This is a genomic window from Cytobacillus oceanisediminis, assembly GCF_007830235.1.
In the GTDB taxonomy this organism is placed as follows: Bacteria; Bacillota; Bacilli; order Bacillales; family Cytobacillaceae; genus Cytobacillus; species Cytobacillus oceanisediminis.
In genome coordinates this window covers 499,842-547,462 of record NZ_VLKI01000002.1, presented here as the reverse complement: position 1 = coordinate 547,462, position 47,621 = coordinate 499,842, and the positions used below count along the sequence as shown (strand labels likewise).

At 42.1% G+C, this 47,621-nt stretch carries 52 protein-coding genes and 1 pseudogene (1 of these 53 only partly in view); 26 read left to right on the top strand and 27 right to left on the bottom strand.

The genetic code is table 11. From position 1 onward, the window contains the following. Positions 1-595: aldehyde dehydrogenase family protein (locus IQ19_RS06470; protein ID WP_144541116.1), on the bottom strand; the 595-nt coding region annotated here is incomplete at its 3' end. A 216-nt stretch (positions 596-811) separates the two neighbouring features. Between IQ19_RS06470 and IQ19_RS06465 the strand changes: the two genes are divergently transcribed. Then, the gene (locus IQ19_RS06465) at positions 812-2,230 is read left to right on the top strand and encodes a sigma-54 interaction domain-containing protein (protein ID WP_144541114.1); all 1,419 of its coding nucleotides are present in this window, start codon (positions 812-814) and stop codon (positions 2,228-2,230) included. A gap of 652 nt (positions 2,231-2,882) precedes the next feature. Here the strand turns inward: IQ19_RS06465 and IQ19_RS06460 are convergent. The 3 genes and pseudogenes from IQ19_RS06460 to yugI form a co-directional block, all read right to left on the bottom strand. Beyond that, positions 2,883-3,247, bottom strand: a pseudogene (locus IQ19_RS06460) (group I truncated hemoglobin). Between the two features lie 150 nt (positions 3,248-3,397). Continuing rightward, positions 3,398-4,825 (bottom strand): Na+/H+ antiporter NhaC, encoded by a 1,428-nt coding sequence (gene nhaC / locus IQ19_RS06455; protein ID WP_144541112.1) that lies wholly within the window; start codon positions 4,823-4,825, stop codon positions 3,398-3,400. Between the two features lie 289 nt (positions 4,826-5,114). Next, positions 5,115-5,513 (bottom strand): S1 domain-containing post-transcriptional regulator GSP13, encoded by a 399-nt coding sequence (gene yugI, locus IQ19_RS06450; RefSeq protein ID WP_110064792.1) that lies wholly within the window; start codon positions 5,511-5,513, stop codon positions 5,115-5,117. Positions 5,514-5,818: 305 nt separating this feature from the next. On the opposite strand from yugI, the gene IQ19_RS06445 reads away from it, so the two are divergent. Both IQ19_RS06445 and IQ19_RS06440 read left to right on the top strand, forming a co-directional pair. Continuing rightward, a complete protein-coding gene (locus IQ19_RS06445; protein WP_144541110.1) occupies positions 5,819-7,162 on the top strand; it encodes a sodium-dependent transporter in 1,344 nt (447 codons plus the stop codon). Positions 7,163-7,406: 244 nt separating this feature from the next. Beyond that, positions 7,407-7,769, top strand: a complete 363-nt coding sequence (locus tag IQ19_RS06440; protein WP_110064790.1) for a helix-turn-helix domain-containing protein — start codon at positions 7,407-7,409, stop codon at positions 7,767-7,769. A 109-nt stretch (positions 7,770-7,878) separates the two neighbouring features. Here the strand turns inward: IQ19_RS06440 and IQ19_RS06435 are convergent, their stop codons facing one another. Continuing rightward, a complete protein-coding gene (locus tag IQ19_RS06435) occupies positions 7,879-9,054 on the bottom strand; it encodes an aminotransferase (RefSeq protein ID WP_144541109.1) in 1,176 nt (391 codons plus the stop codon). Beyond that, positions 9,054-9,557, bottom strand: coding sequence for an Lrp/AsnC family transcriptional regulator (locus tag IQ19_RS06430; protein WP_144541106.1), 504 nt, complete (start codon positions 9,555-9,557; stop codon positions 9,054-9,056). Before IQ19_RS06430 ends, IQ19_RS06435 begins: the two co-directional genes overlap by 1 nt. Positions 9,558-9,735: 178 nt before the next feature. Here IQ19_RS06430 and IQ19_RS06425 point away from each other — a divergent pair, with 178 nt between their 5' ends. Further along, positions 9,736-10,575: an alpha/beta hydrolase gene (locus IQ19_RS06425; protein ID WP_144541104.1), complete on the top strand. Its 840-nt coding sequence runs from the start codon at positions 9,736-9,738 to the stop codon at positions 10,573-10,575. Between the two features lie 75 nt (positions 10,576-10,650). Here the strand turns inward: IQ19_RS06425 and IQ19_RS06420 are convergent, their stop codons facing one another. Then, the gene (locus IQ19_RS06420; RefSeq protein ID WP_110064786.1) at positions 10,651-10,911 is read right to left on the bottom strand and encodes a DUF1871 family protein; all 261 of its coding nucleotides are present in this window, start codon (positions 10,909-10,911) and stop codon (positions 10,651-10,653) included. Between the two features lie 118 nt (positions 10,912-11,029). On the opposite strand from IQ19_RS06420, the gene IQ19_RS06415 reads away from it, so the two are divergent. Continuing rightward, complete coding sequence (locus IQ19_RS06415; protein WP_144541102.1) at positions 11,030-12,199, top strand: MalY/PatB family protein; 1,170 nt, start codon at positions 11,030-11,032, stop codon at positions 12,197-12,199. 607 nt (positions 12,200-12,806) lie between these two features. Here the strand turns inward: IQ19_RS06415 and IQ19_RS06410 are convergent. The 5 genes from IQ19_RS06410 to IQ19_RS06390 all read right to left on the bottom strand — a co-directional run bounded on the left by IQ19_RS06410 (position 12,807) and on the right by IQ19_RS06390 (position 16,072). Beyond that, a complete protein-coding gene (locus tag IQ19_RS06410; RefSeq protein WP_144541100.1) occupies positions 12,807-13,718 on the bottom strand; it encodes a nuclease-related domain-containing protein in 912 nt (303 codons plus the stop codon). A 98-nt stretch (positions 13,719-13,816) separates the two neighbouring features. Then, positions 13,817-14,191, bottom strand: a complete 375-nt coding sequence (locus IQ19_RS06405) for a PH domain-containing protein (protein WP_144541098.1) — start codon at positions 14,189-14,191, stop codon at positions 13,817-13,819. A 112-nt stretch (positions 14,192-14,303) separates the two neighbouring features. Beyond that, complete coding sequence (locus IQ19_RS06400) at positions 14,304-14,867, bottom strand: superoxide dismutase family protein (protein ID WP_144541096.1); 564 nt, start codon at positions 14,865-14,867, stop codon at positions 14,304-14,306. 135 nt (positions 14,868-15,002) lie between these two features. Then, entirely contained in the window at positions 15,003-15,212 is a 210-nt protein-coding gene (locus IQ19_RS06395; RefSeq protein WP_144541094.1) for a hypothetical protein, read from the bottom strand. Between the two features lie 128 nt (positions 15,213-15,340). Then, a complete protein-coding gene (locus tag IQ19_RS06390) occupies positions 15,341-16,072 on the bottom strand; it encodes a peptidylprolyl isomerase (RefSeq protein WP_144541092.1) in 732 nt (243 codons plus the stop codon). Between the two features lie 160 nt (positions 16,073-16,232). Here IQ19_RS06390 and kapB point away from each other — a divergent pair, with 160 nt between their 5' ends. Continuing rightward, positions 16,233-16,616, top strand: a complete 384-nt coding sequence (kapB, locus tag IQ19_RS06385) for a kinase-associated lipoprotein KapB (RefSeq protein ID WP_144541090.1) — start codon at positions 16,233-16,235, stop codon at positions 16,614-16,616. A gap of 39 nt (positions 16,617-16,655) precedes the next feature. Here kapB and kapD read toward each other — a convergent pair whose 3' ends face one another. After that, the gene (kapD, locus tag IQ19_RS06380; RefSeq protein ID WP_144541088.1) at positions 16,656-17,276 is read right to left on the bottom strand and encodes a 3'-5' exonuclease KapD; all 621 of its coding nucleotides are present in this window, start codon (positions 17,274-17,276) and stop codon (positions 16,656-16,658) included. 217 nt (positions 17,277-17,493) lie between these two features. Between kapD and IQ19_RS06375 the strand changes: the two genes are divergently transcribed. Then, complete coding sequence (locus IQ19_RS06375) at positions 17,494-19,350, top strand: transglycosylase domain-containing protein (protein ID WP_144541087.1); 1,857 nt, start codon at positions 17,494-17,496, stop codon at positions 19,348-19,350. A gap of 137 nt (positions 19,351-19,487) precedes the next feature. On the opposite strand, the gene IQ19_RS06370 is transcribed toward IQ19_RS06375, so the two are convergent. After that, a complete protein-coding gene (locus tag IQ19_RS06370) occupies positions 19,488-20,045 on the bottom strand; it encodes a DUF5366 family protein (RefSeq protein WP_144541085.1) in 558 nt (185 codons plus the stop codon). Between the two features lie 159 nt (positions 20,046-20,204). Between IQ19_RS06370 and IQ19_RS06365 the strand changes: the two genes are divergently transcribed. Beyond that, positions 20,205-20,747, top strand: coding sequence for a hypothetical protein (locus IQ19_RS06365; RefSeq protein WP_144541083.1), 543 nt, complete (start codon positions 20,205-20,207; stop codon positions 20,745-20,747). A gap of 104 nt (positions 20,748-20,851) precedes the next feature. Here IQ19_RS06365 and IQ19_RS06360 read toward each other — a convergent pair whose 3' ends face one another. Beyond that, positions 20,852-21,070, bottom strand: coding sequence for a hypothetical protein (locus IQ19_RS06360; RefSeq protein WP_144541081.1), 219 nt, complete (start codon positions 21,068-21,070; stop codon positions 20,852-20,854). A gap of 575 nt (positions 21,071-21,645) precedes the next feature. Here IQ19_RS06360 and IQ19_RS06355 point away from each other — a divergent pair. Genes IQ19_RS06355 through mnhG form a run of 7 tightly spaced genes read left to right on the top strand, consistent with a single transcriptional unit; the run spans position 21,646 to position 27,402 of the window. After that, the gene (locus tag IQ19_RS06355; protein WP_144541079.1) at positions 21,646-24,051 is read left to right on the top strand and encodes a Na+/H+ antiporter subunit A; all 2,406 of its coding nucleotides are present in this window, start codon (positions 21,646-21,648) and stop codon (positions 24,049-24,051) included. Further along, entirely contained in the window at positions 24,038-24,460 is a 423-nt protein-coding gene (locus tag IQ19_RS06350; protein WP_026584030.1) for a Na(+)/H(+) antiporter subunit B, read from the top strand. Before IQ19_RS06355 ends, IQ19_RS06350 begins: the two co-directional genes overlap by 14 nt. After that, positions 24,460-24,801, top strand: a complete 342-nt coding sequence (locus tag IQ19_RS06345; RefSeq protein ID WP_110064773.1) for a Na(+)/H(+) antiporter subunit C — start codon at positions 24,460-24,462, stop codon at positions 24,799-24,801. Before IQ19_RS06350 ends, IQ19_RS06345 begins: the two co-directional genes overlap by 1 nt. Then, positions 24,794-26,287 carry a Na+/H+ antiporter subunit D gene (locus tag IQ19_RS06340; RefSeq protein ID WP_144541077.1) on the top strand — a complete coding sequence of 498 codons (1,494 nt, stop codon included), beginning with the start codon at positions 24,794-24,796 and terminating at the stop codon, positions 26,285-26,287. Before IQ19_RS06345 ends, IQ19_RS06340 begins: the two co-directional genes overlap by 8 nt. Positions 26,288-26,289: 2 nt before the next feature. Beyond that, complete coding sequence (locus IQ19_RS06335) at positions 26,290-26,766, top strand: Na+/H+ antiporter subunit E (RefSeq protein ID WP_110064771.1); 477 nt, start codon at positions 26,290-26,292, stop codon at positions 26,764-26,766. Continuing rightward, a complete protein-coding gene (locus IQ19_RS06330; RefSeq protein ID WP_110064770.1) occupies positions 26,766-27,050 on the top strand; it encodes a Na(+)/H(+) antiporter subunit F1 in 285 nt (94 codons plus the stop codon). Before IQ19_RS06335 ends, IQ19_RS06330 begins: the two co-directional genes overlap by 1 nt. Further along, on the top strand, positions 27,034-27,402 hold the full coding sequence (gene mnhG / locus IQ19_RS06325; protein ID WP_144541075.1) for a monovalent cation/H(+) antiporter subunit G: 369 nt from the start codon (positions 27,034-27,036) through the stop codon (positions 27,400-27,402). Before IQ19_RS06330 ends, mnhG begins: the two co-directional genes overlap by 17 nt. Before the next feature lie 210 nt (positions 27,403-27,612). Here mnhG and IQ19_RS06320 read toward each other — a convergent pair whose 3' ends face one another. Continuing rightward, positions 27,613-27,996, bottom strand: coding sequence for a hotdog fold thioesterase (locus tag IQ19_RS06320; RefSeq protein WP_144541073.1), 384 nt, complete (start codon positions 27,994-27,996; stop codon positions 27,613-27,615). A 105-nt stretch (positions 27,997-28,101) separates the two neighbouring features. Between IQ19_RS06320 and IQ19_RS06315 the strand changes: the two genes are divergently transcribed. Continuing rightward, the gene (locus IQ19_RS06315; RefSeq protein ID WP_144541071.1) at positions 28,102-28,284 is read left to right on the top strand and encodes an asparagine synthase; all 183 of its coding nucleotides are present in this window, start codon (positions 28,102-28,104) and stop codon (positions 28,282-28,284) included. A 61-nt stretch (positions 28,285-28,345) separates the two neighbouring features. On the opposite strand, the gene IQ19_RS06310 is transcribed toward IQ19_RS06315, so the two are convergent. After that, complete coding sequence (locus tag IQ19_RS06310; protein WP_144541069.1) at positions 28,346-28,969, bottom strand: DedA family protein; 624 nt, start codon at positions 28,967-28,969, stop codon at positions 28,346-28,348. Positions 28,970-29,217: 248 nt separating this feature from the next. Between IQ19_RS06310 and IQ19_RS06305 the strand changes: the two genes are divergently transcribed. Further along, complete coding sequence (locus tag IQ19_RS06305; RefSeq protein ID WP_242020915.1) at positions 29,218-29,667, top strand: YuzC family spore coat inner layer protein; 450 nt, start codon at positions 29,218-29,220, stop codon at positions 29,665-29,667. Positions 29,668-29,726: 59 nt separating this feature from the next. Here IQ19_RS06305 and IQ19_RS06300 read toward each other — a convergent pair whose 3' ends face one another. The 3 genes from IQ19_RS06300 to IQ19_RS06290 form a co-directional block, all read right to left on the bottom strand. Next, positions 29,727-29,969 (bottom strand): hypothetical protein, encoded by a 243-nt coding sequence (locus tag IQ19_RS06300; protein ID WP_144541067.1) that lies wholly within the window; start codon positions 29,967-29,969, stop codon positions 29,727-29,729. A 446-nt stretch (positions 29,970-30,415) separates the two neighbouring features. Then, positions 30,416-31,546 carry an alanine dehydrogenase gene (gene ald, locus IQ19_RS06295; protein ID WP_144541065.1) on the bottom strand — a complete coding sequence of 377 codons (1,131 nt, stop codon included), beginning with the start codon at positions 31,544-31,546 and terminating at the stop codon, positions 30,416-30,418. Between the two features lie 117 nt (positions 31,547-31,663). Beyond that, complete coding sequence (locus tag IQ19_RS06290; protein WP_144541063.1) at positions 31,664-32,920, bottom strand: PucR family transcriptional regulator; 1,257 nt, start codon at positions 32,918-32,920, stop codon at positions 31,664-31,666. A gap of 319 nt (positions 32,921-33,239) precedes the next feature. Here IQ19_RS06290 and IQ19_RS06285 point away from each other — a divergent pair, with 319 nt between their 5' ends. Continuing rightward, positions 33,240-34,649, top strand: coding sequence for an alanine/glycine:cation symporter family protein (locus IQ19_RS06285; protein WP_144541061.1), 1,410 nt, complete (start codon positions 33,240-33,242; stop codon positions 34,647-34,649). 91 nt (positions 34,650-34,740) lie between these two features. Here the strand turns inward: IQ19_RS06285 and IQ19_RS06280 are convergent, their stop codons facing one another. After that, the gene (locus tag IQ19_RS06280; RefSeq protein ID WP_144541059.1) at positions 34,741-34,986 is read right to left on the bottom strand and encodes a hypothetical protein; all 246 of its coding nucleotides are present in this window, start codon (positions 34,984-34,986) and stop codon (positions 34,741-34,743) included. A gap of 187 nt (positions 34,987-35,173) precedes the next feature. On the opposite strand from IQ19_RS06280, the gene IQ19_RS06275 reads away from it, so the two are divergent. The 5 genes from IQ19_RS06275 to IQ19_RS06255 all read left to right on the top strand — a co-directional run bounded on the left by IQ19_RS06275 (position 35,174) and on the right by IQ19_RS06255 (position 39,077). Further along, complete coding sequence (locus IQ19_RS06275) at positions 35,174-35,947, top strand: SDR family oxidoreductase (protein ID WP_144541057.1); 774 nt, start codon at positions 35,174-35,176, stop codon at positions 35,945-35,947. An 83-nt stretch (positions 35,948-36,030) separates the two neighbouring features. After that, a complete protein-coding gene (locus tag IQ19_RS06270; RefSeq protein WP_242020914.1) occupies positions 36,031-36,480 on the top strand; it encodes a hypothetical protein in 450 nt (149 codons plus the stop codon). A gap of 1 nt (position 36,481) precedes the next feature. Next, on the top strand, positions 36,482-37,513 hold the full coding sequence (locus tag IQ19_RS06265) for an alpha/beta fold hydrolase (protein ID WP_144541053.1): 1,032 nt from the start codon (positions 36,482-36,484) through the stop codon (positions 37,511-37,513). Between the two features lie 409 nt (positions 37,514-37,922). Then, positions 37,923-38,453: an undecaprenyl-diphosphatase gene (locus IQ19_RS06260; protein ID WP_144541051.1), complete on the top strand. Its 531-nt coding sequence runs from the start codon at positions 37,923-37,925 to the stop codon at positions 38,451-38,453. 102 nt (positions 38,454-38,555) lie between these two features. After that, positions 38,556-39,077, top strand: a complete 522-nt coding sequence (locus tag IQ19_RS06255) for a MerR family transcriptional regulator (protein WP_144541049.1) — start codon at positions 38,556-38,558, stop codon at positions 39,075-39,077. A gap of 140 nt (positions 39,078-39,217) precedes the next feature. Here the strand turns inward: IQ19_RS06255 and IQ19_RS06250 are convergent, their stop codons facing one another. The 5 genes from IQ19_RS06250 to IQ19_RS06230 form a co-directional block, all read right to left on the bottom strand. Next, entirely contained in the window at positions 39,218-39,979 is a 762-nt protein-coding gene (locus tag IQ19_RS06250; protein ID WP_144541047.1) for a DeoR/GlpR family DNA-binding transcription regulator, read from the bottom strand. A gap of 133 nt (positions 39,980-40,112) precedes the next feature. Next, positions 40,113-40,706 (bottom strand): sulfite oxidase-like oxidoreductase, encoded by a 594-nt coding sequence (locus IQ19_RS06245; RefSeq protein WP_144541045.1) that lies wholly within the window; start codon positions 40,704-40,706, stop codon positions 40,113-40,115. 280 nt (positions 40,707-40,986) lie between these two features. Further along, the gene (locus IQ19_RS06240; RefSeq protein ID WP_144541043.1) at positions 40,987-42,300 is read right to left on the bottom strand and encodes a Na+/H+ antiporter family protein; all 1,314 of its coding nucleotides are present in this window, start codon (positions 42,298-42,300) and stop codon (positions 40,987-40,989) included. Positions 42,301-42,892: 592 nt separating this feature from the next. Next, complete coding sequence (locus IQ19_RS06235; RefSeq protein WP_144541041.1) at positions 42,893-44,395, bottom strand: leucyl aminopeptidase; 1,503 nt, start codon at positions 44,393-44,395, stop codon at positions 42,893-42,895. 99 nt (positions 44,396-44,494) lie between these two features. Beyond that, positions 44,495-44,872: a DUF309 domain-containing protein gene (locus tag IQ19_RS06230; RefSeq protein ID WP_144541179.1), complete on the bottom strand. Its 378-nt coding sequence runs from the start codon at positions 44,870-44,872 to the stop codon at positions 44,495-44,497. Positions 44,873-45,034: 162 nt separating this feature from the next. Between IQ19_RS06230 and IQ19_RS06225 the strand changes: the two genes are divergently transcribed. From IQ19_RS06225 to IQ19_RS06215, 3 genes are all read left to right on the top strand, one after another. Beyond that, entirely contained in the window at positions 45,035-45,694 is a 660-nt protein-coding gene (locus tag IQ19_RS06225) for a hypothetical protein (protein WP_144541039.1), read from the top strand. A 153-nt stretch (positions 45,695-45,847) separates the two neighbouring features. After that, entirely contained in the window at positions 45,848-46,324 is a 477-nt protein-coding gene (locus IQ19_RS06220; protein WP_144541037.1) for a divergent PAP2 family protein, read from the top strand. A gap of 15 nt (positions 46,325-46,339) precedes the next feature. Continuing rightward, the gene (locus IQ19_RS06215; protein ID WP_144541035.1) at positions 46,340-47,125 is read left to right on the top strand and encodes a cobalamin-binding protein; all 786 of its coding nucleotides are present in this window, start codon (positions 46,340-46,342) and stop codon (positions 47,123-47,125) included. Positions 47,126-47,213: 88 nt separating this feature from the next. Here IQ19_RS06215 and IQ19_RS06210 read toward each other — a convergent pair whose 3' ends face one another. Beyond that, on the bottom strand, positions 47,214-47,621 hold the 3' portion of the coding sequence (locus IQ19_RS06210) for a 3D domain-containing protein (RefSeq protein ID WP_144541033.1). The gene runs 306 nt beyond the window's last position; the window shows 408 of its 714 coding nt (coding positions 307-714); the start codon falls outside the window, past its right edge — the gene reads right to left on this strand; its stop codon occupies positions 47,214-47,216.

Here is a 47,621-nt window from a genome sequence, read left to right as displayed (position 1 = left end):
CTGCCACGATCGCTGCAACGGTTGTTCCAGCCATGATCGCTAGCGGGAAGTTCCAAGGAGAGATAATGATGCCTACTCCCAGTGGAATGTAGTCATAACGGTTATATTCATTCGGACGGCTGTTGACTGGAACACCGTCTTTAATTCTTAAGACTTGGCGTGCATAGTACTCAAGGAAGTCAATGGCTTCTGCAGTATCAGCATCAGCCTCATTCCAAGGCTTTCCTGCTTCCTTTGTTAAAAGGGCAGAAAACTCATGCTTGCGGCGGCGGATAATCGCAGCAGCTTTAAACAACACATCTGCGCGTGTTTCCGGCTTTACTTTTCTCCACGTTTTGAATGCTTCAACAGCAGCCTGCATCGCTTTCTCAGCATGCTCGCGGTTTGCCTTTGAAACACGGCCAACTATTTCTTCTTTATTAGAAGGATTGATTGATACGATTTTATCTTCAGTAGAAACGCGCTCTCCGCCAATTAATAGATCATAATTCTGGCCCAAATAGCTTTCGACTGTTTTTAATCCCTGTAAGTATGCTTCGCGATTTTCTTCTGTTTTAAAATTTGTGAAAGGTTCATGTTTGTACGGCTGTACCATGATTCCATCCCCCTTTAAGTCGTTTTTTTCATCCGTCATTTTATAATGCAAGAACTGTGCCAACTTTAAAAAGCTGTTAAATAAAGATTTATTGTTTTTGTCAGCAAAATATTTTTGCGTATTGATAAGTGAATGTTATCCTTGGGTGCAAATTCCCATTGCACTATTTCAATTTAGTTTATACTATTAAATAAAATACAGGATGAGGAGACCACAATGAATCAACATGAATTCGAACAGCTTCAATTAAAAAATAAGATCTTTCAGCGAATTTTGGATGAAATCGATGTCGGTGTCCATGTCGTAGATGACGAGGGAACAACGATTATCTACAATAAAAAAATGGTTGAGATTGAAGGCATGAACTATGAAGATGTGTTGGATAAGAACCTGCTTGATGTCTTTTCTTTTAACCAAAACGAAGACAGTACACTCCTTCAAGCCCTGCAAATGGGAAGAAATATTAAAAACGCCAAGCAAACGTACTTTAACAATAAGGGCCAGGAAATTACAACAATTAATAATACTTTTCCAATCATAGAAGATCGTGTGCAGATTGGCGCCATGGAAATTGCCCGCGATGTTACTAAACTTGAAAAACTGATCAGGGAAAACATGAACAAACGAGGAGATACGCGCTACACCTTTGATAGCATCATTGGAAGCAGCGATGAGATTCGGGAAGTGATCGAGGCAAGCAAAAGAGCTACCCGTACGAGTTCGTCTGTTTTGATCATCGGCGAAACCGGTACTGGGAAAGAGCTTTTTGCGCAGAGCATCCATAACGGAAGCAGCCGCTCTTCTAAACCCTTTATCTCGCAAAACTGTGCAGCATTGCCAGATAGCTTGATAGAAGGCCTTTTGTTCGGCACCAAAAAAGGGGCCTTTACCGGTTCGATTGAGCGCCCGGGTTTATTTGAGCAGGCAGATGGCGGAACCCTTCTGCTGGATGAGATCAACTCTCTTAATCCATCCCTGCAAGCGAAACTTCTAAGAGTTTTGCAGGAAAAAACAGTCCGCAGAGTCGGCGATACGAAAGACCGGACCGTAGATGTAAGAATAATTGCCACAATCAATGAGGATCCAATCGATGCGATCTCAGAAGGCCGTTTGCGGAAGGACTTGTACTATAGACTAAGTGTTGTGTCCCTTTTCATTCCGCCATTAAGGGAGAGAACAAAAGATATCCGGGACCTTGTTCAATTTTTCATCGAAAAATATAATCAGCTTTTCGGTATGAATGTCGCGGAGGTCGACGAAGACGTAATGAGCAAATTCGAGCAATACGACTGGCCAGGGAATGTCCGTGAATTGGAGCATATTATTGAAGGCGCCATGAACCTGATCGACCTGGAAGAAGCCATCAGCTACATCCACCTGCCGCTCCATTTCCGAAACAAACCTCAATTCAAGGAGGAACAGAATGAGACAGGCACTATGGACGATCTGCTGATTCAGAAAAACAAGCCAATCAAGCCGCTGGAGCAATACATCCAGGAAGCAGAAACCTATTATCTAAAAAAAGTACTTAAGCATCATGACAATAATATTACCCAAGCCGCAAAATCTCTTGGCATGAGCCGGCAAAACCTGCAATACCGGCTGCGAAAGTATGGAGTTAAGAAGGATAAATAGCTAGTTCGGGTTGCGAGTAGGCGATTCGTTGATATATTGGAATTTTCGTTGATATAATGTGGTTTTTCGTTGATATATTGAAAAATTCGTTGATATAACCGGATAATTCGTTGATATATCTTAAAAGGGCGGGCAGTTCTGCTTTGAGGAGGCTAATTCGAGAAAAAGAAGGCAATCTATAAAAAGTTGCACTTAATTCAAGTTTTGCAGTTGTAATCCGCCTAGAATTCCACGAACATAGCCAATTTCCGGCCGGTTTAAATAGCGTTTCTAAATTATTAGGTAATATCGATATTTGAAAGTTCAGGTGTAAAACTGATTAACTGTCCTTTTTCCAAGCATAAAATTTTCCGGCAGCTCTTTTTATTTTAAAGGCTCTGTTAAAGCTTATTGTTGTTTTTTAGCACACTGTTGATTGGAGCGGAAGGCACTAATCCCGCGAAAATGCATTCGCATTTCCTTCGTGCGGTGTTATTTCAGGGATGCTTATTCAAAGTCCTGCGGGAGTGCGGATCAAAGGGAGACCCCACAGGAGCAAAGCGACGAGGAGCGTCGGACCGCCCGCTGTTCGCTGAGTGCCTCGTGCTGAAATCAACAGGCAAATTTAACAGAGCCATTTTTAAAAACAACTAAAAGCTCCCCGCGGGGAGCTTTATTTGTATAGAATATCGTCCCGAAGCGCTGCAACTCGGGTTAATGCTTCGTCAATCTCTCTCTCGCTTACTCCAAAGTGAGCAAGTGCATCATGGAGGTGCTTAGCGATGGCGTTAAAGTGCTCCGGCTGAAGGTTCATGCCTTCGTGTGCTTTTGCCATTGAATTGCCTGAGTATTGATTAGGCCCTCCCAATGCATAGCTGATGAACTTAGATTGATGGCGTTTCTGTTTGACCATATCGGTGTGCTCGAAGAATTGATTGACTTTGGATCCTTCAATACTAGTTCCTCATAAAAGTAATCGACCACTTTTTCAATCGCTTCCCCGCCGCCTACTTTTTCGTAAAGCGTTTGCTCTGACATAAAAGTCACTCCTTTCAACAAAATGTATTTTTTGATTAATCGAAACTCCCTATTCATAAATTTACTGAATGCTTCTATTTATCTTTACCCGGATAACTATCCATTAACCTAAATAAGAGAAAGGCTCTGAAAAAATCCAGAGCCTTCTTTTCAAGATGCCTTCTGATCGTTTGCTTCCATTTCTTTTCGCTCTTTATCACTCATTAAAGTAATTTTGTAGCCAAGCAGGGCAAAGATTATAGCCAGGATTGGCACAGTGAAATTCAATATCGCATATGGTGCGTATTCAAACGGATGTACGGCCAGTGTTGAAAAAATAAACACCGCGCAGGTATTCCACGGAACAAATACAGAAGTTACAGTCCCTCCATCCTCTAGTGCGCGTGAAAGATTTTTAGATTGCAGATTTTTATCCTTATAGGCCTGCGCATACATTCTACCAGGCAACAGGATGGATATATACTGCTCTGCTGCTGCAATATTCGTGAAAAAGGATGATAAAACGGTTGTAGCCACAAGGCTTCGCGCTGAGCGTGCCAGCTTCAGAATCTGATCGACAATCGCTTTTAGCATTCCAGTCTGTTCCATCACACCGCCAAAGGTCATCGCGACAATCGTCAACGAAACGGTGTACATCATATCATCGATGCCGCCTCTGTTGAAAAGGTCATCCACAAGGCCATTTCCGCTTTCGATTGAAAATCCGCCCTGGAGTGTATTCACAGCATCTCCTACTGAACCGCTTTGAACGAAAATATGGCAGAGCCATCCAAGCACAACTCCAGCCGCCAAGGCAGGCAGAGCCGGAACTTTTTTGGCCACCAGAAAAATAACCAGTACAGGTACGAGCAGAAGCCAAGGAGAAATGACAAAGCTCTCTGAAAGCACCTTCATTACCTCTGTAATATTTTCATTGTCTAATGCACTGCTGCCAAACTGCCTGCCCATAATCCAATACGCAAGTACTGCAATCACCAGAGCAGGTATGGTCGTGTAAAACATGTGGCGAATATGTTCAAACAAGTCCGTGCCGGTAATCCCTGCAGCCAAGTTGGTTGTATCAGATAGCGGCGACATCTTGTCCCCAAAATACGCACCGGAAATAATAGCACCTGCCACCATCGGATCCGGAATGCCCATACTGATCCCAATTCCCATGCCTGCAACCCCGATCGTTCCCATTGTGGACCAGGAGCTTCCAATCGCCAATGTTACAATCGCACTGATGACGCATATTGAAACCAAGAACATGGAAGGCGTAATAAGCTTTAATCCATAGTAAATCATCGTTGCGACAATTCCTCCGCCAATCCAGGCCCCAATCGTTAAGCCAACCATAATAATAATGAGGATTGCTGGAAGAGCCAATCGAATCCCTTTATAAAAACCTTCTTCTATATCATTCCATTTAAATCCATAACGCCAAGCGATGAAAGCGGATACAATTGTCCCTGTAATTAAAGGCACATGCGGGCTACCCTCAAATTTTACAATCGTGACAGCCATAACAGCGATCATCACCAAAAGCGGCAGCACGGCCATCCCGAACGGAATCTTCTTCCCTGTCGTTTCTCCCATATATGTTCCTCCTTTTAAAGTAATACCCTTTTAAGTAGTCATTGCAAGATTAATGCCAAAACATTAAATTCCGTCATTTTTCTGAATTTTTATGTTAAAAAATGCATCGGCTAGGCGTTTCTATGTAAATTGGTATGCAAAATAACTTGTCGAGCGCACGCTCATTTTGCATGTAAAAGCAAAAAAATTTTGCATAATAAAAAAAGAACTGCTTCATGGAAAATTACGGAAGTTCAACTTTATAACCAAAAATAATAAAAAACCGGGCAAAAGCCCGGCTTCCCATTTATTACTTCTTGATAAGGTCTTCGCGCTGGGATTGTTCGATCCACTCTTGAAGCTTATCTTTAAGTGTGTTGAAACCCTGTGCAGATTCGTCTTCCATTTTGATTGGCGCTGCCTGGCGTTTGCGAGGCTTTTTAGCTTTTGCTTCTGCTTGTGGCGCTTCTTCTGTTGCGCGGATTGATAATCCGATTTTACCTGCTTCTTCGTCAACAGATAAAACTTTTACTTTTACTTCGTCGCCCACTTTAAGATGTTCGTTAATATCTTTAACGAATCCATGAGTTACCTCGGAAATATGCACTAATCCTTGTGTATTCTCATCCAGTGCCACGAATGCACCGTATGGCTGAATACCTGTAACCTTTCCTGTAATAACACTGCCTACTTCGATTTTCTCAGACATGAAAACACTCCTATTTATATTCATATTTTATCTCTTTATACGCAATAAAAAATTATATCACAACTAAGGAGAAATATCAAAAATGAAAAAGGATTAGCGACCAATCCATTTTATTCCATTTCAGCTTCCACCCTAAACATTTCCTATCTTTTAATATAATGAAACATTCTGCAAACAATATAATTACCCTACACAATTTTCGGAAATCATAGTAAGATGGACAAATATCTTTTCTGGAGTATTTAATATCTAAGGGTAAAAGACCTCCAGTAAAGAGGTTTCACATCATTTTAAAGGAGTAATTTATGAAAAAACATGAACAATGGACTTCAAAACTTGGCTTCATTTTAGCAGCAGCTGGATCTGCCATTGGTTTGGGAGCTATTTGGAAATTCCCTTATATGGCCGGCACAAATGGGGGCGGAATCTTTTTTGCCATTTTTCTTCTATTAACCATTTTTATTGGCGCTCCCATTTTAATTGCTGAATTTATTATTGGCCGCAGAACACAAAAAGATGCTGTCACTGCTTACAAGGTTTTAGCACCGGGAACTGGCTGGCATTGGCTTGGGATTGGCGGAGTCGCTGTCTCGTTTATTATCCTGTCCTTTTATAGTGTTGTCGGCGGATGGATTCTTTCATACCTTTGGAGAAGCTTTACAGGTACGTTAACAGGCCTTTCACAGGCGGAATACGCAAACCTCTTCGAAAATATTATTGCGAATCCAACAGAGGTTGTTGTGCTGCAACTGATTTTTATGCTTATGACCATTTCGGTTGTTCAGGGCGGAATCCAAAAAGGGATTGAACGGGCCAGCAAATACATGATGCCCGCTTTATTTATTCTCTTTATTATTTTGGTATTCCGTTCGCTTACCCTGGAAGGTGCGCTCGAGGGTGTCGAGTTTTTATTAAAGCCTGATTTTAATAACATAAATGCTGAAACGGTACTTCTTGCTCTCGGGCAGTCCTTTTTTGCATTAAGTGTAGGCATTTCCGTCATGGTTACCTATGCTTCTTACCTTTCGAAAGAAGATAACCTGACCAAATCAGCCTTCTCAGTTGTCGGATTAAACATTATCATTTCCCTTTTGGCAGGCTTGGTTATTTTCCCTGCGGTTTTCGCTTTGGGATTTGAACCTGGAGCAGGACCGGGTCTTGTATTTGTCGTACTGCCTGCCGTATTTAATGAAATCGCATTTGGCGGTATCTTTTTAACCATCTTCCTTGTGCTGCTTTTATTCGCTACGTTAACATCCGCTTTTTCCATCCTGGAAATTGGGGTGGCAGCCCTGGTAAAGGACAAAACCGAAAAAAGAAAAACAGCGGCATGGTCTTTCGGATTGTTTATTTTCCTTGCCGGCGTTCCAAGTGCCCTTTCATTTGGCGTTTTGTCGGATGTATTGATTTTTAATAAATCCATTTTTGATTTTGCGGATTTTATCGCCAGTAATATCGGCCTTCCGCTTGGCGCATTATTTATTTCCCTGTTCGTGGGCTACAGAATCCCCCGACAAGCTGTAAAGGAGGAACTGCATGCCGGCACAAAAGGTATTGGCCTGATCTTTGATCTATGGTACCTTTCCATCCGATATCTCGTGCCCGTTGCCATTTTATTTGTTTTCCTTCATTCTCTTGGGATTCTATAGTAAAGTGTAACTTCCGTCTTTGGGACTCTTTTACACCCAATGATGGTTAGTTGAACCAATCGGGCATTTACAGGCAGTTTGTCTTCCCATTTATGCTCTTCGGAGACTAAACTTTTTTGCAGGGAAGTCTGACTGCCCGTTAATGCGGGAGATGTTAACGAAATGTTCACGAAGAACAGCCATAACAAACAGCCCCACATGATAAAATAGTAATAGGAAAAAATGATAAAAGGGGTGATGGATCATGTCAAACATCGGCAATAACATTAAGGCGTGCCGGGAACGTGCGAATATGTCCCAGCAGCAGCTTGCGTTAAAAGTGAGGGTTGGAACAGGTACCATTGCAAAATATGAAAGCGGGGACCAAATTCCGGATACCCAAACTGTTCTAAAAATTTCTACAGCACTTGATATTCCTGCTTCAGAACTGCTTGAACAGGAGCTGCTGACAAACCAGACTGGAATCGATTATGAAATCGAACAGCTTGTACGTGAAATTGGCACAAAAAAGGCAAAACTCATACTAAGAAAAGCAAAGGAAATCAGTGAAGAGGATTTTCTGAGGGTCATGCAAATGCTCTACGAAATCAAATATCATAATAAATAATTTTAAAACTCAAGTATAAGAAGGGGAATACTGGTTAGCCTTGTAGTATAAGGCTTTCTAGTATTCCCCCCTTTTTGAAGTTGACAATCTGTAATGGATTGTCCTTTTTTTATGCCTTTTGGCGTCGCTCAAGGAAACGGCCGATCCGCTTTATGGCTTCCTGAAGCTGTTCCATGGACGTCGCATAGGAGCAGCGCACATGTCCTTCCCCGCTTTCGCCAAAGATATTGCCTGGCACGACTGCTACTTTTTCCGCCAATAATAGCTTTTCTGCGAATTCCTCTGACGACAAGCCTGTACTTTCAATAGACGGAAACGCATAAAACGCTCCACCCGGCACATGGCATGTTAATCCAAGCTCATTAAGTGACTGAACGAAATAATTCCGCCTGCGCCTGTAGCTTTTTTTCATTTCTTCTACATCTGTTCTGCCTGTTTTTAAAGCTTCCAGGGCCGCGAATTGCGCCATGGTCGGAGCACACATCATCGCATACTGGTGTATTTTAAGCATAGCCTGGGAGATTGCCTCCGGAGCGCAAACAAATCCCAGCCTCCAGCCTGTCATGGCAAACCCCTTTGAAAAGCCGGATATTAAAATCGTTCTTTTGCGCATCCCGCTGATGGCAGCAAAGCTTGTATACTCTCCCTCATACGCCAGTTCAGCATAAATCTCATCAGACAGCACAAGCAGGTCATACTTTTCTGCAATCTGTGCAATATTCTCGAGCTCACTTTTGCTTAGCATGGTTCCTGTCGGATTATTTGGGGAACAAAGCATGATCGCTTTTGTCCGTTCTGTAATTGCCTTTTCCAGCTGTTCGGGCTGAATTTTAAAGCCGAACTCTTTTAGCGTTTGAACCTGTACAGGCACACCGCCAGCAAGAGCTACCAAGGGAACGTAGGAAACAAAGCTCGGTTCGACAACAATTACCTCGTCACCGGGATCAAGGATGGCTCTTAGGGCAATATCCAAGGCCTGGCTCGCCCCGACTGTAACAGTGATTTCTTTTTGTGCAGAATAGGAAACACCGAAGCTTTTCTGCATATAACTCGCAATCTCTTCCCGAAGCTCCATTAAACCGGCGTTGGCAGTATAAGAGGTATATCCCTGCTCAAGGGACAGGATTGCAGCTTCCCTTACAGACCAGGGCGTTACGAAGTCAGGTTCCCCCACCCCCAGGGAGATGACGCCTTCCATTCCTGCAGCCAGGTCAAAAAAGCGGCGAATACCAGAAGGCTTCAGCTCTTCAACCGTTTTAGAAAGATAGGTTTTAGTACGGTTCATTACGGTGACACCACGATTCGTTTGTCATCTTCATTTTGTTCAAAGATTGTTCCGTCATGCTTATATTTTTTCAAAATAAAATGGGTCGTTGTTGACAGGACCGAGTCGAGTGTGGACAATTTTTCAGAAACAAACCTTGCTACCTCATTCATGGAACGTCCTTCAACAATAACGGAAAGATCATAAGCGCCAGACATCAAATAAACCGATCTTACCTCTTTAAAGCGGTAAATTCTTTGGGCAACCTCACCAAAGCCCACTCCGCGTTTAGGAGCCACCTTCACATCTATCATCGCGGTAACACCCTCATGACCATCTACCTTCGCCCAATCAATAACCGAAGTATAGCGGACTAAAACCTTTAATTCCTCAAGCTTTTCTAAAGCCTCATTTGTTTCCTCAATACTCAATTCAGCCATTTTCGCAATGTCTTCAACCGGGATTCGCGCACTATTATTTTCTAAAATTTCCAAAATTTCTATTTGTTTTTCTGATAATTTCATCTTTACAGCTCCTATCCTTTAGTGAATTACTCTATAAAATAGTTCCATTATAGCAAAAACTGCTGAAAATAAATGCGTCACTTTTATTATTTTTTAAAATTTATAAAATCATATGTGTCAGGATTGAAATTGAGGGGAAAATATAGGGAAGTTTAGAAAAACAAGGAGGGGAAAGCCAATGGAAGAGGCGACTTTTTCAGGAACGGAGCCTATCAATGGAACGGATGTTTACTATGAGTATTACAAACACGAATCTTCCAGGGAAACACTTGTTCTGCTGCATGGCTTCCTGTCATCCACTTTTAGCTTTCGCAGGTTGATTCCTTTATTGAAGACAGAATTCAATGTCGTTTCAGTCGATTTGCCGCCCTTTGGCAAAAGCGGCAAGTCCAGCCAGTTTGTTTACTCCTACGAAAATCTGGCGAAAACCGTCATCCAATTATCAGAAAAGCTCAGCTTTGAAAAAGTTACATTAGTTGGCCATTCAATGGGGGGACAGATCGTTTTGAATGTCGCCCATTCCAAGCCTGAACTCGTAGACCAGGCGGTGTTATTATGCAGCTCCGGCTATATGAAAAAGATGAAGCCCCATCTTATTTTTTCCAGCTACATACCGTTCTTTTATTTGTATGTAAAATTATATCTTCAGCGCTCTGGAGTAAAACAAAATTTAAAAAACGTTGTCCATGATCATTCCATGATTGATGACGAGATGCTCTATGGGTATTTGTCGCCATTTTTAGAGGATGATATTTTTCGTGCATTGACCAGAATGATCCGTGACCGGGAAGGCGATTTGCCGCCGGCTGCCTTGAAAAGGATTGAAACTCCATGCCTGTTAATTTGGGGAGAGCATGACAGAGTCGTTCCGCTTCACATCGGAAAACGGCTGAATAACGATTTGAAGAACTCCAAGCTGGTTGTATTAAAAGATACCGGCCATCTTGTACCGGAAGAACGGCCTGAAGATGTCCTACAGCATATTAAAAGGTTCATGAAGACTGCAGAGAGTGTTTAGACGAAAAAAACGGCACACCAGGGAGGGCTGCCGTTTTATTGCAATCTAAACTGCTTAACTGCCGTATTAGAATAATTAAATGGTGCATGAACCATTATTCTTGATATCAAGAAGCTGGGCGGATATTTCCTTGCATTTTTCCAAGGGGATGATTTCCTCAAAGGAGAATTCATATATGGACTGAATTTTCCTTGCAAGCTTGTCCCTGTCATCGAGATCGTGGACAGCCTGGACTGAATCTGCAATTTCTGTATCATAATTGCCCGGTCCGATTCCAAATGGATCCCATTGATCCAGGGTATGGACAAGCAAAAGGTTTGTCTGCTGAATTTCCATGTTTATCACCTTTTTATCGTTCGACTGCCAGCCTGGAGCCGCTTTGTTTTAATTTTTAGTATCAATATCATATCATAGAGTCAGGATACATAAAAGAATCATAAAGGCGGTGACAGTATTGAATCAATTTAATTTTCATCAAAAAATCAACCGGGAAAATACAGCTTCTGTTAAATGGGATATGACCAAGGCGATTTTTGGCACTACAGATGTTTTGCCAATGTGGGTGGCGGATATGGATTTTCAGCCTCCTGAAGAAGTAAAGAAAGCACTTGAGGAAAGAATGGATCATGGCATCTTCGGATATACATACGCACCTGATTCTACTGCTGAAGCAATTGTTCAGTGGTTGAATAACCGGCATGGCTGGAAAGTTGACAAAGTTTCGACCCTGTATAGCACCGGAGTTGTTCCATCCATTGCAACAGCCATCCAGGCTTTTACCGAAAAAGATGATAAAGTGATGCTGCAGTCTCCGGTATATACACCCTTTTTCGAGATGATCAAAAAAAATGGGCGAACAGTTGTTAATTCCCAGCTGAAGCTCGAAAATAGCCGCTATCAAATCGATTTTGAGGATTTTGAAAGCAAGCTTAAGGAAGGCGTGAAATTATTCCTGTTGTGCAACCCGCATAACCCCGGAGGCAGAATGTGGACTGAGGAAGAGCTGCGAAAAATCGGAGAGCTGTGTGTGAAATACGATTGTATTATCCTCTCGGATGAAATCCACTCCGATCTAATTTTCAAAGGGAACAAGCATATACCAATTGCTTCTCTTGATCAGCGTTTCGCCGATATTACCATCACCTGCATTGCGCCAACAAAAACATGGAACCTTGCAGGAATACAGGCTTCCGCTGCAGTCATCAGCAATGATCAGCTGCGGAAAGCCTTCCAGGAAGAACAAGGCAAACAAGGATTTTTCACCCTTTCCGCCTTCGGAATCCTTGGCATGGAAGCAGCTTATCGTCATGGGGAAGAATGGCTTGATGGATTAATGGACTATCTGGAGGAAAATAAAAAGACAGCAGCGCAGTTTATAAAAGAGGAATTGTCCGGCATTAACATAATCGAGCCTGATGGCACTTATTTATTGTGGCTTGACTGCCGCGGGCTTGAAATGAATGATAATGAGCTTAGAAAGCAACTGCTGGAAAAGGGTAAACTCGCCCTGGAACCCGGACCAAAATACGGCCCCGGCGGCGAAGGCTTCGTCCGCATGAACATCGCCTGCCCGCATGAGGTCTTGGTGGATGGACTAGAAAGACTGAAGAGAGCGTTTGGATGAGTAGGGATTGAGCACGGATGGGGTTCCGTGCTCTTATTCTTTTTGCTTGGGCTTAAACCTGTTATCATTATGAGATGAAACAGTGCCATTAAATAATTTAACTACAATAACAGATTTCCTTAATAAGATTTGTCGTTAATCACATGGATTAACTACCATTTTTCGCTTACTGCCTTCAGATTCATCGTTAATCATAAAGATTATCTACCATATTCGTTACAATGCCTCGAGTTTCGTCGTTAATTACATAGATTAACTACCATATTCGTTACAATCGCTCATTTTCGTCGTTAATCACATAGATTAACTACCTTTTTCCGCTTACTATCCATAGTTTCGTCGTTAATCACATAGATTAACTACCATTTTCCACTTACTGTCCATAGTTTCGTCGTTAATCAACAGGATTATCTACCATATTCGTTACAATGCCTCATTTTCGTCGTTAATTACATAGATTAACTACCATATTCGTTACAATCGCTCAGTTTCATCGTTAATCACATAGATTAACTACCATTTTCCACTTACTGTCCATAGTTTCGTCGTTAATTATAAAGATTAACAACAAAACTTCTATACCTGTATTTTTACTAAAATTAATGACCTACTGACTAACATAAAAAGAAGATTTGCCTCTTCCTTTTTTCTCATAATTCCTCGAAAGGATCCTTTGTATTACTTTAGTAGAACTAATTATGCTGCACCATTCATAAATACCGTTTGTTGTAATCTTCATTTCCGGGAAAAGGGTTTTAAATTCCTCAACACTCCTAAGGACTGCGGAGTCACTTTCTTCTTTGCAGCCACATTCGTTGCATATTAAAATGCCCTGGCTAAATGGAGTTAGAAATGATGTACAGGTTGTGCAAAGGATTCCTTCTCTCAACTGCTCATATGAATATTCGGGAACTCTTAAAAAAGGGTTCTCCTTCAAACAACGAAAGATTAACTGTTCTGCCAGCTTGGCATATCTTGCTTTTGATGCTGCAGGCGTACTCTTTAATTTTTCTATAAAACGGTTTAGTTGGGTAGGGAAAACGGCGGGCAGGTTCAAGGGAGCTTGGTAGAGTTGAAAACCGGGGTTTACGAAAACAAGGTATGGTTTTATGGGGAGGTTGAAGCCTAATTCCTTGAGGAGTCCTCTCAGCAGTGTTTCACTTCTATGCAGCTGGAGCAGGGGATTTTTAATTTCGGTTTTCGAGGTGGTATACCAGTGTTCATTTTCAATATAAAAATCACCTTCGTAATTTTTGACTTCAAAAATATAGATGGTTGCACCCGCTATTAGCATAGTATCAATTTGAAAAAGAGTGTTGCTGCTTTCCAGCAATAGGTCATTAAGGATCATCCAATCATCTGGAACCTCTTGCATCAGCCTGTCAAACTGCAGTTCGCCGGCAAAACCTTTTTCCAAATTTAGATAGTGGTTTTCATCTTTCACCGATAATTCCAAACGGCGATATAAATAGCGGAGCAAATTCAATTCTTCCGGTTCAAAACGGGGTTTAATGATCATATTCCACTTCCCTTACTTAAGATAAATCCATTCTATGAAAAATTACTATTTTCACAAGTAAAATAAAACCCCTTACCGGCTGCCAGTAAAGGGTGATATTACAGTACATAATCAGCAAGAACGCTTTGTACTTCGTATATATTTAGGCTTTTGTTAAATTGCTTTTCAATCGGTTCTTCAGCCCCCGAGATCCAAATCTTCAGTTCGGCTTCAAGGTCGAAGCTGCCTGCGGTTTCAATGCTAAAGTGGGTAATGCTTTTATAAGGGATGGAGTGGTATTCTACTTTCTTCCCTGTTATCCCTTGTTTATCAACAAGGATAAGGCGCTTGTTTGTAAAAATGAATAAATCCCGGACCAGCCGATAAGCTTTTTCCACCTGTTCGCTCGGAGCAAGTACTGCTTCAAATTCCTCCTGAACCTCTTCAATTTTCGCTTCAGAAGCATTACCAATAAACCCATCAAAAATCCCCATATAAACAATCTCCTTTAAAAGGTTTAATTTCATTATAAGGGTTAAGCCAGAATTTTCCCAGCTTTCTAATTAAGAAAAAGCAGCCCCCTTTACCGGGAAGCCACTCTTCATTTTATCCTTCAGTTGATTGGTCATCCTGAGCGTTTTTCTGGCCTTTTTCATCTTTATCCTTCGAGATCCTGCCGCAAGCGATGCGCTCTCCGGAATCTCCTGCTGGCGGCGTCATTCCGTCATCCATTCCATCATGGATGACAACTGAAGTTCCTTCCTTAGTCAGCAAAGAGGTTTTGCCTTCTTTTAATGTGACTTGCGGGGCCATTAAATCCACCTTCACTTTGCCGTCATCCTCAACAATTAAATTGGGCAGGTCACCGGCATGGGCGCCTTTTGGATGCAGGAGCCCATGTTCTTTGTTGTCAGGATTAAAATGGTTCCCAGCAGATTTAAAGTCGGGCGGCTCGCATTTGGCTTCTTCATGAATATGAATAGCATGCTCCCCCGGTGGCAAGCCGTTTAAATCGAGGCTCAACATAACCCCGCTTGACTGTTCCTCCACCTTGATGGTTCCTAAAGAATCTCCCACAGCATTAAACATTTCCACTTCCGTATTTGTAATGTTTTCTTCTGCACAACCCACCAGAAACAAAACAAAAACAAGCATCCAAACTTTTCTCATGATTGAATCCTCCATCAAGACATTTTGTCTTTAGTGTTGCCCAATCATTTTTTTGATAAACAGGAGGATAAAAAGAAAATGGAAGCCACTGTTTGTCGCTTTCATTTTGGCTCCTGACAAAAAAAGAACAGCTTCTCAGCTGTTCTCTTCCTGCCTATTTTGCCTGTTGAGGCGTTCCTCAAGTTCCTTTGCCTTGGCAGCCTCGCGCTTTGATACGCGGATGATTAATCTCATTGTCAGGATGGCCGCAACTAAAAAGATGGCAAAAGTAACGGCTGCAGGGCCGTATTCTGATTTATCTTCCGGAAAATATAGAAACAGCGACAGTACGTACCATTGTAACATAATATTCTATCCTTTCTGCTAAAAGCAGTGGTTCAATGGTTTATTATATCAGCTATGAAAATACTGTCCATTTTTTTAGCGGTTGTTCAAATGTCAGGCTGATTGCCCGCACTTATAATCTTTAGTAATTACTTCAATACCTCAATCTTTTCAATCACCACATCTTCAACAGGCTTGTCCTGCTCCGCTGTTTCAACTGCTGCAATGCTGTCGACAACGTCCATTCCTTCAACGACCTGGCCAAAAACGGTATGCTTGTGGTCAAGCCATGGTGTGCCGCCTTTTTCATAGGCTTTAATGATTTCTTCCGGATAGCCGGCCTTTTCCATTTGCTCCTTCAAGCTTGGGTCCACTGTTGTGTTTTGCACGATAAAGAATTGGCTTCCATTTGTATTCGGGCCGGAGTTGGCCATGGATAGCGCTCCGCGGATATTAAAGAGCTGATTGGAGAATTCGTCTTCAAAAGCTTGTCCATAAATACTCTCTCCGCCCATGCCGGTTCCCTGTGGGTCGCCGCCCTGAATCATAAAGTCTTGAATGACACGGTGGAAGATCAAACCGTCATAATAGCCATCTTCGCTATGTTTAATGAAGTTTTCGACTGTTTTTGGAGCCTGCTCAGGGAAGAGCTTGATTTTAATATTGCCTTTGGATGTCTGCATTTCAACCAGTCTTTCATTGTCTTGGACCTCTTCTGTCAATTGCGGAAAGCTATCCGGAGTTTCACTAGCCTGGTTTTCAGTTTTGGTTTCTTCTTTTTCGGAACCGTTCGCATTGTCCGTCTCCTTTTCAGTGCTTGTCCCGCATGCTGCCAGGATTAGCATTAAGGTAAGAAGCGGAGCAAAAATACGCCATTTCATACATTCATTCCTCCTATGTGCTATGTTGATTCCCTCTTCATAAGGCAAATCAAAATTCTGCTATTTTTTAGCTTACCTGATTTATTGAAAATTTGCACTTTGTTTTTTCAATCATGTGAGTCATAATAGGGCTAAAGAAGACTGGAAAGGAGAGATTACTATGGCAGCAGAAATCAATATCGGCGACAAAGTAACAGCCATTTATAAAACAGGCAAGTATATCGGGGAAGTAACGAATATCCGCCCTCAGCATTACCTGGTGAGAGTATTGGCGGTCTTAAAGCATCCAATGCAAGGCGATTTACATAACCCGAAAGAGGCAGACGTTATGCTTTTCCACGAACGGCGCGCACTGGCATACAGGGAGCAAACCAATGTGCCAAAACAAATGGTCAAACCCTTTGAAGAGGAAATACCTGAATATAAAGATTCTCTTAAAAAGGCACTTGATAAAATGAAGACAGAGTTGACGGAGGATTCATCCGCATGGGCTGAACAAAGCCTGAACAATATTGAATCCTTGGAAAAGGACTATTTCAAGTAAAATGAAAACAAGCCAAATCGTTTTGTTGGATTTGGCTTGTTAAGCAAATTTATTAAAAAGCTTGGAAAAATCGACCCGGTCTCCGATCGTCGTAGGCTCCGGTTTTTGAAGATACTTTTTATCCTTTTCTACCAATCTGAAAATATTGTAAGTAGTCAATGCATCATCCAATGCGCGGTGATGTTTTCCAGTTCCTTCTTTGCCGTATTCCTGGACGGCTTTCCACAATCCTGTTTGGTTTTGATCTCCGAAAAATCGCTTATATTCCATCGACAAATCAATTTCTTTGCCTCTGAATGGAAAGGCTGTCCCCGCCTGATTGCAGTTATTCCTTAAGACCCTCATATCCATATTGCCCCATGTAATGATTGTGCAAGGCCGACTTTGGTTCATATCCTTCATTTTTTCAACGAGCTCAAGAAAAGTGATTCCCTCGTCCACCTGTTCCTGTGAAATATGCAAAAAAGACTTGCATCGCTCGGACAAATTTGGAAAACGGACAGGAGTTACATAGGAAGAAAACTCTTCACAAATTTGGCTGTTGATAACAGACACGATTCCAGCTTCAATAATTTCCGGATAAAACCCTCTAAATGCACCGCCCTTTTCAGGCATTGTAAACTCAAAATCAATAAATAAGTATTGGTGCTCCTCCCCCACGCTTTCACCTGCTTTCATTTTAAAATTAACGCACATAATTTCTTATATTATAGCACGAAATATTTCAATTTTCTGTGTAATTTCGTTTTCATCCCTGATTTTTTAGCAGGCTGTCCCCGGTTTCACAGACAACAGCAAAAACACTTAACTCCTCGAGGAAAAAGCCGAAAAATAGGATAGGACTTTTAAAACTGCAAAAAGGCGGTGTTATGGGTATTTGCGTACATGGACAGGCTCTTTTATCATACTTTTATTGCTGCCCATTTTTGTCATACTTGTGTTTGCCACTTCCTCGGAAATCCAAAAGGTGCAAGGCTTTCATGAGGTGCTGGATGAAAACCTGCAAATAAAAGAAGTTCATTTGCCGCAGACAAGCTATATAAAAGCAGGCAATGGACAGGTCATCTCAGAAATCCATCAGCCAGTGAACAGGGTGTACTTGTCTTCGGATAACATTTCTGCCTTCCTTAAGGATTTATTCATCACTGCAGAAGACCGGCATTTTTATGATCATGCCGGATTTGACATTGCTGCCATCGGCCGAGCCTTGGCGATCAATATCCAATCTGATGATATTGAACAAGGTGCCAGCACGATTACCCAGCAGCTTGCGCGAAATGTATTTTTGAATCATGAACAGTCCTACAACCGCAAGCTCAGCGAGATTTTATATGCCTATGAACTGGAGAGGAAATTTTCAAAAAAGGAAATTCTGGAATTGTATATCAACGCGATTTATTTCCAAAATGGCGCTTATGGAATTGAAGCTGCATCCAGGCTTTATTTTCAAAAAAGGACTGAGGAATTGTCTAAATCGCAGCTTGCATTTCTCGCTGCGATTCCCAATAATCCTTCCTTTTACGATCCAGTTAAGCATTTTGGCAGGACAAAGAAGAGGCAGGAAAGACTGATTGACCAATTAAAAGAAGAAAAGCTCCTTAGCAAGGAGAACGCTGAAACGATAAAAAGTGAATCTATCAGCCTACAGATGAAGCAAAGGATTGACCTATATCCGGACTATGTAACGTATGTTGAAGCAGAATTAAGGGAATTGATTTCCAAAAAAGAAGGCTATCATAAAAAGCTCTCCTTTGCGGATGATCAAAAGAAGGCAGAATTGAATGCACAGCTCGATGAAAGAATTGCTAGCTTAATGGGGCAGGGTATTATAATTGAAACAGCCTTGAACCCCGCTCTCCAGGAAAAAGCAAAAAGTTCACTCGAAAAGCGGCTGCCCTACAAGGATGTTGAAGGTGCAGCAGCTGTAATTGACAACGCCAGCCATGAGATTGCAGCTATTGCCGGGGGAAAGAATTATAAAAAATACGATTTTAACAGAGCGTTCCAGGCCTACAGGCAGCCGGGGTCTGCCATTAAACCGCTGCTCGTTTATGCGCCATATATCGAACGGACGAACGCTTCTCTTCAGGATCAAGTAGATGCCGGAACTTTTTGCAAAGACGGCTACTGCCCTCAGAACTATGGCGGGGCCCGCTATGGAATGGTGTCTTTGGAGAGAGCCTTTATCCATTCCTATAATACAACCGCTGTAAGGCTTCTGGATTCTATCGGGATTGAAATTGGATTCAAGGATTTATCCCAGTTTGGTTTTAAAATGGTTACAAAAAAAGACCATGTTTTATCTGCAGCTGTCGGCGGCTTCTCGTACGGAATGACACCGCTTGAACTCACCTCGGCCTATTCTGTATTTGCAAATGAAGGATACTACCGGCCGGCAAGAACGATACGAAAAGTGACCAATCTGGAAGGCGAGCTCCTCTATAGCTGGGATGACCCTTTTGTTCAGATATGGAGCAGTAAGACAACAAATAAGCTCCGGCAATTAATGGCGAAAACGGTTCAATCCGGAACTGCACGAAAAGCCAGCCTGCCCAATGGATATGCGGGCGGCAAAACAGGAACCACCAACGGCTATAAAGATTATTGGTTCATTGGCTTAACTGGCCAGTATACAGCCGGTGTCTGGGTTGGAAAAGACAATCCCGGCACCCTCGCGTCTATCCAATCGCAGGCTCCCCAGCTGCTGATTTGGCAGGATATCATGTCGGAGTAAAAGCCGTTTGGCTGATAATAAAGGGTGTTTCGTTAATATTTTTGTTTTTTCGTTGATATAGTGAATTTTTTCGTTGATCTATTCAAAATTTCGTTGATAAGCAGTAAAAGGAGGGTGCCCTGGGGACTCCCTCCTTTTTATATCGGCAGGCTTGCCATGATGCTGTTGTAAATTTTAATAGAAAGATAGAATACCCCGGTCAGCATGGAGGACCAGAGAATGACCTGAAAGAAGATTACGCCGGTCAAGCCCACAAATGTTAGCGATGCACTTGCCTTATACACAAAAAAAATGAAGTAAATAAGAGTCCCAGCCGCGAAGATGATTGCAATACCTGTATAGCTGAACAAGCTAAGAAGCGATAGAGCTCCTCCGATAAAATAAAAAGCTGAACCATGGCGGACCTTAGCCAGGCTCTCCCCTTCTAAATCCTTCGAAAAAAACAGCAGCGAAAGTCCATTAATCGTATCAGCTACCAGTTTTAAGGCTGCAAAAATCATAAAATACATAACCAATAGAAGGACAGTCAGTGCAAGCTTTACGCCGCCTTCTGAGAAAAACTCCAGCATTCCCTGATAAATCCCTGATTTCTTCAAAAAGATAACCAATTCCATCTGAGTTTTGATAGCTAGAGAAGTACTAAACAAAATAATCGCCAAAAGCGGAAAATAACTCGTTATATATGTATTTTTCATTTCTTCCCCATCCAAATTACTCTTTATTCTAGCTATCTATTATCATCGATTTTCATATTTTTTACAATAGCTGGTACGTTCTGTATATTTCAGTCTTTCCCGGCATAGATATAAACCATATTCTAGCAATTATATAGATAAAGAAAAGGGGGAGAATGAATGAAACGAACGTTTTCTTTTTTTATATCTGTTTTCTTATTATCGGTTCTGTTTTTAAATCCGGCTGGAGCTGCAGAAGTAGAAAAAGGGTATGAGGAAGAGCTTGAAAAACAGCTGCGCAAGACTGTTCACTATTATAATGAGAACTCTTTTACTGTCATTGATGCATACGGCATGCAGGGGGAAGTTACAAAAATTGTTACACCGGATGATCCCTCCACCTCTGAAAATGAAGAAGTGATCGAGGAATACTCCTCACATATCGGAGTTGTATTTTTGGAATTAGAACAAAAAAGAGATGATTTATTTATCTTTAAGAAAAAAGACTTTTACTATTATGACTTTGACAATGAAGAATTCCTTACGGCTACAAATGTTTTAGGCAACGATTCCATTCGCGAATTCTTTGATATGTATGTAGATGATCTCGAGAAAAAAATGTCGCCATTATCTAAGTTATTATTTTTGTTCTTCCTTTCGTTCATCATAACCGTTCCGCTTTTCATTATGATTTTTCATAATCGCGGCCGGAGCAAATATTAATCGTACAGCAGTCAAGAGGATGAGGAAACTCATCCTCTTTATTATTGTCTATCTCCAGCACCTTGTTCAGCCCCTCGGGTTTGAACAAGGCGCTTCCGCTTTTTTTATGACGCTGTCTGAATTCTCACATATTCCCTTGATTCAAATACCTTCAGCCTTTGTTTGCCCCCGGCTTCCATTTCGTAATTTGCCGGTATCATCTCGACCACTTCTTCATCTCCAGGAACATAAAATTCCCTTTTTGAATGATGGTCGAGTATCCAGGCTCCTGCGAAAAGCAGGACAAAGATGGAAATGGCTGCTGAGACTTTATGTTTGATCATACACAACACCACCCTAAGAGTAGTGTGTATAATAAATGCATTTTTTATTCATTAGAGGGTGCAGCTCTTTTTGAAACTGTCGCCATTTTTCTTTTTTTAAAAATTATTTTGAAAAAAATTTTCCTGATGGATTCGTGTTTCTACCTATTTAATAAAGAAGGAATAAGACCTGTAATGATAAGGGTTTGATGAATGCAGAGTCTTTTATTTTAGGTTATAATTTGTTCTAGGTGCATGAGCGGGTCCTATTGATGATTTGAGGATCTCAATCTGGCGTGCAAAACAAGGCGCACTGCCATATGGGATTGGATATTATTACGCAAGAAGGAAAAACTTTTTATAAAGCGCTTCATTTTCGGAGAGCAATGTGAAGGTTTTTACAATTAGATTTAGGAGATAAATGAGGGGGAGTTTATTCATTCTGATTAGGAAAAATACATTCTTTCTATCTATACGAAGCTTGATTCCAGATGGTAAGAAAATTTTCCTATTTAAGGAAAAGGGACTTTAAGATTATACCTAAAAACAATGGCCATGCTGCTGAAAATTACATACATATTAAAGGGGGTAATATTTTGTCTTTGCTTCACCTGGCAATAATTTCACCATTTTTACTTGCCATACTTGTGCCATTTGCGTACAAGCTCTTTAGGCAAATACATACGGGTTGGTTTATTCTTCCTCTGCCAATCCTTTTATTCAGTTATTTTATCTCTTACTTATCCATCACCTCTAATCAGCAATCAGTAACAAAATCTTTCTCATGGATTCCATCACTCGGAATCGATTTTACGGCAAAGGTAGATGGGCTTGGTTTGCTGTTTTCTTTGCTGATTACCGGAATTGGAGCCTTAGTTGTTCTTTATTCCATTTATTATTTAGATAAAAACAAGGAACAGCTGAATACCTTCTATGTTTATTTGCTTCTTTTCATGGGAGCGATGCTGGGAGTTGTTCTATCGGATAATTTGCTCGTGCTTTATACTTTCTGGGAATTTACCAGTTTTTCTTCCTTCCTGTTAATCGGATATTGGTATCACAGAGAAAAATCGCGTTACGGGGCACAAAAATCGATGATCATAACGGTTTTCGGCGGTCTTTCCATGCTTGCGGGGATTATTCTCTTATATCTGATGACTGGGACCTTCAGCATTACGGAAATCATTGCACAATCAAATGAAATTTTTACGAATCCATTATTTGTTCCTGCTTTGCTTTGCATCTTGCTTGGTGCATTTACAAAGTCGGCACAGTTTCCTTTTCATATCTGGCTTCCTGATGCCATGGAAGCACCAACGCCTGTCAGTGCTTACCTGCACTCGGCAACTATGGTTAAAGCCGGTATTTATTTAGTAGCAAGAATGAGCCCGGTATTTGCCGAGCATTCGCTTTGGCTGTGGCTTGTAGCCGGGTTTGGTATTGTAACGCTATTCTGGGGCTCCTTCTCGGCGGTCAAACAGACGGATCTTAAAGCCATTCTTGCTTTTTCAACTGTCAGCCAGCTGGGCATGATTATGTCCCTTCTCGGAATTGGCGCTGCCGCTCTTCACTTTGAAACAGTAGAGGACAGTTATTTTACAGTTGCTACAACAGCTGCTGTATTTCATCTGATTAATCATGCGACCTTTAAGGGCAGTCTTTTCATGGTAGCAGGAATTGTCGACCATGAAACCGGCACCCGCGACATCCGCAAGCTTGGCGGATTAATGAATTTTATGCCGATTACCTTTACTTTGGCTATCATTGGCACATTCGCAATGGCGGGACTTCCGCCTTTCAACGGATTCTTAAGTAAAGAAATGTTCTTTACCGGAATGGTCCGTGTTCTGGAAATGGACATTTTCAATTTGGATACATGGGGCGTTCTATTCCCTGTTCTTGCCTGGGTGGCAAGTGTATTCACGTTCATCTACAGCATGGTGCTTGTATTCAAAACATTCACAGGCAAATTCCAGCCTGAAAAATTGGAAAAGAAACCGCATGAAGCTCCACTGGGAATGCTGATTTCACCTATTGTGCTGGCTTCATTGGTTATCATTATCGGTTTCTTCCCTAACATTATTTCAAACACTCTTATCTCTCCTGCACAGGCATCCATTATGCCGCCTGCAGAAGGATATATGTATGATGCCCATATCTACTTCTGGCATGGTTTTACGCCGGAACTGTTTATGACTTTGGGTGTCATTACTGTGGGAATATTGCTTTTTGCAACTTTACCCAAGTGGAGAAAAGTATATGATATGTTCCCTGAGAAGCTTGCTTTAAATCGTTTTTATGATGGTATGCTTGAAGTCTCACAACGAGCTTCCTTTAATTTGACAAGATTATATATGAATGGGTTTATCCGAACCTATCTTGTGTATATTTTTACCTTTTTCATTGTGGCATTGGCAGCTACATTATTTATTAAAGATGCATTTAAATTCGATACGAGCAATGTAGCACCGATCCATTACGCTGAAGTCCTGCTGGCATTAGGGATTGCAGCTGCTTCTATTACAATCCTTTTTGTCAAATCAAGAATGACTTCAATTATTTTGTTGGGGGCAGTTGGATATACCGTTTCGCTTTTCTTTGTCATTTTCCGTGCACCTGACCTTGCCCTGACACAGCTCGTAATCGAAACCATTTCAGTTTCATTATTCCTGCTCGCCTTCTACCATCTGCCAAAGCTGCGGCATGAAGAGCGAATCAGATTTAAAATGACGAACGCCCTTATTTCTGTGGGAGTTGGTGCGGTTGTAACCATGATTGCCCTTTCAGCACACAGCAATAAGATGTTTGATTCGATTGCACAATACTATGTAGAAAATACGTATAAAGAGGCCGCAGGGAAAAACATGGTCAACGTTATCCTTGTTGATTTCCGTGGTTTTGATACCATGTTCGAAATTACCGTTCTCGGGATTGCGGCACTTGGAATTTTTGCCATGATTAAGCTTCGCCTGGAAGGAGGAAAGAAAAATGAAAACAAATGACATTATTTTGCAGACGGCAACAAAGGTTGTTTTGTTTATCATTGTACTTTTTTCTGTCCATATCTTCTTTGCTGGTCACTATACTCCAGGCGGAGGCTTCGTTGGCGGTTTGCTGACATCCGGAGCAATCGTTCTGCTGTTATTGGCTTTTGACATGAAAACAGTATCAAAAATTCTCCCTGTCAATTATATTCATATGATTGCAGTAGGGCTGCTTTTTTCAATCGGAACAGGGGCGGGAGCATTGCTGTTTAACGTTCCCTTCCTAACCCATGCGTTTGGTCATGTCGAATTGCCGGTATTGGGAGATACTTCACTCCATACGGCTACACTGTTTGATCTGGGTGTTTTCCTGGTTGTTGTTGGCGTTACGATGACCATTATTCAAACGATAGGGGAGGATGAATAATGGAAATATTAATGGCTTTTGTTATTGGCATCTTATTTATGTCAGCTACGTATCTAATGCTGTCAAAAAGCTTGCTGCGCATTATCGTCGGGACTGGCCTTCTGAGCCATGGCGCACATATGCTGATCTTAACAATGGGCGGTTTAAAAAGGGGAGCTGCCCCGCTGCTCGGCGAACACGCAAGCTCATATTCTGATCCAATTCCCCAAGCACTCATCCTGACTGCCATTGTAATTAGCTTTGGGGTTACAGCCTTCTTCCTTGTGTTGGCATACCGTGCTTACCAGGAGCTTGGCACAGATAATATGGATCGAATGAGAGGAACTGAGGGAAATGATTAACTTTTTGATATTACCCATCCTGATCCCTTTAATTACCGGTGTCCTTCTAATCTTCGCTGCTAAAAGAATCATGCTGCAAAGGTGGATAGCAGGCCTTTCATCAGTGATTACCATTATGGTTTCAGCTTTATTGGTTCAGAAGGTGAGGAATGACGGGATACAGACTTTAGATGTTTCAAGCTGGGAGGCACCCTTTGGCATTACGCTTGTTTCTGATATGATGTCTGCCATTCTCGTTCTGACAACGAGCATAGTCGCTTTTGCATGCCTGATTTATTCCTTTTGGAGCATAGGAGAAGATCGGGAAAAGTTTTATTATTATGCTGCATTCAACTTTTTGATTGTTGGTGTGAACGGTGCTTTCACAACCGGTGACATCTTCAACCTCTTCGTCTTTTTTGAAGTTATGCTGATGGCCTCCTATGTTTTGCTTGTTTTGGGAGGGAAGAAAGCCCAGCTCAGGGAGTCAATTAAATATATTCTAGTGAATGTAATTTCTTCCGCTTTATTTGTTATAGCTGTAGCCTATTTGTATTCCGTCGTCGGCACGCTTAATATGGCGCATATTTCTGTTCGTATCAGCGAAATTAGCCAGGTTGCACAACCTGGAATTATAACAGTTATTGCCGTTCTGTTTTTGATCGTTTTCGGATTAAAAGGGGCCATTTTCCCTTTATATTTCTGGATGCCAGGCTCGTATTACGCACCGCCGGCTCCTATATTGGCTTTATTCGGAGCTTTGCTGACAAAGGTCGGCGTGTATTCAATCACAAGGACCTATACATTGTTCTTTTACCATGATATCGGGTTTACCCATCAGCTCCTAAGCATTCTGGCGATTATGTCGATTATCGTCGGTGTAATTGGCGCGATTGCTTACTGGGATGTTAAAAAGATTATCATCTACAATATTATTGTGGCTGTGGGTGCGATCCTCTTTGGTATTTCAGCAATGACACCGGATGCTCTTTCCGGGTCCATCTTCTATTTGGTCCATGATATGATTATTAAAGCAGCTTTATTTTTACTTGCCGGAATCGTTATAGCGATTGCAGGAACGAGTGACTTGCATAAGATTAGCGGTTTGATCAAACGCTATCCAGGCTTAGGCTGGACCTTCTTTATCGCAGCGCTTGCCCTGGCCGGAATCCCGCCGCTAAGCGGCTTCATTGGAAAGCTTCTCATTGTGAAAGGCGGATTTGAAGCGGAGCAATACTGGGGAGCAGGAATCGTTTTAATGTCCAGCCTTCTGGTGCTATTTTCAATCATGAAGATTTTTATCAATGGATTCTGGGGAACTCCCCGCGCTTATAAAGGGGAAGACACAGTACCTGTAAGAAGAATGATGATTGCCCCTGTTATCCTTGTTGCCATTGCCGTTCTTTACGGAGTCGGCTCTGAATTTGTTTATCCGTATATCTCACAGGCTGCTGAAACTCTTGCAAATCCAAATATCTATATTGAAGCAGTTTTAAAGGAGTATTGAGTATGGCATTTCAAATATTATTAAATGTGTTCCTTGGATTTATGTGGATGTTTTTAACAGGATCATACGAACCGGTTGCGTTCCTTAAAGGATACCTTTTTGGCCTGCTCATCATCTTTACTTTCAGAAGATTTTTCGATTCGCGTTTTTATCTTTTAAGAGTTGTGGCAGTGATCAATCTTTTGTTTATTTTCATCAAGGAGCTTATCCTTGCTAACATTGGCGTGCTTAAAGTATTGTTAAAACCAAAGCTTGATATGCGCCCAGGAATTTTTGCCTATCCTACTGTCCTGAAAGAGGATTGGGAAATCATGGTACTTTCCAACCTGATTACACTGACTCCGGGGACACTGGTTGTAGACGTTTCGCCTGATAACAAAATTCTATACATTCATGCGATCGATATCGATGATGCAAAGGAAACTATTGATTCAATTAAAAACACGTTTGAAAAAGCAATTATGGAGGTGAGCCGATAATGCTGAATACCGTTGTGTTAATTGCCATTCTGATCATATCGGCCGCCACCATAGGATTGATTTACAGAGTCATTAAAGGGCCTACAACTCCAGACCGAGTGGTAGCCCTTGATGCAATCGGCATTAATCTGGTGGCAATTGTCGCTCTTATTTCAATCGCCCTGAATACAAATGCGTTTGTGGAGGTCATCCTTCTTATTGGAATTCTCGCTTTCATCGGGACTGTAGCCTTCTCTAAATATTTGGAGAAGGGGGTTATTATAGAAAATGAACGAGATCGCTAATATTGCCATCATTGTGCTAATCATAATCGGAGCTTTTTTAAGTCTTGTCGCAGCATATGGCGTCATTAGGCTTCCGGATATCTACACGAGAAACCATGCGGCTTCAAAATCAGCTACTTTGGGTGTCATGTCCATTCTGCTTGGAACGCTGCTCTTCTTTTATGTTAAAGATGGCTTCTTCAATTCCAGAGTGCTGCTCGGAATTGTGTTCATCTTCATGACATCTCCTGTTGCCGGGCATTTAATCGCCCGTGCTGCTTATAATTCTGGCGTCAAGCTCTGGGATAAAAGCGTGCAGGATGATTTGAAAAATGCACCGCATATGAAAAAGTCAGCCAGTAAAGATCAATAGTTTAAAAACCGCGGGAGTGATGCACTCTCGCGGTTTTTTATATTGCTTTGATAAAACAGCGCTGATTCCTTTCATATTCATAAACTAAAGGATGCTTTCCTGCTGTTTCGGGATAAGCCCCCGGTCTAATTTGGCTTATATTTGGCCAGTCCGACAACCCTTTCCCGTAAAAAAGCCTGTTTCAGCAGAAACAAGCTTCTCATTAATGCTTTATTTTCTTTTAATAACTGCCATTGTACATCTTGAGGTACAGATCAGCTTATCGTCTTCATCCGTAATTTTAATATCCCATACCATGGTTGTCCGGCCCTGATGCAGGACTGTTGCGACTGCTGTCACGGTTCCGTCCTTTTTAGCCCGGATATGGTTGGCATTGATTTCAAGGCCGGCTACTGATTCTGTTTCCTTGTCACAAAGCTCGTAGGCACCAATGCTCGCAACGGTTTCAGCGAGAGCGACGGAAGCCCCGCCATGCAGCAATCCAAACGGCTGGCGGGTCCGTCCGTCAACAGGCATTGCAGCCACCACACGGCCTTTTTCAAGAGTCAGTATTTCCATTCCAAGCGTTTCGATCAATGTATTTTTCAAATCCATTCCCCTATCCCTTCCTTCTGAAAAATGTTGTCATACTATTATTCATTATATAAGAACAAAATAGGTATGTCCTGTTGGACAATCATGATAAAAGAGGTGACCATCATGAATCGTGTTCGCGAAGGATTAATTCCTGCTGTACTCGGCACCGCTGTTACTGCTGCAGGCTATGCAATGAATCAACGCCGCAGAGCAAATAAAACGGTATCAAACACAATCGTTGGTTTTGGGCTTGCCCATATCGTGCTTGGCGCCATCGACCTTGTTGAGCACAGAAATCAGTATTAGGCACTGAGAAATCCAATTTCCTTTTAATACAAAAGGCAGCTTCTCAGCTGCCTTTTTTAATCTATAATCCCAAGCCCTGATCATGAAGCTTTTCATGCTCTTTCCCGCGCTTTCTTCTGCCAAGGCGGACAGCAATGATAAGCACGGCTATAGCCGCTAGTCCAAGCAATAATTCCTTTTCATGTTTGATAATTGTATCAATATGGTCCCCAAATACATATCCAAGTGTAAAAGTAAGGGATAGCCATAACAGAGCGCCACTGTATGCAAAAAGAGCGAATTTTTTATAAGGCAGTTTACTGAAGCCATACAAAAAGGGAAGGAAGTTTCGGATGCCTGGGACAAAATAGCTGAAGGAGAGGGAAAAGGCATGATACTTTTCCATTAGCTTTAAAGAAGAGTCAATCGCCCTGGAAAACCTTTTGCTTCTCTTGAAATATTGCAGAAGCGGCCTGCCGATAAAACGGCCGATTGTATAGCAAGTTGTAAGGGCAGCCAGTATGCCGAAATAAATCACGATAAAAGCAAGCGCCGGATGAAGCGATTTTAAAGAGGAAGAAAGGCCAACCGTCATGACAATCAATTCATTGGGAACAGGAAAAATAAAAACGCCTACCCACAGCCATAGAAACAGCCCCAAATACCCGTTATTTTCAATGACTTCCAAAATGAATTCCAATTCCATATGGGGCCTCCTATCCTGTTTTAATTGCGTTTCCGGATTTCATAACACGCACTTATATATTCTTCATTCCTTTCCATTACCCCTTTAATTATTATATCAATCCTTTTAAAATTTGCCCTTCTAAAGCAACCATATGCGAATGCCTTTTTTCTATGACGGAGGACAAAGAGTGAAGTTTGGTTTCGCAACTTTTCATAAAATGACTTTCATAGGAAAAGCTATTTTTTCATATATTGGGAATGCATGCAATGAATATATATGACAGAAAGGGGCAGAACCGGATGTACCCCTATTATTACTTTCGATATCCAAGACCAGGACAATATCCGCCAACCCATGGCAGCTGGCATTATCCTGCAAATTATCAAGGCTCTTACCATCCTGTATATTTTTACAGGACATTTCCTGGGGTTGATCCCGAGATGTTCATGAGCTCGGCCAAAAAAATGGAAGTGCTTATGAGGGATGCCAGCACTTTGCTGGTAAATATGGCGGAATCAAAGAAGTTTTCGCATGAACTGATGTCAGCTGCCCAACAGTCCAAAATAAGTGAAGTTGAAAAGATGATCAAATCGACAGGCATTTCCCGAGTACCTTCTGTGTCGTATACCCCAGATGGTCTCACCCTTCATTTCGAATCCGAGAAGGAAGATAACGTGAAATGCTGTGATTTGACACTTAAGCTTCGGTGGATGTAGAGGAAGATGAAATTTTGTGAATAAAATAAAAAAGCTCTCCGGCCAGAGAGCTTTAACTATTATCGATAATAAGGATTTCCTCCGTATCCATAAGGGCTGTAGCCCGGGTATCCGCCGCCATACGAGTATCCGCCGCCATACGGACCGTAAAATGGGGCCGGGGGCCCATAGAATGGCCGTGGAGTAAATAAGGCTGCTCCTAATCCGCCTCCCAAAAAACCTCCCAGCAGACCGCCGACAAACGGTCCTCCGAAAAAGAATCTTTCGCCCCCGCGGTGATAAGGGCTTCTATAGTGATACATATGGGTAACCTCCTTGTTTTCAATGCCTTCTCTATTTAATATGCAGATGTCCGCATTTTGAGTGGGCTATTAAGAAAAGCAAGCGCTTTGCCCACCCTCGACAAGCACAAGACGAGCCTCACGGGAAGGCGTTCTTTGCCTTTCTGGAGGGATTGGCTTGTGACCTCGAGGAGGTAGGTGCTGGAGGTAGACAGCATTCGAAGTTCAAATATATAAATTCTTATCTATTGAAAAAGGAGGGTCCTCATGGCAACATAAAAAAGCCCTCTCCTATTGAATCAGGAAAGGGAGGAAATAATAAGGCTTACCAACCTTGTTATAAATATTCGCAGCATGACGTCCATTTCTGGGTGGTGTTTAAACAAGAAAAATTTGGTAACCATACATTCTCTATAATCTTTAAGCAAAAACCCCCTTAGCCTAATCAGCCAAGGGGGTTAAAAATATTAGTTAACTGCCTTTATTTTAGCGAATGCTTCTTCTACTGGAATGTAGTCATTGCCAAGATCTTTTGCAACCGCTGGGTATGTGATGCTTCCGTTTACAACGTTAACACCAAGCTTAAGTGCAGCGTTATCTTCAATTGCTTTTACAACGCCTTTGTTGGCAATTTGCAGAGCGTAGTTAATTGTAACATTTGTAAGAGCGATTGTTGATGTTCTTGGAACTGCACCAGGCATGTTCGCAACTGCATAGTGTACAACGCCATGCTTTTCATAAGTTGGGTTGTCATGAGTTGTAATGTGGTCAACAGTTTCAAAAATACCGCCCTGATCGATTGCCACGTCAACAACTACAGAACCTGGCTTCATTGTTTTGATCATTTCTTCTGTTACAAGCTTAGGTGCTTTTGCTCCTGGGATCAGAACAGCACCGATGACAAGATCTGCATCTTTAACCGCTTGTGCGATGTTGAATGGGTTTGACATTAGCGTTTGAATGCTGTTTCCGAAAATATCGTCAAGCTGGCGAAGTCGCTCTGGGCTTAGGTCAATAATTGTAACCTGTGCGCCAAGGCCAATTGCCATTTTTGCAGCATTGATTCCTACTACACCGCCCCCAACGATTGTCACTTTGCCGCGGGATACGCCAGGAACGCCTGCTAAGAGGATTCCCATACCGCCATTTGTTTTTTGAAGGAACTGAGCTCCAATTTGAGAAGCCATGCGACCTGCCACTTCACTCATTGGAGTTAGAAGAGGCAATGTACGGTTCACTTCAACTGTTTCATAGGCAATGGCAGTAACGCCTTTTTCAGTTAATGCCTTTGCAAGCTCAGGTTCAGCTGCAAGGTGAAGATATGTGAAAAGCACCAAACCTTCGCGGAAATAGCCATATTCGGATGGAAGAGGCTCTTTAACCTTCATAACCATTTCAGCAGCCCAGGCTTCTGCAGCAGTGTCTACAATAACAGCTCCAACTTCTGTATAATCTTCGTTAGTGAAACCGCTTCCAACTCCTGCATCAATTTCAACAAGTACTTTATGTCCGGATTTAACTAGTGCATCAACGCTTGCTGGTGTTGCAGCAACACGGTTCTCGTTGTTTTTAATTTCTTTAGGTACTCCAATAATCATGGAAAAATCCCCTTTCAATCTATCAAGTATGAAATTTACTATATTCAGTATAATAATTTTATTAAAGCGCTGTCATTGTTAATTCGGTAAAATGAAAAAGCCTTCATTTGTGGAAATCTACAAATGAGGGCTCTTTTTTTCCAAACGCTTCATTTTCAATTCAAGATATAAAGAAAGCTTGGTATTCGTATTTTTTAAATCGATTTCGCCGATCTCCGTGATTCTCTTGAGCCGATAGTTAAGTGTGTTCATATGGACATGAAGTTTTTTTGCTGTTTCATTTACATTGCTGTCATGGTCGATAAAAGCTTCCAGAGTCGCTAATAAATTGGTTCGATGCTCAGCGTCGTATTTGATCAGCTTTTCTATACCCGGGTGCTCATAAGGCTCTGTCCGCTTTTTTTCCAGAATAGCATCAAGATAGCGGAATATGCCGAGCTGCTGATAGCTGTAAATCTGCTGGATTTCATCTCTAAATTGATCTTTAAGCCGAAGAACCTTTAATGCCTCCTGATAGCTTTTTTCTACTTTTTCATAACGTTCATAGATAGTTCCTGTCGCTCCGCTAATGTGATCGATGTTAAACCGGGTCTTCATTTGATCGATGAAGAACTGGATAAACTCAGTGAACGTTTTTTCGGATAAGGAAGGTTCCTGCGGTGCTGCCAGGATGATAAACTCATTCCCCATCCCTGCATAAAAGGTAATATTAATTTTCTGGCTTGTTGTAATCAGGTAAATAATATTTTGTTCGATTTTTGAATTGATTTCTTCCTTAAATTGAAAGACTAGAACCGCAAAGGGTGATGGAGGTTTAATACTTAAGTCCTCAAATCTGTCCAAAATTTCGCTATGGCTTTGGAAGTGGCCGGTTAAAAGCTCCCAGAAAAAGTCCTGGTACCCTTCCACTCTTTTCTTTTTTTGCGAGTTTAATTTTAACAGTTCGGTCCTTGCAGACTGGGCAGCCAACTTAAGAAGGTTCAGCTTGCTTTCTGTTAAGAGGTTTTCTTCCTCCACCACCCAAATATAGCCCAATACTTCATTATGATTGCGGATGGAGATTGCTACCCGATTGCCGAGACCGATTTCCTTTATTTCCGTAATCCTCAAGGGTTCACCGCTTTGCATCAGCTGGGGAATCACGCGTTCCTTCCATAAACGGTTGATTACCTTTTCCGGCACCTTTCTGCTGATAATCGTCGCAATTCTGGCCGTATCCGTCTGATCGTCATGTGTACTGTAGGCAAGCAGGCGATGATTGACATCCTCTATTGTAACCGGACATTCCAAAACATCACGAATCTTATCAACCAATTCCTCGAGATTGCCAAACGTCCTCTTAAACGGATCTTTTCCCATTTTATCTTGATCCAATCCTAAAACCCCTTTAAACCACTAAAATATATTTTAATAATTAATATGCTTTTGAAGACCCAATAACACGATTTCTAACCTATTATATTATACCTCATTCCTCCCCCATCACTCTACCAAAGCCATAATGGCGATTCGACAAAATTCGGGTGGTACCTGGTACCTGTTTTTATAAAATTCTCAATAGTTTTAATTCATGAAAATGGGTTGAAGTTATATTCAGATAATTTTACAATAGGTCTTGTTCACAAAAATTTCATAGTTTATTAGTTTAGTTCACAAGAATTGAAAGCGTTAACAACTGGGAGGCGACAATTTTATGCTTGAAACGCTTAATAAAATTAACGGGGTGCTTTGGGGTACACCAAGTTTGGTTTTACTTTTTGGTACTGGTGTTCTTTTAACATTCATGCTGAAAGGCCTTCAGTTCAGAAGGCTGCTGTATGCATTTAAATTAGGATTTACAAAGGAAGGGCAGGCTTCCTCTAACGATGAGGGTGATGTTAGTAACTTCAAAGCCCTTATGACAGCTTTGGCAGCTACAATCGGGAACGGTAATATCGCGGGGGTAGCAACCGCGATCACGCTAGGGGGACCTGGAGCCATTTTTTGGATGTGGATCGTTGGTTTACTTGGAATGGCAACTAAATATGCCGAAGCTTTATTGGCCATGAAATACCGTGTAAAAAATGCGAATGGCGAGTACTCAAGCGGACCTATGTATTATGTTGAGCGCGGCCTTGGCAGAAAGTTCAAGTGGCTTGCCGTTGCATTTGCCATCTTTGGTGCTTTTGCGGCCCTTGGAATTGGAAACAGCGTTCAATCTAACACAATCGCAGCAGTAATGGATACTTCTTTTGGCATTAGTAATTGGATTACAGGTATTGTTTTGGCAGTACTTGCTGCGTTAATTATTTTTGGCGGAATTCAGCGCATCAGTACAGTTGCAGGTTTCTTTGTACCGATTATGGCAGTGCTTTATATTGGCGGAGCCTTGATTATTCTAGCGGTTAACTACGACCAGATTATCCCTGGTTTCGAAACCATTTTCTATTATGCTTTCAATCCGGTTGCTGCAACTGGCGGATTTGTCGGAGTTGTTGTATCTGAAGCGATTAAAAATGGTGTATCAAGAGGAATCTTCTCAAATGAAGCCGGTCTTGGTACAGCAGCCCTAATTGCCGGAAATGCAAAAACAGACCATCCTGTTAAACAGGCTCTAGTAGCAATGACAGGTACTTTTATTGTGACAATCGTTGTTTGTACAATGACTGGATTAGTTCTCATTATTACAGGTTTCTGGGATACAACAGGCGGATTGCTATCCGGTGTACCGCACGAAGCCAATCTTGACGGCGGTGCATTAACAAGTGCAGCCTTTGCACACGCACTTGGCACAGTTGGGGAATACATTGTGGCGTTCTCTGTTATCTTCTTTGGTTTCTCCACAATCGTCGGCTGGTATGTTTACGGTGAAAAGTGCTTTGAATACCTTGTTGGAACAAAAGGAATTATGGGATACCGCGGAATCTACATCCTTGCCACTGGGATTGGAGCGGTTGCAAACCTGACAACGGTTTGGGCTTTCGCTGACATGGCTAACGCATTAATGATGATTCCGAACTTAATTGCCTTAATCCTGCTTAGCAAAGTAGTTGTGAAAGATACAAACGAATTCTTTGAAAACCACTATAAAGCAGCTAACAAGCAGCATAAAATGGCTAGTTAATAGGAAAAGCTCCAGCGCCTGACCAAGGCGCTGGAGCTTAACATAATATTTTCAAAACAAACACAGGTCTCTGATCTGTGTTTGTTCTTGTTTACCGCGAGAAAAAAGAAAGCTCATTTTTTTCCGTAATATATTTAAAAATGCGATAGTGACAGAGAAGTTCATCTGCATAGAGCTCTTTTTCCCTAACAAAGGAATAAACATTCAGGAAATCCGCTATATCCTCCCCATCTTCCGTATCCCATTCCCCCTTCAGCCAGACTTTAAATGCCAGCCCGCTGTTAAGCGACGGAGAGACGCATTCATCAAAGATCTCCTCGATTTGCTCCCTATTCATGTTTCTGCCTCCCTCCAGTTTATTATTCATCCTTTTCTCTTTCCTTCTTCCTTATACATTTAGGGACAAGGCGAAAAAACCAATTTTGGAACCACAAGGGGTCTGCTTGTCTATACTATATCGAAGTCTAATTTAAAATGAATCCGCTAGAAGCATGACATAATTTTTCTTCAAGGGAGGGATGACAATGGAACTGAATGAGTTATTTCATTTAGAAAATAAAACTGCAATCGTGACAGGCGGCGGACGGGGACTCGGCGAGCAAATGGCAAATGCACTTGGAGACGCAGGCGCAAATATTGTAGTGTGCTCCCGCAATCATGAGGCATGCGAGCGCGTCAGCAGCAGTTTAACTGGAAGAGGCATCAAATCGCTTGCCATTGAGTGTGACATTACGAAGGAAGAAGACATTCAGAAAGTAATCAATGAAACTTTAGACAAATTCGGCAGCATTGATATCCTCATTAACAATAGCGGCACATCATGGGTTGCTCCCGTACTGGAACTGCCTGCTGATAAATGGGACAAAGTGATGAATGTGAATCTAAAAGGCATGTTTTTATTTTCTCAGGCTGCTGCCAAGGTGATGCAGAAACAAGGCAGCGGAAAAATCATCAATATATCATCAGTAACAGGCATGAGAGGAACACATTCGGCTATCTTGGATGCAGTCGCTTATAGTACCAGCAAAGGAGCGGTTATATCCCTCACAAAGGATTTGGCTGTAAAACTGGCCCCTTCAGGTATTCAGGTAAACGCAATCGCACCCGGGTTCTTTCCAACCAAAATAACAAAGGAATTGGAAAAATCAGGATCAGTTATCCAAAAAAACATTCCTGCCGGAAGATTCGGCAATGAGGATGACTTAAAAGGGACAGCTGTCTTTCTATCCTCCAAAGCCTCTGATTACGTCACAGGCCAGGTTTTAGTTGTAGACGGAGGCATGACCGTATCACTTTAGTTACTGAAAATTTAATCAATGATAACGGTTCAGAAAGGGGAACGGGACTTTCAGGACTGCATCTTAAAGAAAGGAGAATGTATATGACCATAAACCATACAGAAGCCCTATTAAACTCTATTAAAAAGGTAGGGATGAAGGTAGAGAAAGAGCTGAATGAATCGATCCAAAACTCCCTCAATAAAGAAGATGTTTTAAAAGATATGATTACCCGCTCAGAGGTGACAGCCGCCGCTATGAAAAAGCTGCAGCAAGCTATAGAAACTCTATCCATCCCTCTTAATTTCCCTACAAAAACAGATGTGGCAAATGCTGCTAAATTGACTGTTCAGGCAGAAGAAAAAATGGATCTGATCGATGAAAAAGTAATGGCTTTGGCTCAATCGATGGAGGAATTAAAAAGATCGCTTGCCGTCTCATCATCAAATTCTAAATCTCACCCGAATGAAATCCTTAAAGCTCTCTCGGACCTAAAACAGACCCTTGACCAGGAATTGGAATCTTCCAGCAGCAGTGAAAGCGCGGATCAATAAAATGGCAGAAAATCCCCTTTCTAAAAAACTGTTTGGATTCTTCAAAACCATCCAACAGCCTGAACCGGAAACAGGATTTACTCCCCGCACGGCTGTTTGGAAGAAAAACAAAGCTGTTCTCTGGCATTATGCGCCTGCTGAAAAGAAATATAGGGTGCCAGTTTTCCTCGTTTATTCACTTGTAAATCAGGCTTTTATTCTTGATTTGGGACCCCAGAACAGTTTAATCGGGGCCTTGACCAATAGCGGCTATGATGTTTACTTGCTTGATTTTGGCATTCCAGGCTATGAGGATAAAGACATCACGATGGATGACTATATTACCCAATACATTCAAAAGGGTGTCAGGAGAGCTCTATACCATGCCCAAGCAGATGAAATAACGGTTATGGGCTTTTGCCTGGGCGGCACTTTTGCAGCTATCTATGCTGCAATTGCAGAAGAACCTGTTAAAAATTTAATCCTATCCGTTGCGCCGATTGATTTCAGCATGGTTCCCGCGTTCAGCCAATGGACAAAAGAATTGCGTGAAACTAACGCTGACCTGGATTCCATTCTTGATGCATGGGGACTGATTCCCGCCCCGGCCATTAAAACTGGAATGAGGCTGGTTACTTCGCCTGTCTACTATTCCCCTTACTTATCCCTTCTGAGCCGTGCCGATAATGAAGAATACACAAAAAGGTGGAAGCGGTTCAACCACTGGACAAATAGCCATATTCCTTTTTCTGGAGCAGCTTTAAAGCAAATTCTGCATGATCTTGGAAAAGAAAACAAGCTTGTCAAAGGAAGTCTGGTCATTGATGGAAAACAGGCTGATTTAGGCAATATTAAGGCCAATCTGCTTGCAGTTGCTTCGAGCTTTGACCGCCTTGTACCAAAGGAACAAATTCTCCCTGCAATGGACCTAGTTTCAAGCAAAGATAAACACTTTCACCTGCTGAAGGGCGGACACGCCAACCTTATATCGGAAGGCAAGGTGCCTGGCTATATGGATGAATGGCTCTCGGTCCGTTCCGGACAGATAAAATAACTCTCTTCCCCTGCCAAAGCGGGGGAATTCAATTTTAAAGGAGGTATATCAATGTTTTTTTGGAATTACAATTTTGGTAAAAGCGGCCATACCATCAGTGCTTTTATGGGCTTCGCTTCCCTCGTATTCAAAGACTTTTTTGGAGAATAGTACCGTTAAGAACCATGCTATTTCTGCATGGTTTTTGTATTTTATAAAGGGACACTTTTAGTAAATTAGAATTTTTTTCTGCGAAAAAATAAATATATAACCGTGAAATTTTGATTTTTTTCCGCGATTGTTAATATATTTTCGAAATACATTTTTAATCTGAAAACGGAACAGCTTCAGCAATTCCCAAATTAGGTTTGAGTTATTAAAGGCAAAGTGGCAAATATTAAGGGTATTAATGCTAAAGGAGATTTTAAAAATGGACGTAAAAATTTTCAACGCAATAAACCGGATATCCGGCCGTTTTGCCCCCCTGGATCTTCTGATGATTCTCATTTCGAATAAGGCAAGGTATGTATTTTTATTAACACTGGCAGCTATGTGGCTTGCGAAAGGTCCGGCTAGGAATACAGCAAAAAAAGCAGCGTTTGCTTCCCTGCTCGCACTAATTCTGAACAGGATCATCAAGCTTTTTTATTTTAAACCGCGGCCATTCGTCAGAAGCAAGGTCGGAATTCTGATCCCATCAAAAAGAGATTCCACTTTTCCAAGCAAGCATACAGTAATGGCTTTTGCTGCTTCTGTTGTCATCCAAAACGGAAACCGATTTATAGGACGTGTTTTGTGCTGGCTTTCAGCTCTTACAGGCTTTTCCCGTATTTGGGCAGGCCATCATTATCCTTCCGACATAATTGGAAGCGCCTTAATTGGGAGTGCTGTTGGCTGGATTACAGATAGATTTTTCAAAATGGATCCATCTGAAGACAAAGAAGAATTCAAAAAAATGTAAAATTAACACTTTCTTTGGCGAAAGAGAACTTGTTTTGTCACCTGGGAAGGACTTCCCGTTTTCAATAGAGAATTGGGTTTGGAAAATGGGAGGGGGATCAGGATGAATACGAGTGCTGTAGCCAAATTATTAGGGGTTTCACCAAGCACTGTGCAGCGATGGGTCAAACAACTTGAACTCCGGACGGAACGGAATGAATTAGGACATTATTTATTTACGGATGAAGATATTAATCTGTTGAAGCAGGTTCAAGATCAGCTTAACCAGGGAATGATTTTGCAAGATGTAACCGTGAAGGGCAAAAAGGCAAGAAAAGGAACTGTCCAAAGCGAACCAACCTACCCGGGCATGGAAAAGGTTTTATTAAAAATAAGCGAACTCGAGCAGCGACTTAACGGAAAAGCTGATGATGTTGTCTCTTATCAGCTGCTTCAGCACCGCCGTGAAATCGAGGAGTTTCAGAAAGAGATTGAACGCCTGAATAAACGGATAGAAGCACTTGAAGCCAAGCAAACTGGAAACAGCCGAAAAATGCCGGCTGATACTCTTTTGGTTTTTGATCAGGAAAAGCCAAGGAAAAGGCTTAAAAAGAAAAATATCTTTTCCATGCTCTTTGGATTTTAGTTGGATGGCTGCCTCCTCTTTTACACAAAAAAGCGTTACAGCTGGCTTCCAGCTAGTAACGCTTTTATGGTTAAGGGAATGCTTCAGTTAGAGAGCACAGGCCGTCACGCCCCAATCGGGTTACGCCAGCGCCTATTTGATTAGCCCTCTGCTATCAGCAATTCCACATTAAACCTCTGCAATATGTCAATAAAAGCTTTGTTAGGCATTTTATCCGTTATAAGAAGATCAATGTCACTTAACTCCGCAAACCTGAAAAACTCGGTTACCCCGATTTTTGTATGGTCAGCAAGGACAATTACCTGGTCCGCCTGGCTGATCATTTTTCTTTTAACCATACCGTCTTCCTCATGAGCAAGAGTAAGGCCGCTCCCCGAAAGCCCGACTACTCCAATAAATGCTTTATCCACTTGATACTGGGACAGTTTTTCGATAACAGAAGATCCGTATAAAAAGCGGTGCTCTTTTTGCAGCATGCCGCCAAGCAGCAATATATCCGCATTGGGGTTTGATGAAAGTATTTCCGCCTGGTTAATTGAATTGGTCATAACAGTACAAGGAATTTCCCCCATATTCTCGGCACATGCCTGAACGGTCGTGGAGGTATCCAAAATAATTCTTTCACCGTCTTGGATCAGGGATGCTGCCCTTTGCCCGATTCTTTTTTTCTCGGAGGAAACCATCTTTAGCCGATTGGCATAATCCTTTATTTCATGGCGGGGAGCTGGCAGAATTGCTCCCCCTCTCGTCCGAACAATCTTCTGGTCCTCTTCAAGCCTAACCAGATCACGCCTTGCCGTGTCTCTGGATACATCAAACAATGTACAAATTTGATCTACTGAAATCCGCTTATTGTTTTCCAGATAATTCAGGATCGCTATCAATCTTTCTTCTTGGTACATAATAAACCGCCTGCTTTTTAAGTGGAATTGCTTTTTTGTAATGATTTATAAGTAATTAACTTCATTATAAATGTTTTACATAAGTGTTTTCAAGTGAATATAATGAAAAACTCCTCAAATGCTTATGATGGTGCTAATCCCAGCTGAAACGCTGTTCTTTAAATGGATCCCCATAATTATGGTACCCGTTTTTTTCCCAGAATCCCGTCTTATCAGATTCTGAAAATTCAATGCCTCTTACCCACTTTGCGCTTTTCCAAAAATATAGATGGGGAATCACTGCACGCAACGGAAATCCGTGCTCGGGTGTTAATGTTTCACCATTATGTGTATGTGCTAGCATGCTGGTCTCCTTTAAAAAATCATCAATCGGAAGGTTAGTTGTCCATCCCTCTTCTGCATGGAGGATAACAAATTTTGCAGCCTCTTTTACACCTGCAATCTTGGCCAGTTCTGCAGCGGAAATTCCCTTCCACACATTATCAAGCTTTGACCAGCCAGTAACACAGTGGATGTCATTTTTGTACTCAGTCTGCGGCAGGTTCATTACTTCATCATAAGACAAGGAAAGCTCCTTTTCCACTTCCCCAAAAACCTTTAGAGACCATTCCTGCATATCGCTGTAATATGGAACATTTCCATAATGCAGCACAGGAAAGGCAGTTGTAACGTTCTGGTTGGGCGGTACCCTGCTGGAAACCGGTTTTCTTACTTTGCCAAAATACACTGCAGCCACCTCGGTTCGTTTTTCTTTATGGTAACCTACTTTGAAGGTGGTTAAAAGTATATAGAAAAGCGGCTTCTCCCATAAAGAGAAGCCGCTTTTTTTATTAGGCTATGTTAAAGTTCTTACTTGATTCAGGCAGTATGTTGATTGGGCGGAAGGCGCGATACTCCGTCAAAGGGAGACCCTGCAGGCGCAGAGCGCCGAGGAGGTCCCGGGACCGCCCGCGGTTCGCTGAGCGCCTGGAGCTGAAATCAACAGTCAAGTTTAACAGAGCTTTTTATTAAAGAATAACTGCTGCAAGCCATCCGAAGAGGATCAGCGGGATGTTATAGTGCACGAAAGTAGGCACACAAGTGTCCCATATGTGATTGTGCTGTCCGTCTGCGTTCAAGCCTGCTGTTGGCCCTAAAGTACTGTCAGATGCCGGGGATCCAGCATCACCAAGCGCTGCCGCAGTTCCTACTAATGCGATTGTCGCCATTGGGCTGAAGCCAACCTCAAGTGCAAGCGGAACGAAAATGGTTGCAATGATAGGAATCGTTGAGAAGGAAGAACCGATTCCCATTGTTACAAGCAAGCCTACTAGGAGCATAAGCAAGGCTGCAAGTGATTTATTGTTGCCAATGATTCCTGCTGCCTGCTCAACAAGCCTTTCCACATCTCCCGTTTCTTTTAAAACATCAGCAAATCCGAAGGCAGCAAGCATCACAAATCCAATGAACGCCATCATCTTCATGCCTTCTGTTAAAAGCTGGTCAGCATCCCGCCATTTAACGGCACCGCTGATATAAATAACCAGGATTCCTGTTAGCGCGCCAAAAATCATGGAATCAAGCTGCAGCTGAACAATTAATGCTGCAACAATCGCAACCAGAGAAAGAAAAATGCCAGCTTTTGAATATTCTCCTTTTTCCGTCTCAACGATTTCAGTTGTTTGATAGTCTCTTTTCTTGCGGTAAGAAACAAAAATCGCAATGAGCAAACCAACAACAAGACCTGCAGTCGGAATCAGCATTGCTTTTGGAATGTCAGACATGTTCACCGCCAAACCGCTGCTTTCCATATTTTCTGCAATGATTCCTTGGAAAATTTGACCGAAGCCCACCGGCAACAGAATATAAGGTGCCGTCAAACCAAACGTCAATACAGACGCAATTAAGCGACGGTCAATTTTCAACTCATTCATGACCTTCAATAAAGGCGGAATTAAAATGGGAATAAACGCAATATGGATCGGAATCAGATTTTGGGAAAAAATCGCCATCATTAAAATAGAAAATACGATAAGTGCTTTTGATAAAGTCTTCCCTCTGGATTCGCCGTCCTTGCCGACTTTTGCAAGAACCCATTCTACCATTAGATTTGGAAGTCCTGTTGCCGAGATCGCAATGGCAAAACCACCTAATAATGCATAGCTTAAGGCAACTTCAGCGCTTCCTCCAAGTCCGTTTGAAAAGACTTCAACCGTTTTATCTATGCTTAATCCGCCTGCCAGCCCGCCTGCTAGTGCGCCCGCCACAAGGGCAAGAACCACATTTACACGCAAAAGGCTGAGAACAAGCATGATTAGAACTGCAAGTACAACTGCATTCATGATGCAACCCTCTTTCTGTTTGCTTTGATTTTATAATTCGCTTTACTCTGCTAAATCGGTAGAGAGTTAAAACACAAGTATTAAACTATCACATCCGCTCTTTTCATGTCAATCGGTTTTTAATAGATTGATATTGGGAGTTTGGACCAAAGGAGGAATTAGGATTGGATGCTGGAATCAAAAGGAAAATTTGCGGATAATAGAGTAGAGCTGACCGTTCCTCGTTTAAAAGCTGCATAGTTGGTAAATCCTTCAGCTTGGCCGGTATTTTGCTTAAATTGGCCGGTAAATGTATAATTTCGGCCGGTAATTTGTTTAAATCGGCCGGTAAAATGCTCTTTTTCTGCCTTGTCACTTCTCTTACATTCTGGTTGACCCGCTTTTGAACAGAATTTCAGCTGAATTTTCGTGAAAGGAAACTGATATGGAGAAGAAAATCTGCCCTTTGAACCTTCCGACCCGATAGATCCGTGAAAATTTTCATTTAACCGCGAATTTCCCGCTTTATCCGCGAAACGTTTAGGGTACTTGTATGAACCAAATCACATGCACATAAAAAACTCCGGATTTTTCCGGAGTTTCTAAGATTATCTTATTTAGTTTCAAATCTTTCCACCAGCAGTGCCAGTGTGCGGACCATTACGCCTGTTGCACCTGATGGTCCAAGATCATAGTTTTTCGCGGTTGTAGCAGTGCCTGCAATATCAAGGTGAACCCATGGTGTATCTTCGGCAAATTCGCCTACGAACCCTCCGCCCATAATCGCATGTCCGGCACGGCCAGGAGAGTTGTTCAGATCAGCAATTTTGCTATTTCTGATTCTTTCCTTGTCTTTTTCAAAAAGCGGCAAGCGCCAGATTGGTTCGCCTGCTTCATAGGATGCTTCAAGCACCTGCTCAAACCATTCTTCATTATTGGCTAAAGCGCCAGTTGTTTCCTCGCCAAGCGCGACGATCACACCGCCTGTCAAGGTTGCCACATCAACCAGGTAATCTGCTCCATGATGCTTTGCATACGTTACCGCATCCGCGAGAGCCAGACGGCCTTCTGCATCCGTGTTAAGGACTTCAATCGTTTTGCCGCTCATGGATGTGATGACATCATCGGGCTTGAAGGCTGTTCCGCTGATCATATTATCGGTTGAGGGGATAACAGCGACTAAATTTTGCTCAGGCTTAAGCTCCCCGATCACTTCCATTGCTCCGAGCACGGCTGCTGCCCCGCCCATATCGCTTTTCATGCCGACAATGCCGTCCTTCGGCTTAATGGAATAACCGCCTGTATCAAAAGTAATCCCTTTACCGACCAAACCAATTACGTCTTTCCATTCTTCCTTGCCCTGATATTTGAGGACAATCATTTTAGGAGGCTCTGCTGACCCTTGGTTAACTGCCAAAAGGGCACCCATGCCAAGCTTAAGCATGTCTTCTTTATCAAGGACTTCAACTTCGAATCCGAATCTCCATGCAAGTTCTGACGCGTAATTTGCCATATCTGTAGCTGTCAGCATATTCCCTGGCAGGTTCACGAGTGTACGGGCTGAGTTCGTTCCCTTTCCGTATGCATATCCAACCGTTAGGGATGCCTTAACATCTTCTTCATCTGCTGCATCGCTATAGACCACAACGCTTTCAATTTCTTTTTCCGGTTCATTCGATTTCTGTTTGTAATCTTCAAATTTGTATGTAGCAAGAGCAAAGGCTTCGCTGACTGCGTGGGCTGCATCAAGCGCATCTACTTTTTCGCTTGTAAAAGTGTCAAGGTATACCGCTGCATCCTGAAGCTTCGATGATTTCACTTCTTTAAAGGCTTTTCCCAATGCTTCGCGCAGAAGCTCAAAGCTATATTCTTTTTCCTTCCCAAGCCCCACTGCAATCAAGCGCTTAGCTCCAATCTTTCCGAAAGTATGTATTTTTGCAACTGCTTTTTTCTTTGCAGAAATATCTCCGCTTTTCACCAGCTCTGTCAGCTGACCGTCAAACTGCTCGTCTGCTCCGGCAAGAACACCTTCAAACTTGTTTGGTTTATCAAACACACCGACAATCACGCATTCGTGTACAGCTGAGTAATTGAGTTCCTGTTTTACTGAAAACATCTTTGCACCCCCATAATAACTTCTAATCTACTTCATCTTATTATATCGAAAATACAGAATTATTTCGACTATCTAATTTTATGAACACTCAATTTCTGCCTATTCCTCCAGATACAATACGAGCTGAGGCAGCCTTGGAAGATTTCCAACCTCATCAAAAGGTACCCGATCAATCTTTTTTGGAAAAATAGAGAGACATTCTTCAATAAACTGGTACACATGCTCCAAGTCAAGCCCCCAATGCTTCGGCCGGTACGACTGCAAGTAGTCGCAGGCAGCTTGCATCATAAGCCTTGCCCCTTTAACATTTCCATACTCATAGTGATAGATGCTTACACTCATTTGCAGCAGCCCTTTAAAAAAGAGATTGCCTTTATCTGTCATCCACATTTCCTCAAGAAGGTCGTGGCACGTATAATAGTCACCTTCATTAAAGCTTACGAAGAACTCGTAATATTCAATCGGGTAATTTTCCAAGAGAATCCACTCCCACTTCATTTTACAAGTCCCTAACCCGCTGTTACTGCCCATTTTAGCAAAAGGAAAGAGCATCCGCACATTTATAGCATCCAACACATTCTCTTAAGTATATTCCGGCATAAATGGGTAAAGAAGAATAGAGAAAGAAAGGAGAAATATATGGACACGATTTTATTTGCCGGATTCGCTATCATTTATATACTGCTTTTCCTATGGGCGCTCATTTTGGTAAAAAACAGCGATTCAGCGAGTGCTGCATTCTTATTGCCCGTTATCGCCGGCCTGATTTATGATAACGGAATTCTGGCAGCCGGCCGTTTTATCGGAGAGGGGCATACGCTTGAACACCTGAATTATGCCCGTTTTTGGATTCATGCCTTTTTTACGCCTCTGCTTGTTCTTTATTCTTGGATTACCTTGAAGCAGGCAGGCATTGAATGGGCCAGAAAAGGCTGGCTGAAGACTATAGCATTTCTGCTGACTGCCGGCTTAATTATGCTTGAGCTTTTTACAGAAGTGTTTGGCCTTAAACTAAAGCCTCAATGGGAATACAATGTCCTGAGTTATAGCAGTGCGGAAACCGAGAGCGGCCCCCCCATCATGGTGCTGGTCGTTTCTGTAGTTTTGCTGGTATCATCAATCATGGTTTGGCGCGAACAAAAATGGTTTTGGTTTTTTGCCGGATCTTTTATCATGATTATCGGCAGCGCCATAAAACTTCCAATTGAAAGCGCAGCAGCTGTCAATGCGTTTGAATTAATCCTCTTGCTTTCCCTAACTGCTACAGTACATTTTCAAAAACGGACAATCTCTTCATAATGCTTCCATCAGAACTGCTTGCAGGAAGAAGAAAACTGTTAGAGAATATTAGATATAAGTTTTAAGAAATTTCAGCTAATCTGTTGAACTGCATTTTGTAAAAACTAATGCAGGCTCCAGTGAAAGCATCATACAACTTAAAGGTGGTCTCAAATGGAATTATTGACGAATTTTCCTTTATGGTCTGCTCTCGCAGCCATCTTTTTTGCTCAATTTGTAAAAGTGCCAATTCAATTTATCGCTACCAGACGAGTTAATTGGTCACTGCTGACGAGTACTGGGGGGATGCCAAGTTCCCACTCTGCAGCTGTTACCGCCCTTTCCACTGGAGTAGCACTTGAAACCGGAATGGACTCCGCTGTGTTTGCCGTCTCTGCTGTTTTTGCCATTATCACGATGTTTGATGCTACCGGCGTTCGACGTCAGGCAGGGGAACAGGCCATTGTCCTGAATCAGCTTGTTGCCGATTTTAATAAATTTGTTGAAGAGGCAAAGATGTGGCAGAAAAAAGAGGGACAGGAAAAGCAGAGAGAATTGAAAGAACTCCTTGGCCATAAGCCAGTTGAAGTTTTATTTGGCGGCTTAACTGGCATCTTATTAACTTTAGGCCTTCATTATTTATTATCCTGATAGGTGTGAACTGAAATGAAAATCCTTTCTTTATGCCCGAGCAATACAGAGTTAATGGAATATTTAGGGTTTACCCATATGCTGGCCGGTGTAGATGATTACTCGGATTGGCCTGATCAAATAAGCGGGCTTCCGCGGCTGGGGCCCGACTTGTCCATCAATATGGATAAGGTTGAGGAATTGAAGCCTGACCTGGTGCTTGCATCTTTAAGCGTACCGGGTATGGAAAAGAATGTGGAGGAGCTGAAAAAAAGGCAAATTCCCCACATTGTTTTAAATCCGCAAAGCCTTAAGGATATTGAGCAGGATTTAATCATTGTTTCCGAAAGAATCGGAAAACCTGAAGCAGGCATTTCTGCCTCTAAGAGCTTTCGTGCAAAAATAGAAGAGCTCAAGAAAATCTCAGCAGGTATAAAGTCTAAGCCCAGCTTATACTGGGAATGGTGGCCAAAACCTGTTTTCACACCCGGAAAAGTCAATTGGCTCACAGAGATCAGTGAGATTGCAGGAGCTAAAAATTTATTCAGTGATGTCGAGCTTGCAAGTGTCCAGACCGATTGGGAAGACGTGCTGATGAGACAGCCGGATTATATTTGCCTCGCCTGGGTAGGTGTCAGAAGGGAAAAGGTAAATCCGGAAATTGTGTTAAAACGCCCTGGCTGGAGCGAGCTAGAGGCAGTAAAGCAGAGCAAAATCCTTGTCCTTGAAGAAGAACTCTATTGCAGGCCTTCGCCACGGCTGATTGAAGGAGCCGTTAGATTGGCTAAAAAAATCCATTCAGAGGCATTCTCTTCTTTTTAAAGCTAAAAAAGCAAATCCGTTTTGATTGCGGATTTGCCTTTTTTTCATCTACTTTCAAGCGTTCATTCAGCGCCTTATGCTATTCTATTTATTTCTGCTCGGATTTAATATATTGCTGCCTAAAAACCTGCATCGATTCATTTTCATTCAGTATTCTTAAATCTTCTTCCGTCAGGGTACCATCACCCATTTCAATGATAAAGACATCAAGCGTCTTTTTTCCCCAATTATTATAAACATCATCGACCGTTTCATAATAAAGGTCCAGTTTATTTCCTTTGATGGCCCCGCCTTTATCAGCCACGACGCCATATCCATAGCCAGGAACAAACAGGATTGTCCCAATCGGAAAAACATTTAAATCTGCTGCGACAGTAGAATATAAATCTCGTTTCACTTTAACTCCTGAGTATGTAATGCCAAATGACGGGTGATCAGGATTTTTACCCGTGGATTCATAATATGCCGTGTATCCCGTCGCAACCACTTGCTTTGC

What these genes read in the sequence shown, in the direction of transcription:
- IQ19_RS06465 (WP_144541114.1), top strand. Translation starts at nt 812, where the DNA reads ATGAATCAACATGAATTCGAACAGCTTCAATTAAAAAATAAGATCTTT.
- nhaC (WP_144541112.1), bottom strand. Translation starts at nt 4,825, where the DNA reads ATGGGAGAAACGACAGGGAAGAAGATTCCGTTCGGGATGGCCGTGCTG.
- yugI (WP_110064792.1), bottom strand. Translation starts at nt 5,513, where the DNA reads ATGTCTGAGAAAATCGAAGTAGGCAGTGTTATTACAGGAAAGGTTACA.
- IQ19_RS06445 (WP_144541110.1), top strand. Translation starts at nt 5,819, where the DNA reads ATGAAAAAACATGAACAATGGACTTCAAAACTTGGCTTCATTTTAGCA.
- IQ19_RS06440 (WP_110064790.1), top strand. Translation starts at nt 7,407, where the DNA reads ATGTCAAACATCGGCAATAACATTAAGGCGTGCCGGGAACGTGCGAAT.
- IQ19_RS06435 (WP_144541109.1), bottom strand. Translation starts at nt 9,054, where the DNA reads ATGAACCGTACTAAAACCTATCTTTCTAAAACGGTTGAAGAGCTGAAG.
- IQ19_RS06430 (WP_144541106.1), bottom strand. Translation starts at nt 9,557, where the DNA reads ATGAAATTATCAGAAAAACAAATAGAAATTTTGGAAATTTTAGAAAAT.
- IQ19_RS06425 (WP_144541104.1), top strand. Translation starts at nt 9,736, where the DNA reads ATGGAAGAGGCGACTTTTTCAGGAACGGAGCCTATCAATGGAACGGAT.
- IQ19_RS06420 (WP_110064786.1), bottom strand. Translation starts at nt 10,911, where the DNA reads ATGGAAATTCAGCAGACAAACCTTTTGCTTGTCCATACCCTGGATCAA.
- IQ19_RS06410 (WP_144541100.1), bottom strand. Translation starts at nt 13,718, where the DNA reads ATGATCATTAAACCCCGTTTTGAACCGGAAGAATTGAATTTGCTCCGC.
- IQ19_RS06405 (WP_144541098.1), bottom strand. Translation starts at nt 14,191, where the DNA reads ATGGGGATTTTTGATGGGTTTATTGGTAATGCTTCTGAAGCGAAAATT.
- IQ19_RS06400 (WP_144541096.1), bottom strand. Translation starts at nt 14,867, where the DNA reads ATGAGAAAAGTTTGGATGCTTGTTTTTGTTTTGTTTCTGGTGGGTTGT.
- IQ19_RS06395 (WP_144541094.1), bottom strand. Translation starts at nt 15,212, where the DNA reads ATGTTACAATGGTACGTACTGTCGCTGTTTCTATATTTTCCGGAAGAT.
- IQ19_RS06390 (WP_144541092.1), bottom strand. Translation starts at nt 16,072, where the DNA reads ATGAAATGGCGTATTTTTGCTCCGCTTCTTACCTTAATGCTAATCCTG.
- kapB (WP_144541090.1), top strand. Translation starts at nt 16,233, where the DNA reads ATGGCAGCAGAAATCAATATCGGCGACAAAGTAACAGCCATTTATAAA.
- IQ19_RS06370 (WP_144541085.1), bottom strand. Translation starts at nt 20,045, where the DNA reads ATGAAAAATACATATATAACGAGTTATTTTCCGCTTTTGGCGATTATT.
- IQ19_RS06365 (WP_144541083.1), top strand. Translation starts at nt 20,205, where the DNA reads ATGAAACGAACGTTTTCTTTTTTTATATCTGTTTTCTTATTATCGGTT.
- IQ19_RS06360 (WP_144541081.1), bottom strand. Translation starts at nt 21,070, where the DNA reads ATGATCAAACATAAAGTCTCAGCAGCCATTTCCATCTTTGTCCTGCTT.
- IQ19_RS06350 (WP_026584030.1), top strand. Translation starts at nt 24,038, where the DNA reads ATGAAAACAAATGACATTATTTTGCAGACGGCAACAAAGGTTGTTTTG.
- IQ19_RS06345 (WP_110064773.1), top strand. Translation starts at nt 24,460, where the DNA reads ATGGAAATATTAATGGCTTTTGTTATTGGCATCTTATTTATGTCAGCT.
- IQ19_RS06340 (WP_144541077.1), top strand. Translation starts at nt 24,794, where the DNA reads ATGATTAACTTTTTGATATTACCCATCCTGATCCCTTTAATTACCGGT.
- IQ19_RS06335 (WP_110064771.1), top strand. Translation starts at nt 26,290, where the DNA reads ATGGCATTTCAAATATTATTAAATGTGTTCCTTGGATTTATGTGGATG.
- IQ19_RS06330 (WP_110064770.1), top strand. Translation starts at nt 26,766, where the DNA reads ATGCTGAATACCGTTGTGTTAATTGCCATTCTGATCATATCGGCCGCC.
- mnhG (WP_144541075.1), top strand. Translation starts at nt 27,034, where the DNA reads ATGAACGAGATCGCTAATATTGCCATCATTGTGCTAATCATAATCGGA.
- IQ19_RS06320 (WP_144541073.1), bottom strand. Translation starts at nt 27,996, where the DNA reads ATGGATTTGAAAAATACATTGATCGAAACGCTTGGAATGGAAATACTG.
- IQ19_RS06315 (WP_144541071.1), top strand. Translation starts at nt 28,102, where the DNA reads ATGAATCGTGTTCGCGAAGGATTAATTCCTGCTGTACTCGGCACCGCT.
- IQ19_RS06310 (WP_144541069.1), bottom strand. Translation starts at nt 28,969, where the DNA reads ATGGAATTGGAATTCATTTTGGAAGTCATTGAAAATAACGGGTATTTG.
- IQ19_RS06305 (WP_242020915.1), top strand. Translation starts at nt 29,218, where the DNA reads ATGAATATATATGACAGAAAGGGGCAGAACCGGATGTACCCCTATTAT.
- IQ19_RS06300 (WP_144541067.1), bottom strand. Translation starts at nt 29,969, where the DNA reads ATGTATCACTATAGAAGCCCTTATCACCGCGGGGGCGAAAGATTCTTT.
- ald (WP_144541065.1), bottom strand. Translation starts at nt 31,546, where the DNA reads ATGATTATTGGAGTACCTAAAGAAATTAAAAACAACGAGAACCGTGTT.
- IQ19_RS06285 (WP_144541061.1), top strand. Translation starts at nt 33,240, where the DNA reads ATGCTTGAAACGCTTAATAAAATTAACGGGGTGCTTTGGGGTACACCA.
- IQ19_RS06280 (WP_144541059.1), bottom strand. Translation starts at nt 34,986, where the DNA reads ATGAATAGGGAGCAAATCGAGGAGATCTTTGATGAATGCGTCTCTCCG.
- IQ19_RS06275 (WP_144541057.1), top strand. Translation starts at nt 35,174, where the DNA reads ATGGAACTGAATGAGTTATTTCATTTAGAAAATAAAACTGCAATCGTG.
- IQ19_RS06270 (WP_242020914.1), top strand. Translation starts at nt 36,031, where the DNA reads ATGACCATAAACCATACAGAAGCCCTATTAAACTCTATTAAAAAGGTA.
- IQ19_RS06265 (WP_144541053.1), top strand. Translation starts at nt 36,482, where the DNA reads ATGGCAGAAAATCCCCTTTCTAAAAAACTGTTTGGATTCTTCAAAACC.
- IQ19_RS06260 (WP_144541051.1), top strand. Translation starts at nt 37,923, where the DNA reads ATGGACGTAAAAATTTTCAACGCAATAAACCGGATATCCGGCCGTTTT.
- IQ19_RS06255 (WP_144541049.1), top strand. Translation starts at nt 38,556, where the DNA reads ATGAATACGAGTGCTGTAGCCAAATTATTAGGGGTTTCACCAAGCACT.
- IQ19_RS06250 (WP_144541047.1), bottom strand. Translation starts at nt 39,979, where the DNA reads ATGTACCAAGAAGAAAGATTGATAGCGATCCTGAATTATCTGGAAAAC.
- IQ19_RS06240 (WP_144541043.1), bottom strand. Translation starts at nt 42,300, where the DNA reads ATGAATGCAGTTGTACTTGCAGTTCTAATCATGCTTGTTCTCAGCCTT.
- IQ19_RS06235 (WP_144541041.1), bottom strand. Translation starts at nt 44,395, where the DNA reads ATGTTTTCAGTAAAACAGGAACTCAATTACTCAGCTGTACACGAATGC.
- IQ19_RS06225 (WP_144541039.1), top strand. Translation starts at nt 45,035, where the DNA reads ATGGACACGATTTTATTTGCCGGATTCGCTATCATTTATATACTGCTT.
- IQ19_RS06220 (WP_144541037.1), top strand. Translation starts at nt 45,848, where the DNA reads ATGGAATTATTGACGAATTTTCCTTTATGGTCTGCTCTCGCAGCCATC.
- IQ19_RS06215 (WP_144541035.1), top strand. Translation starts at nt 46,340, where the DNA reads ATGAAAATCCTTTCTTTATGCCCGAGCAATACAGAGTTAATGGAATAT.